At 70.4% G+C, this 57,671-nt stretch carries 51 protein-coding genes (2 of these 51 cut by a window edge); 31 read left to right on the top strand and 20 right to left on the bottom strand.

Features of this window, described 5'->3' with window-relative positions; translation table 11 throughout:
• Together ACIRPU_RS24545 and ACIRPU_RS24550 are read right to left on the bottom strand one after the other, a co-directional pair.
• Positions 1-80, bottom strand: the 5' end (the start) of a protein-coding gene (locus ACIRPU_RS24545; protein ID WP_355703791.1) for a methylated-DNA--[protein]-cysteine S-methyltransferase. The gene continues 475 nt to the left of window position 1, outside the view; only the first 80 of its 555 coding nucleotides appear in the window; it begins with the start codon at positions 78-80; the stop codon falls past the left edge of the window.
• 93 nt (positions 81-173) lie between these two features.
• Positions 174-1,052 carry a glycerophosphodiester phosphodiesterase gene (locus tag ACIRPU_RS24550; RefSeq protein ID WP_403870820.1) on the bottom strand — a complete coding sequence of 293 codons (879 nt, stop codon included), beginning with the start codon at positions 1,050-1,052 and terminating at the stop codon, positions 174-176.
• A gap of 273 nt (positions 1,053-1,325) precedes the next feature.
• Between ACIRPU_RS24550 and ACIRPU_RS24555 the strand changes: the two genes are divergently transcribed.
• The 7 genes from ACIRPU_RS24555 to ACIRPU_RS24585 all read left to right on the top strand — a co-directional run bounded on the left by ACIRPU_RS24555 (position 1,326) and on the right by ACIRPU_RS24585 (position 10,117).
• Positions 1,326-2,189: an MHYT domain-containing protein gene (locus ACIRPU_RS24555; RefSeq protein ID WP_403870823.1), complete on the top strand. Its 864-nt coding sequence runs from the start codon at positions 1,326-1,328 to the stop codon at positions 2,187-2,189.
• A gap of 87 nt (positions 2,190-2,276) precedes the next feature.
• Positions 2,277-4,421, top strand: coding sequence for an excinuclease ABC subunit UvrB (gene uvrB / locus ACIRPU_RS24560; RefSeq protein ID WP_403870826.1), 2,145 nt, complete (start codon positions 2,277-2,279; stop codon positions 4,419-4,421).
• Between the two features lie 160 nt (positions 4,422-4,581).
• A complete protein-coding gene (locus tag ACIRPU_RS24565) occupies positions 4,582-5,160 on the top strand; it encodes a TerD family protein (RefSeq protein WP_057599421.1) in 579 nt (192 codons plus the stop codon).
• Between the two features lie 55 nt (positions 5,161-5,215).
• Positions 5,216-7,228: a TerD family protein gene (locus ACIRPU_RS24570; protein ID WP_403870829.1), complete on the top strand. Its 2,013-nt coding sequence runs from the start codon at positions 5,216-5,218 to the stop codon at positions 7,226-7,228.
• 225 nt (positions 7,229-7,453) lie between these two features.
• The gene (locus ACIRPU_RS24575) at positions 7,454-8,455 is read left to right on the top strand and encodes a TerC/Alx family metal homeostasis membrane protein (RefSeq protein ID WP_355703796.1); all 1,002 of its coding nucleotides are present in this window, start codon (positions 7,454-7,456) and stop codon (positions 8,453-8,455) included.
• Positions 8,456-8,580: 125 nt separating this feature from the next.
• Positions 8,581-8,895 carry a hypothetical protein gene (locus tag ACIRPU_RS24580; RefSeq protein WP_403870833.1) on the top strand — a complete coding sequence of 105 codons (315 nt, stop codon included), beginning with the start codon at positions 8,581-8,583 and terminating at the stop codon, positions 8,893-8,895.
• Positions 8,896-9,016: 121 nt separating this feature from the next.
• Positions 9,017-10,117: a calcium:proton antiporter gene (locus tag ACIRPU_RS24585; RefSeq protein ID WP_403870837.1), complete on the top strand. Its 1,101-nt coding sequence runs from the start codon at positions 9,017-9,019 to the stop codon at positions 10,115-10,117.
• On the opposite strand, the gene ACIRPU_RS24590 is transcribed toward ACIRPU_RS24585, so the two are convergent.
• Entirely contained in the window at positions 10,107-11,378 is a 1,272-nt protein-coding gene (locus ACIRPU_RS24590; RefSeq protein ID WP_403870840.1) for an MFS transporter, read from the bottom strand. The genes ACIRPU_RS24585 and ACIRPU_RS24590 overlap by 11 nt on opposite strands.
• 103 nt (positions 11,379-11,481) lie before the next feature.
• On the bottom strand, positions 11,482-12,528 hold the full coding sequence (locus ACIRPU_RS24595) for a S66 peptidase family protein (protein ID WP_403870843.1): 1,047 nt from the start codon (positions 12,526-12,528) through the stop codon (positions 11,482-11,484).
• 98 nt (positions 12,529-12,626) lie between these two features.
• Between ACIRPU_RS24595 and aroQ the strand changes: the two genes are divergently transcribed.
• Positions 12,627-13,100, top strand: coding sequence for a type II 3-dehydroquinate dehydratase (gene aroQ / locus ACIRPU_RS24600; RefSeq protein ID WP_403870846.1), 474 nt, complete (start codon positions 12,627-12,629; stop codon positions 13,098-13,100).
• Positions 13,101-13,125: 25 nt separating this feature from the next.
• Here the strand turns inward: aroQ and ACIRPU_RS24605 are convergent, their stop codons facing one another.
• From ACIRPU_RS24605 to ACIRPU_RS24625, 5 genes are all read right to left on the bottom strand, one after another.
• Positions 13,126-13,908 (bottom strand): amino acid ABC transporter ATP-binding protein, encoded by a 783-nt coding sequence (locus ACIRPU_RS24605; RefSeq protein ID WP_403870849.1) that lies wholly within the window; start codon positions 13,906-13,908, stop codon positions 13,126-13,128.
• Positions 13,905-14,834: an amino acid ABC transporter permease gene (locus ACIRPU_RS24610; protein ID WP_403870852.1), complete on the bottom strand. Its 930-nt coding sequence runs from the start codon at positions 14,832-14,834 to the stop codon at positions 13,905-13,907. The genes ACIRPU_RS24605 and ACIRPU_RS24610 overlap by 4 nt, the downstream gene beginning before the upstream one ends.
• Positions 14,831-15,715: an ABC transporter substrate-binding protein gene (locus ACIRPU_RS24615; protein ID WP_403870855.1), complete on the bottom strand. Its 885-nt coding sequence runs from the start codon at positions 15,713-15,715 to the stop codon at positions 14,831-14,833. Before ACIRPU_RS24615 ends, ACIRPU_RS24610 begins: the two co-directional genes overlap by 4 nt.
• 324 nt (positions 15,716-16,039) lie before the next feature.
• Complete coding sequence (locus ACIRPU_RS24620) at positions 16,040-16,696, bottom strand: MBL fold metallo-hydrolase (RefSeq protein WP_403870858.1); 657 nt, start codon at positions 16,694-16,696, stop codon at positions 16,040-16,042.
• Between the two features lie 9 nt (positions 16,697-16,705).
• Positions 16,706-17,392 (bottom strand): maleylpyruvate isomerase family mycothiol-dependent enzyme, encoded by a 687-nt coding sequence (locus ACIRPU_RS24625; protein WP_403870861.1) that lies wholly within the window; start codon positions 17,390-17,392, stop codon positions 16,706-16,708.
• A gap of 223 nt (positions 17,393-17,615) precedes the next feature.
• Here ACIRPU_RS24625 and uvrA point away from each other — a divergent pair, with 223 nt between their 5' ends.
• Positions 17,616-20,681 (top strand): excinuclease ABC subunit UvrA, encoded by a 3,066-nt coding sequence (uvrA, locus tag ACIRPU_RS24630; protein ID WP_403870864.1) that lies wholly within the window; start codon positions 17,616-17,618, stop codon positions 20,679-20,681.
• A 132-nt stretch (positions 20,682-20,813) separates the two neighbouring features.
• On the opposite strand, the gene ACIRPU_RS24635 is transcribed toward uvrA, so the two are convergent.
• The gene (locus ACIRPU_RS24635; protein WP_403870867.1) at positions 20,814-21,737 is read right to left on the bottom strand and encodes a carbohydrate kinase; all 924 of its coding nucleotides are present in this window, start codon (positions 21,735-21,737) and stop codon (positions 20,814-20,816) included.
• A gap of 210 nt (positions 21,738-21,947) precedes the next feature.
• Positions 21,948-22,916, bottom strand: a complete 969-nt coding sequence (locus tag ACIRPU_RS24640) for a hypothetical protein (RefSeq protein ID WP_403870870.1) — start codon at positions 22,914-22,916, stop codon at positions 21,948-21,950.
• 306 nt (positions 22,917-23,222) lie between these two features.
• Between ACIRPU_RS24640 and uvrC the strand changes: the two genes are divergently transcribed.
• From uvrC to ACIRPU_RS24700, 12 genes are all read left to right on the top strand, one after another.
• Complete coding sequence (uvrC, locus tag ACIRPU_RS24645; protein ID WP_403870873.1) at positions 23,223-25,319, top strand: excinuclease ABC subunit UvrC; 2,097 nt, start codon at positions 23,223-23,225, stop codon at positions 25,317-25,319.
• Positions 25,316-26,383 carry an RNase adapter RapZ gene (gene rapZ, locus ACIRPU_RS24650; RefSeq protein ID WP_403870876.1) on the top strand — a complete coding sequence of 356 codons (1,068 nt, stop codon included), beginning with the start codon at positions 25,316-25,318 and terminating at the stop codon, positions 26,381-26,383. The genes uvrC and rapZ overlap by 4 nt, the downstream gene beginning before the upstream one ends.
• Positions 26,380-27,447, top strand: coding sequence for a uridine diphosphate-N-acetylglucosamine-binding protein YvcK (gene yvcK, locus ACIRPU_RS24655; protein ID WP_403870879.1), 1,068 nt, complete (start codon positions 26,380-26,382; stop codon positions 27,445-27,447). The genes rapZ and yvcK overlap by 4 nt, the downstream gene beginning before the upstream one ends.
• Positions 27,438-28,427, top strand: coding sequence for a DNA-binding protein WhiA (gene whiA, locus ACIRPU_RS24660; RefSeq protein ID WP_355703812.1), 990 nt, complete (start codon positions 27,438-27,440; stop codon positions 28,425-28,427). Before yvcK ends, whiA begins: the two co-directional genes overlap by 10 nt.
• 167 nt (positions 28,428-28,594) lie before the next feature.
• Positions 28,595-31,549 carry a M14 family zinc carboxypeptidase gene (locus tag ACIRPU_RS24665; protein ID WP_403870884.1) on the top strand — a complete coding sequence of 985 codons (2,955 nt, stop codon included), beginning with the start codon at positions 28,595-28,597 and terminating at the stop codon, positions 31,547-31,549.
• A 229-nt stretch (positions 31,550-31,778) separates the two neighbouring features.
• Positions 31,779-32,789: a type I glyceraldehyde-3-phosphate dehydrogenase gene (gene gap, locus ACIRPU_RS24670; RefSeq protein WP_355703814.1), complete on the top strand. Its 1,011-nt coding sequence runs from the start codon at positions 31,779-31,781 to the stop codon at positions 32,787-32,789.
• Positions 32,790-32,944: 155 nt separating this feature from the next.
• Positions 32,945-34,156 carry a phosphoglycerate kinase gene (locus tag ACIRPU_RS24675; protein WP_403870887.1) on the top strand — a complete coding sequence of 404 codons (1,212 nt, stop codon included), beginning with the start codon at positions 32,945-32,947 and terminating at the stop codon, positions 34,154-34,156.
• A gap of 6 nt (positions 34,157-34,162) precedes the next feature.
• On the top strand, positions 34,163-34,939 hold the full coding sequence (gene tpiA, locus ACIRPU_RS24680) for a triose-phosphate isomerase (protein ID WP_385554498.1): 777 nt from the start codon (positions 34,163-34,165) through the stop codon (positions 34,937-34,939).
• A gap of 127 nt (positions 34,940-35,066) precedes the next feature.
• Positions 35,067-35,297 carry a preprotein translocase subunit SecG gene (gene secG / locus ACIRPU_RS24685; protein WP_355703972.1) on the top strand — a complete coding sequence of 77 codons (231 nt, stop codon included), beginning with the start codon at positions 35,067-35,069 and terminating at the stop codon, positions 35,295-35,297.
• 211 nt (positions 35,298-35,508) lie between these two features.
• The gene (locus ACIRPU_RS24690) at positions 35,509-35,844 is read left to right on the top strand and encodes an RNA polymerase-binding protein RbpA (protein WP_082412914.1); all 336 of its coding nucleotides are present in this window, start codon (positions 35,509-35,511) and stop codon (positions 35,842-35,844) included.
• 349 nt (positions 35,845-36,193) lie between these two features.
• On the top strand, positions 36,194-37,846 hold the full coding sequence (pgi, locus tag ACIRPU_RS24695; protein ID WP_403871294.1) for a glucose-6-phosphate isomerase: 1,653 nt from the start codon (positions 36,194-36,196) through the stop codon (positions 37,844-37,846).
• A 100-nt stretch (positions 37,847-37,946) separates the two neighbouring features.
• Complete coding sequence (locus ACIRPU_RS24700; RefSeq protein ID WP_403870891.1) at positions 37,947-38,861, top strand: hypothetical protein; 915 nt, start codon at positions 37,947-37,949, stop codon at positions 38,859-38,861.
• A gap of 30 nt (positions 38,862-38,891) precedes the next feature.
• Here the strand turns inward: ACIRPU_RS24700 and pgl are convergent, their stop codons facing one another.
• From pgl to tkt, 5 genes are read right to left on the bottom strand one after another with little or no spacing between them, the layout of a single operon-like run.
• Positions 38,892-39,674 (bottom strand): 6-phosphogluconolactonase, encoded by a 783-nt coding sequence (gene pgl, locus ACIRPU_RS24705; protein WP_403870895.1) that lies wholly within the window; start codon positions 39,672-39,674, stop codon positions 38,892-38,894.
• Positions 39,671-40,804 carry a glucose-6-phosphate dehydrogenase assembly protein OpcA gene (opcA, locus tag ACIRPU_RS24710; protein ID WP_403870898.1) on the bottom strand — a complete coding sequence of 378 codons (1,134 nt, stop codon included), beginning with the start codon at positions 40,802-40,804 and terminating at the stop codon, positions 39,671-39,673. The genes pgl and opcA overlap by 4 nt, the downstream gene beginning before the upstream one ends.
• The gene (gene zwf / locus ACIRPU_RS24715; RefSeq protein WP_355703974.1) at positions 40,801-42,324 is read right to left on the bottom strand and encodes a glucose-6-phosphate dehydrogenase; all 1,524 of its coding nucleotides are present in this window, start codon (positions 42,322-42,324) and stop codon (positions 40,801-40,803) included. The genes opcA and zwf overlap by 4 nt, the downstream gene beginning before the upstream one ends.
• 3 nt (positions 42,325-42,327) lie before the next feature.
• Positions 42,328-43,446: a transaldolase gene (tal, locus tag ACIRPU_RS24720; RefSeq protein ID WP_403870901.1), complete on the bottom strand. Its 1,119-nt coding sequence runs from the start codon at positions 43,444-43,446 to the stop codon at positions 42,328-42,330.
• 33 nt (positions 43,447-43,479) lie between these two features.
• Positions 43,480-45,567 carry a transketolase gene (gene tkt, locus ACIRPU_RS24725; RefSeq protein WP_403870904.1) on the bottom strand — a complete coding sequence of 696 codons (2,088 nt, stop codon included), beginning with the start codon at positions 45,565-45,567 and terminating at the stop codon, positions 43,480-43,482.
• A 355-nt stretch (positions 45,568-45,922) separates the two neighbouring features.
• Between tkt and ACIRPU_RS24730 the strand changes: the two genes are divergently transcribed.
• The 4 genes from ACIRPU_RS24730 to ACIRPU_RS24745 all read left to right on the top strand — a co-directional run bounded on the left by ACIRPU_RS24730 (position 45,923) and on the right by ACIRPU_RS24745 (position 49,267).
• Positions 45,923-46,876 carry a heme o synthase gene (locus ACIRPU_RS24730; RefSeq protein ID WP_355703822.1) on the top strand — a complete coding sequence of 318 codons (954 nt, stop codon included), beginning with the start codon at positions 45,923-45,925 and terminating at the stop codon, positions 46,874-46,876.
• A gap of 88 nt (positions 46,877-46,964) precedes the next feature.
• The gene (locus tag ACIRPU_RS24735; protein WP_403870908.1) at positions 46,965-47,321 is read left to right on the top strand and encodes a hypothetical protein; all 357 of its coding nucleotides are present in this window, start codon (positions 46,965-46,967) and stop codon (positions 47,319-47,321) included.
• Positions 47,322-47,395: 74 nt separating this feature from the next.
• The gene (locus ACIRPU_RS24740) at positions 47,396-48,502 is read left to right on the top strand and encodes an amidohydrolase family protein (protein WP_355703824.1); all 1,107 of its coding nucleotides are present in this window, start codon (positions 47,396-47,398) and stop codon (positions 48,500-48,502) included.
• Positions 48,503-48,520: 18 nt separating this feature from the next.
• Positions 48,521-49,267, top strand: a complete 747-nt coding sequence (locus tag ACIRPU_RS24745) for a nucleotidyltransferase (RefSeq protein WP_403870911.1) — start codon at positions 48,521-48,523, stop codon at positions 49,265-49,267.
• A 12-nt stretch (positions 49,268-49,279) separates the two neighbouring features.
• On the opposite strand, the gene ACIRPU_RS24750 is transcribed toward ACIRPU_RS24745, so the two are convergent.
• From ACIRPU_RS24750 to ACIRPU_RS24765, 4 genes are all read right to left on the bottom strand, one after another.
• Complete coding sequence (locus tag ACIRPU_RS24750) at positions 49,280-50,290, bottom strand: heme A synthase (RefSeq protein WP_403870914.1); 1,011 nt, start codon at positions 50,288-50,290, stop codon at positions 49,280-49,282.
• A 55-nt stretch (positions 50,291-50,345) separates the two neighbouring features.
• Entirely contained in the window at positions 50,346-51,116 is a 771-nt protein-coding gene (locus ACIRPU_RS24755) for an ABC transporter permease (RefSeq protein ID WP_403870917.1), read from the bottom strand.
• Complete coding sequence (locus tag ACIRPU_RS24760; protein ID WP_355703828.1) at positions 51,116-52,036, bottom strand: ABC transporter ATP-binding protein; 921 nt, start codon at positions 52,034-52,036, stop codon at positions 51,116-51,118. The genes ACIRPU_RS24755 and ACIRPU_RS24760 overlap by 1 nt, the downstream gene beginning before the upstream one ends.
• 99 nt (positions 52,037-52,135) lie before the next feature.
• A complete protein-coding gene (locus ACIRPU_RS24765; protein WP_403870921.1) occupies positions 52,136-52,936 on the bottom strand; it encodes an aminoglycoside N(3)-acetyltransferase in 801 nt (266 codons plus the stop codon).
• 183 nt (positions 52,937-53,119) lie between these two features.
• Here ACIRPU_RS24765 and ACIRPU_RS24770 point away from each other — a divergent pair, with 183 nt between their 5' ends.
• The 6 genes in view from ACIRPU_RS24770 to ACIRPU_RS24795 are tightly spaced (at most 55 nt apart) and all read left to right on the top strand, a layout consistent with a single transcriptional unit that may run on beyond the window.
• Complete coding sequence (locus tag ACIRPU_RS24770) at positions 53,120-53,863, top strand: helix-turn-helix transcriptional regulator (protein ID WP_403870924.1); 744 nt, start codon at positions 53,120-53,122, stop codon at positions 53,861-53,863.
• On the top strand, positions 53,860-55,281 hold the full coding sequence (gene sufB / locus ACIRPU_RS24775) for a Fe-S cluster assembly protein SufB (protein WP_351764464.1): 1,422 nt from the start codon (positions 53,860-53,862) through the stop codon (positions 55,279-55,281). The genes ACIRPU_RS24770 and sufB overlap by 4 nt, the downstream gene beginning before the upstream one ends.
• A gap of 55 nt (positions 55,282-55,336) precedes the next feature.
• Positions 55,337-56,518: a Fe-S cluster assembly protein SufD gene (gene sufD, locus ACIRPU_RS24780; RefSeq protein WP_403870928.1), complete on the top strand. Its 1,182-nt coding sequence runs from the start codon at positions 55,337-55,339 to the stop codon at positions 56,516-56,518.
• On the top strand, positions 56,518-56,850 hold the full coding sequence (locus tag ACIRPU_RS24785) for a non-heme iron oxygenase ferredoxin subunit (protein ID WP_384124515.1): 333 nt from the start codon (positions 56,518-56,520) through the stop codon (positions 56,848-56,850). The genes sufD and ACIRPU_RS24785 overlap by 1 nt, the downstream gene beginning before the upstream one ends.
• A gap of 7 nt (positions 56,851-56,857) precedes the next feature.
• Positions 56,858-57,622, top strand: a complete 765-nt coding sequence (sufC, locus tag ACIRPU_RS24790) for a Fe-S cluster assembly ATPase SufC (RefSeq protein WP_062649693.1) — start codon at positions 56,858-56,860, stop codon at positions 57,620-57,622.
• Positions 57,619-57,671, top strand: the start of a protein-coding gene (locus ACIRPU_RS24795) for a cysteine desulfurase (protein ID WP_385554469.1). It continues 1,204 nt past the right edge of the window; 53 of the gene's 1,257 nt are visible here — the first part of the coding sequence; it begins with the start codon at positions 57,619-57,621; its stop codon lies beyond the right edge, outside the window. Before sufC ends, ACIRPU_RS24795 begins: the two co-directional genes overlap by 4 nt.

A 57,671-nucleotide genomic window follows, 5' to 3' on the forward strand; every position in this document is an offset into this window, starting at 1 on the left:
GCGGCCAGCAACAGCGGACCGATGTCGGTGCCGACGACGGTCCACACGACCCGCTGCTCGTACTGCCCATGGCTGTCCATGCGCCCACCGTACGGCTCGCCACTGACAACGCCCCGGGGCGTTCCGCACGGCCCGGTCCCGCGCCCGCTCCCGTGCCCCGGGGCCGCCGTGCGTCAGTACCCGTACAGGGCCTGCCGCACGACGTCGGGCTTGTTGGTGATCACGCCGTCGACGTCGTAGCCCGCTACGGCCCGGGCGGTCGCGGGGTCGTCGACGGTCCAGGCGAAGACCTTCATGGGCTCGCCGTGAGGTCCGGTGAGCGCGTGCACGGCGGAGACGTACGCGGGGGAGAGGGAGGCGTACGACGGGTTGACCAGGTCGGCGAAGCCCGCGTACCGGGGCAGGTCCGCGAGGGCCGGCATCCCCAGCAGACCGGTCCGCACCCCCGGCTTCAGTTCGTGGACGGTCCGCAGGCTGTCGGCGCTGAAGCTCTGCACGATCAGCCGGTTCGTGAGGTGGCGCCGGTCCAGCCAGCCCTCGTTGCTGAGCAGCTTGAGGGTCTGCTGTTCGATCCCCGGGTACAGTTCGGGGTTCTTGACCTCCAGAAGCAGCTTCTGGTGGTGGTGCTCGACCCGGTCGACGTACTCCTTCAGCGTCGGCACGCGCGCGCCCGTGTGCGCGGCGTCGAACCAGCTCCCCGCGTCGAGCCGGGCTATCTCGGCCGCCGTGAAGTCCCGCACCTTCCACGGGGCCCGGCCGGGAAAGACCTCTTCGGCGTCGGTCGTGCGGCGGAGACTGTCGTCGTGGATCACCACGAGCTCGCCGTCCTTGGTGCGCTGGACGTCGTTCTCCACCCACGGGATGCCCAGCGCCGCCGCCTCGTCGACGGCGTCCAGGGTGTTCTCGGGTGCGAGGGCGGAGGCTCCCCGGTGGGCGATCACCGACGGCCGGAAGGCGTTGCCCGCCCGGGCGTCGTGAACGGGGAGCAGGAGGGCGACGGCGCCCAGGACCGCGGTGGTCGTGGCGGCAACGGCAACTACGCGCGCGTGCATGCGTACTCCTCGCGTCGGGCCATCACATACAGCTCAACAGTGACAGCAGAGGGTCGACGGCGGGGGAGTGCAGGATGACCACACAATGAAAGGAGACGCCGGAGGCCGCTCACCGGTGCCGCACATGTGCGACAAGGGCGTGTTTCTTTGCCGGAAAATCGTTCGACCATTCCGGTGGGAGTCATACTCTCTCTCAGCCTTGACCGCGCTCAGCGGTCCTGGGGAGGGGCGAGTTTCAGGAAAATCAAGCAACAGGGCGAAGGGCAACCGCGCATGCAAGGCACGGTCGACGGTTTCAGCTACGGACTCGTCACACCGCTGGTGGCCTACCTCATGGCCTGCCTCGGCGGTGCCCTCGGTCTGCGCTGCACCACCAGAGCCCTGCTCGTCGCCCAGTCCTGGCGCCCGGGATGGCTCGCCCTCGGCTCGGCGGCGATCGGCTCCGGCATCTGGACCATGCACTTCATCGCGATGATCGGCTTCACGGTCGACGGGGCCCCGATCCACTACGACAAGCCCATGACCTACGCGAGCCTGGGCGTCGCCATCGTCATGGTGGGTGTGGGGATCTTCATAGTCGGCTACCGGGGCGCTACCGGAACGGCGCTGTTCACCGGGGGCACCATCACCGGCCTGGGCATCGCGTCGATGCACTACCTGGGCATGGCCGGAATGCGCTTCAACGGCGCTCTCGAGTACAACACGCTCACCGTCGCCGCCTCCGTCGCCATCGCCATGGCGGCCGCCACCGCCGCCCTGTGGGCCGCGGGACAGGTCAGGGGCTTCCTGTGGAGCGTGGGCGCCAGCCTCGTCATGGGGCTGGCCGTCACGGGCATGCACTACACCGGGATGGCCGCCCTGAGCGTCCATCTGCACACGGGCGCACCGACCGCGGGCGACTCCGCCGCCGCCCTCCTCGCGCCGATGCTGATCGGTCCGCTCGCCTTCCTCTGCCTCGCGGGTGTCGTCGTGATGTTCGACCCGCTGATGGTCATGGGCAAGCCCGACTGGACCCCCGCCGAGCACAAGCCAGGCGTCCCGGCGCACCCGCCCGCCCCGAACCCCTCGCGCCGCTCCCAGCTCCGCAGCCGCCGCCAGGTGACGCACCACGAGTCCCGGACCCCGCAGAACCGCTGACTCTCCGTACCCGCGGTGCCCCGGGCCGGCTTCCGCGAAACCGCTGATCGGACCCCGTTGTCAGTGGGGGGTCGTACGGTGGATGACATGCGGCCCGTTTCCCACATCGAACGCACGGTGGCGCCTTTCGAGGTCGTCAGTCCCTACCAGCCCAGCGGCGACCAGCCGGCGGCCATCGCCGAGCTGGCCAAGCGCGTCGAGGCAGGTGAGAAGGACGTCGTCCTGCTCGGCGCGACCGGCACCGGAAAGTCCGCGACCACCGCGTGGATGATCGAGAAGCTCCAGCGCCCCACCCTGGTGATGGCGCCGAACAAGACCCTGGCCGCCCAGCTGGCGAACGAGTTCCGCGAACTGCTGCCGAACAACGCGGTCGAGTACTTCGTCTCGTACTACGACTACTACCAGCCCGAGGCGTACGTCCCGCAGTCGGACACCTACATCGAGAAGGACTCCTCGATCAACGAGGAGGTCGAGCGCCTGCGCCACTCCGCGACCAATTCACTGCTCACCCGCCGTGACGTCGTCGTGGTCGCCTCGGTCTCCTGCATCTACGGCCTCGGCACCCCGCAGGAGTACGTGGACCGCATGGTCCCGCTCCGCGTCGGCGACGAGGTCGACCGCGACCAGCTGCTGCGCCGCTTCGTCGACATCCAGTACACGCGCAACGACCTGGCGTTCAGCCGCGGCACCTTCCGGGTGCGCGGCGACACCATCGAGATCTTCCCGGTCTACGAGGAGCTCGCCGTCCGCATCGAGATGTTCGGCGACGAGATCGAGGCCCTGTCCACGCTGCACCCGCTCACCGGCGAGATCATCAGCGACGACCAGCAGCTGTACATCTTCCCGGCCACCCACTACGTGGCGGGACCCGAGCGGCTGGAGCGGGCCGCCAACGACATCGAGAAGGAGCTGGGCGAGCGTCTGGCCGAACTGGAGAAGCAGAACAAGCTCCTGGAGGCCCAGCGCCTGCGCATGCGCACCACGTACGACCTGGAGATGCTCCGCCAGATCGGCTCCTGCTCCGGTGTCGAGAACTACTCGATGCACTTCGACGGCCGCGAGCCCGGCTCCCCGCCGAACACCCTGCTCGACTACTTCCCGGACGACTTCCTGCTCGTCATCGACGAGTCCCATGTCACCGTCCCGCAGATCGGCGCCATGTACGAGGGAGACGCCTCCCGCAAGCGCACCCTCGTCGACCACGGCTTCCGGTTGCCCTCCGCCCTGGACAACCGCCCGCTGAAGTGGGAGGAGTTCCAGGAGCGCATCGGGCAGACCGTCTACCTGTCGGCGACCCCCGGCAAGTACGAGCTCTCGCGTGGGGACGGCGCCGTCGAGCAGATCATCCGCCCCACCGGCCTGATCGACCCCGAGGTCGTGGTCAAGCCCACCGAGGGCCAGATCGACGACCTGGTGCACGAGATCCGCACACGGGTGGAGAAGGACGAGCGCGTCCTGGTCACCACGCTCACCAAGAAGATGGCCGAGGACCTCACGGACTACTTCCTGGAACTCGGCATCCAGGTGCGCTACCTGCACAGTGACGTCGACACGCTGCGCCGTATCGAGTTGCTGCGCGAGCTGCGCGCCGGCGAGTTCGACGTCCTGGTCGGCATCAACCTCCTGCGGGAGGGCCTCGACCTGCCCGAGGTGTCCCTGGTGGCGATCCTCGACGCCGACAAGGAGGGCTTCCTGCGCTCCGGCACCTCGCTGATCCAGACCATCGGCCGCGCGGCGCGCAACGTCTCGGGTCAGGTCCACATGTACGCCGACAAGATCACCCCGGGCATGGAGCGGGCCATCGAGGAGACCAACCGCCGCCGGGAGAAGCAGGTCGCGTACAACACGGCGAACGGCATCGACCCGCAGCCGCTCCGCAAGAAGATCAACGACATCGTCGCCCAGATCTCCCGTGAGGAGGTCGACACCGAGCAGCTGCTCGGCTCGGGCTACCGCGCGAAGAAGGACGGGCGCGGCACCCGGGCCCCGGTGCCCTCCCTCGGCGACAAGGCGGCCAAGGGCGCCAAGTCCAAGCCGGCCAAGGGCAAGTCCCGGGAGACGGTGCCGACGGACCGGCCCGCGGCCGAACTCGCCGAGCAGATCGAGGAGATGACGGCGCGTATGCGGGCCGCCGCCGCCGACCTCCAGTTCGAGGTCGCCGCCCGGATCCGCGACGAGGTCTCCGAGATGAAGAAGGAACTGCGGCAGATGAGGGAGGCGGGTCTGGCCTGACGGACCCCTGCGGTCGCTGTGCCCTCATCCCGCACGCGCTGTGTTGCAAGACCGACACAAAGTGCGGGCCTGGGTTCGGCACTGTCAGTGCCTTTGCGTAGGGTTTCCGTCAACCGCGGGCTCGCGGCAACAGGGGACAGCTCGAGAGGGGAATCAGCGCGTGACCGTCAACATGACCAAGGGTCAGGCCATCAGTCTTCAGAAGAACGACGGGGGCAGCCTGACCGCGGTGCGCATGGGTCTCGGCTGGCAGGCGGCCCCGCGGCGCGGCCTGTTCGGCTCCCGGACCCGGGAGATCGACCTCGACGCCTCCGCTGTCCTGTTCGCCGACAAGCAGCCGGTCGACGTCGTCTTCTTCCGTCACCTGGTGAGCGACGACGGCTCGGTCCGGCACACCGGTGACAACCTCGTCGGCGGTGTCGGTCAGGGCGGTGACGACGAGGCGATCCTCGTCGACCTCGCGCGCGTGCCGGTCCACATCGACCAGATCATCTTCACGGTGAACTCCTTCACCGGCCAGACGTTCCAGGAAGTGCAGAACGCCTTCTGCCGTCTGGTCGACGAGACCAACGGCCAGGAACTCGCGCGCTACACGCTGGCGGGCGGCGGAGCCTACACGGCCCAGATCATGGCGAAGGTGCACCGGGTGGGCGGGGGCTGGAACATGACGGCCCTCGGCGCGCCGGCCAACGGCCGCACCTTCCAGGACCTGATGCCCGCGATCCTGCCCGCGCTGTAGGGCGGAGAGCGGCACCCAAGACGACACCAGACGCGACGCAGGGGGACGACAGGCGATGACGGCCGAGCTCGTGCGGGGGCAGAACCACCCGCTCTCCCAGGTTCGCCTCGAGATCCGGGTCTCGGCCGGCCGGCCGGTCATGGCGGTTGCCACACTCGGCGACGAGAGCGGCAAGGTCCCCGGCGTCGAGTGGGTGGCCCACCCCGGCGTACCCACGCTGCCCGGCCTGGAGGTCTCCCGGCAGGCGGCCGCCGACCACCGCCTCGCGGTGGACCTGGACGCCGTGTCGGCGTCCGTGCACCGGGTCAGCGTCCTGCTCGCGCTGCCCGCGGGCGTCGGCGGGCCGGTCAGCTTCGGCTCGGTCGCGGCCCCCTTCGTCGCGGTCACCGGCCTCGACGGCACCGAGGTCGCCACCTACACCATCACCGGCCTGGAGGCGGAGTCGGCGGTCGTCGCGCTGGAGCTGTACCGGCGGCAGGGCGCCTGGAAGGTGCGCGCCGTCGGCCAGGGATACGCGGGCGGCCTCGCCGAACTCCTCACCGACCAGGGCCTGTCGCAGGCGCACCGACTCGCGACCGGCATCAACGACGCCGTGGTCCAGGGCCTGGCCCGCTCGGTGCCGGCGCCGCCGCGCACGGCCGACGGCGACCGCTCCCGGCAGGCGGCCGCGTCCGCCCTCGGCCCGGACCAGAGCGGCTCGCCGTACGGTGCGCAGGGCCCCCAGTCCGGCGCCGGACCGTACGGGGCGAACCAGAACCCGCAGGGCCCCTCGGGTACGGGCTACCCGGCGGGTGCCGCGCCGACGGATCCCGACGCCACCCAGCCGACGCCGACGACACCCACCACTGGTGGCTCGATCGACTACAGCCACCCCCGTCGGCAGAGCGCCGCTCCGCCCCCGCCGGCGCCCACCGCGCCCCCGGCCCAGCCCGGACAGCCGGCCCGGCCCGTCGCGGGTGACGCGACCGGCTGGTCCATGGAGGAGCGGCTCTACAACCAGGTCTGGGGCATGTTCGAGGACCTGGCCCGCAGCACGGCGGCGTACCGCAGTGCGGTCGACTTCGCCGACACGCGGATGGAGAGGGAGCTGGACCAGGTCCTGTCCGATCCGCGCGGCAGGATGGGCGGCCAGGGCGACGCCGCCCGCGAGGCGGCCCAGGCCAAGCACATCCAGCTCGTCGACCAGGCCCGGGAGGCCCTGGACCGCGACCTCGTCCAGCTGGGCGCCGAGGCCGATGTCGTCGAACCGGCACTGCCCGCGGCGTTCGCGCGCTGGGACAACCCCGTCTGGCACGCCTACCGCGTCCCCATGGAGATGCCCATGGCCGTGCGGCTGGGCGACCTCCACCTTCCGGAGAGCGATCCGCTGCACATCCCGATGCTGGTCAGGCTCCCGCTCGAACGCGGCCTGTGGATCGACAGCGGGCGGTCGGGCTCGTTCGACGGGTCGTTCGCCGACTCCCACGAGCTGCGTCGCCTCGCCATGGAGTCCGCCGTGGCGCACACGGCCCGGCTGCTGGCCGTGCATCCGGCGGACGAGTTCACCGTGCACGTCGTCGATCCGGCCGGTTCGGGCGCCCGGGAACTCGCGCCGCTGGTGCGGAGCGGCGTGCTCGCGGCCCCGCCCGCGGTCGGCGCGGCGGGTGTCGCGGCGGTCCTGGGGCGGCTCACCGAGCGGGTCGACCTGGTGCAGATGGCGGTGCGTGGCGGCATGGCGGACTCGCTGCCGCCCGGCTTCGACACGGCCCAGCAGCTCTTGGTCGTCAATGACTTCCCGCACGGCTTCGACGACCGTGCCGTGACCCAGCTGCGCTACCTGGCGGACGAGGGGCCCGGCGTCGGCGTCCACCTGATGATGGTGGCCGACCGGGAGGACGCCGACAGTTACGGTCCGTTGCTGGACCCGCTGTGGCGTGCGCTGCTGCGGCTGACGCCGGTGCCCGAGGACCACCTCGCCGATCCCTGGGTGGGGCATGCCTGGACGTATGAACCGAGCCTCGTGCCGCCCGGCAGCCAGGTGCTCCAGCAGGTCCTCGCTCAGGTGGCGGCGGCTCGCGCCAAGTATTAGTAAAGGCTCCTGAGCAGGGGACTTGGTATTTATTTTGCCAATCGCTTTACCTTTTCTTGGTGGTTGGGGTACTGTTTTCCTCACGGAGGGGAGTACTCCCTGCTGCGGCGTTCCCGTCAATACGGATCAGGCCTGATCCCGGGGCGTCGGCCCGTTTCGGGTGGAAGAGACCTCCGGCAGCGCGACGACGCTGATTACCTGCCGTTACGTACTGTCGGAGGCGCAGTGAATGTTTCCCTGGCCCTATGGGTCTCCACCATCGTGGGCCTTGCCGCCCTCATCGCGGTCGACTTCTTCATCGGCCGCAAACCGCACGACGTGTCGATCAAGGAAGCGGGGATCTGGACCGTCGTCTGGATCGCCCTGGCCGGGCTCTTCGGAGTCGGGTTGCTCCTCTTCGGCGGCGGTGAGCCGGCCGGCGAGTTCTTCGCGGGCTTCATCACCGAGAAGTCGCTCAGCGTCGACAACCTCTTCGTCTTCGTCCTGATCATGGCGAAGTTCGCGGTCCCGTCGCAGTACCAGCAGCGGGTCCTGCTCGTCGGCGTCCTCATAGCCCTGGTCCTGCGGGCGATCTTCATCGCCGCGGGCGCCGCGATCCTCGCCAGCTTCGCGTGGGTGTTCTACCTCTTCGGCGCCTTCCTGATCTGGACCGCCTGGAAGCTCATCCAGGAGGCCCGGTCCGACGAGGAGGACGAGGAGTTCGAGGAGAACAAGCTGCTCAAGGCCGTGGAGAAGCGGTTCGGCGTGGCCGACCGCTATCACGGCACGAAGCTGTGGATCGAGCAGAACGGCAAGCGGGTCATGACCCCGATGCTGGTCGTGATGCTCGCGATCGGCACCACCGACGTGCTCTTCGCCCTCGACTCGATCCCCGCGATCTTCGGCCTGACGCAGGACCCGTACATCGTCTTCACCGCCAACGCGTTCGCGCTGATGGGTCTGCGCCAGCTCTACTTCCTCATCGGTGGCCTACTGCGGAAGCTGGTCCATCTCAGCTACGGCCTGTCGATCATCCTGGGCTTCATCGGCGTGAAGCTGGTGCTGCACGCCCTGCACGAGTCCGGGGTCCACGTCCCCGAGATCAGCATCCCGGTCTCGCTCGGCGTCATCTGCTTCGTCCTGATCGTCACCACGATCACCAGCCTGCGGGCTTCCAGGAAGCAGGCGGCGGCCGAGGCGGCGCGGACGGAGAGCGAAGGCGCTCCGAAGGACAGCATCGAGGCCTGACCACGGAGGACGTAGGAACAACCACCCCCGGGAGCGGTGCGCGGCGAATTGCCGAGCGCCGCTCCCGGTGCTTCGTTGGAGCTGGGCGTTTCCACTCGGGGACGCCGGTTCCGGGTGGAGGCACCGTGGGCACATCGCAGAGGTTCGTCCAGATCGTCGAGTTCGAGACCGACCGCATCGATGAGATGCGGGCGCTGGCCGAGGAAGGGGACCAGGGCCTCGCGGGCCGAGCCGACGGTCCCAAGCGCCGCCTCGTCCTCAAGGACCGCAACCAGCCGAACCGCTACCTCGCGGTGATCGAGTTCGACTCCCACGAGGAGGCCATGCGCAACAGCGACGACCCGGAGACGGGCAAGTTCGCGGAGCGGATGGCCGCGCTCTGTACCCGACCCCCGTCCTTCACCGACTGCGACGTGCAGGACACGACCGACTTCAGGTGACGGCAGTCGCGCACCCGCCCGTCCGGCCCGTCCCACCCGCGCGGGCGGGACGGGCCGGACGGGCCGGACGGGCGGGACAGGCCGGAATGCGGAGCCCCCACGGCTCTGCGACGATCGCTGCATGATCGCTCGGCTCAGGTCGGTCACGACCCGGTGGACAGCTTTCGTGCCGGCGCTGGCGGTCGTCCTGCTGGCCCTGACCTGGGGACGCGACCTGCCGGGCGCGGTCGTCGCCGTGGTGACGCTGGTCCTCGCCGGAGCGGTCCTGGCCGCCGTGCACCACGCGGAGGTCGTCGCCCACCGGGTCGGTGAACCCTTCGGATCCCTCGTCCTCGCGGTCGCCGTGACGATCATCGAGGTCGCCCTGATCGTCACCCTGATGGTGGACGGCGGCGACAAGAGCTCGACCCTGGCCAGGGACACGGTCTTCGCGGCCGTGATGATCACCTGCAACGGCATCGTCGGCCTGTGCCTCCTGGTCGCCTCGCTGCGCCACGGCACGGCGATCTTCAATCCGGAGGGCACCGGCGCGGCGCTGGCGACCGTCGCGACCCTGGCCACGCTCAGCCTGGTCCTGCCGACCTTCACCACCAGCAAACCGGGCCCGGAGTTCTCCACCGTCCAGCTCACCTTCGCCGCACTGTCCTCACTGGTCCTGTACGGCCTGTTCGTGGCGACCCAGACCATCCGGCACCGCGACTACTTCCTGCCGATCACCCGGCAGGGAGAGGTGATCACCGCCGACGACCATGCCGGCGTCCCCACCTCCCGGACCGCCTGGATCAGCCTCGGGCTGCTCGGCCTGGCGTTGATCGGCGTGGTGGGCCTCGCCAAGGGCGTCTCGCCCACGATCGAGTCCGGAGTGGACGCCGCCGGACTGCCCCAAGCGGTGGTCGGTGTGATCATCGCGCTGCTCGTGCTGCTCCCCGAGACGATCGCCGCGCTGCGCTGCGCCCGCCGCGACCGGGTGCAGACCAGCCTCAACCTCGCCCTCGGCTCCGCGATGGCCAGCATCGGTCTCACGGTCCCGGCGGTCGCCCTGGCCTCCGTCTGGCTCTCCGGGCCGCTCGTCCTCGGCCTCGGCCCCACCCATATGGTGCTGCTCGTGCTGACCGTCGTGGTCAGCTCGCTGACGGTGGTACCGGGACGGGCCACGCCGTTGCAGGGCGGCGTCCATCTCGTGCTGTTCGCGGCCTACCTGGAGCTGGCGATCAATCCGTAGCCGGCCGCACGGCGGCCACCCGCACCGGCCGGGTCTCCGGCAACAGCGCGAAGCAGCCCAGGCTGAGCAGCGCGATCCCCGTCAGATAGGCGCCCACACCCCAGGGGACACGCCCCGAGTGCTCGGCGAGGGCGGTCGCCACGATCGGCGTGAGCGCACCCCCGAGGACACCGCCCAGGTTGTAGCCGACCGCCGCACCGGTGCAGCGCACGCGCGGCGCGTAGAGCTCCGGCAGATACGCCGAGATCACCGCGAACATCGTGACGAAGGCGAGCAGCGCCCCCAGGAAGCCGAGGAACATCGGCAGCGGCTGGCCGGTCGAGAGCAGCGCGACCAGCGGGAACATCCACAGCGCCGCCGCCGCGCAGCCCACGAGGCACAACGGCCGGCGGCCGTAGCGGTCGCCGAGCATCGCCATCACGGGCGTCAGCGCCCCCTTCACCACGACGGCGGCCATGATGCAGACCAGCATGACCGTGCGGCTGACCCCCAGCCGTTCCGTCGCGTACGCCAGGGACCAGGTCGTCACCGCGTAGAAGATCGCGTACCCGACGGCGAGCGCGCCGGCGGTCAGCAGGACGAGCCGCCAGTGGTCGCGCACGACCTCGGCGAACGGCATACGCGCGTGGTCGTCGATCTCCAGGAACCGGGGGCTCTCGGGCAGCGACGACCGGAGCCACAGCCCGAGCACGGCCAGCGCCCCGGCCGCCCAGAAGGGCACCCGCCACCCCCACTGCGTGAACTGCGCCTCCGTCAGCGTCACCGACAGGACCAGTACCACCCCGTTGGCGAGCACGAAGCCCACCGCGGGGCCGACCTGCGGGAAGCTCGACCACAGCCCACGCCGCTCGGCGGGCGCGTGTTCCGCGGTCAGCAGCACCGCACCGCCCCACTCCCCGCCGAGCCCCAGCCCCTGGAGGAAACGCAGGACGAGCAGCAGCAGGGGAGCGGACACCCCGATCGTGTCGTACGTCGGCACGCAGCCGACCGCGACCGTCGAGGCGCCGGTCAGCAGCAGGGAGGCGACCAGGACCGGCCGGCGTCCGCGCCGGTCCCCGATGTGCCCGAACAGCACCGAGCCCAGCGGCCGCGCCACGAACCCCACGCCGAACGTCGCGAAGGCGGCCAGCGTCCCCGCCAGCGGCGAGAACGTCGGGAAGAACAGCGGCCCCAGGACCAGCGCGGCCGCGGTCCCGTAGACGAAGAAGTCGTAGAACTCGATGGCCGTCCCGGCGAGCGAGGCCGCCGCGAGCCGTGGCATGGAGGGAGCCTTCACGGTGTGTACGTCGTGCATGCCGCGTCAACTACCCACAGTGACGACGGGTTACGGGGGCGTGCGGGGGCGCGGAACGCCGCGAGGGGGCTCAGTAGGTCACGGTGATGCGCCGCGCGGGACCGTCGACACGGATCGTGCCGCCGTAGGGGATGACGAGTTGCGGGTCGGTGTGGCCGAAGTCCACGTCGAAGACGGCCAGGGTGTCGGGCGCGTACGTCCGCAGCGCGCGCTCCACCGCCGCGCGCTGCTCGGCCGCGTAACGGGCGGCCTCCTCCGGGCCGTTGGGGCGTTCGAAGGACCAGCTCTTGGCCCGGGCCATCAGTATCGCGGGGAAGCGCCGCAGCAGACCGCGCTCGCCCATGTTGCGCAGGATCCGGAAGACCTCCGTGGCGCTCGGCAGCTCCTCCGACGTCTCCAGGATCAGCACCCCGCCGTCGTACGCCGCAGGGTCGCGTGCGATCTCGCGGTCGGCCATCAGCAGCCAGGAGAGGATTTCCAGGTTGCCGCCCCAACTGCGGCCCTCCACCACGCGGTCGGCGTTGACCCAGCTCCAGCCGGCGCCGGGCCGGCTGTCGGGCTCCGACTCGAAGGTCGCCGGGTCGGCCCAGTCGCGGTTGACGTCGTTCCACCGCTCGGCGGGCCGCAGCTCGTAGGGGCCCGAGGTGAACAGCGCGGCGCGCAGCGAGTCGGCGGTCAGCGGGTGCAGGGCGCCCGGGCGTCCGAGCTCGACCATCACCGTCGTGCCGTGGTAACCGACGACGCCGGCGTTGTACAGGAACGCGAGCAGGTTGGTGTTGTCGCTCGTCCCGAAGAACGGCTTGGGGTTGGCGCGCAGCAACTCCCGGTCCAGCAGCGGCAGTACGGTGATCTGGTCGTCGCCGCCGATCGACGCGACCACCGCCTTGACGTCCGGGTCGGCGAACGCGGCGTGGAGGTCGTCGGCGCGCTCCTGCGGGGTCGACCCCATCCTGCGCGTCGTCGGGTACTCGACGGGCTCCAGACCGAACTCCTCGCGCAACCGCTCCAGCCCCAGTTCGTAGGGGCGCGGGAAGAGCCCGGGCAGACCCGCGGAGGGCGACACGACGGCTATGCGGTCGCCGGGCGCGGGCTTCGGAGGATACGAGGGCGCCGTCATGCCGGGAGGGTACGGCCTGCTGCCCTGCGGTTTCACCGTGATAAACCGGACCGAGCGGCGGCCCCCGACGGGCCGTCCACGAACGGACCGGAGGAACCTTGCCCCGCAGCCTGGCCAACGCCCCGATCATGATCCTGAACGGCCCCAACCTGAACCTCCTGGGCCAGCGCCAGCCGGAGATCTACGGTTCCGACACGCTCGCCGACGTCGAGGCGCTGTGCGTCGAGGCGGCGGCCGCGCACGGCGGCACCGTGGACTTCCGGCAGTCCAACCACGAGGGTCACCTGGTCGACTGGATCCACGAGGCGCGGCTCAACCACTGCGGCATCGTGATCAACCCGGGCGCCTACTCGCACACGTCGGTCGCCATCCTGGACGCCCTCAACACCTGCGACGGCCTGCCGGTGCTGGAGGTCCACATCTCCAACATCCACCAGCGCGAGTCGTTCCGACACCACAGTTACGTCTCGCTGCGCGCCGACGGCGTCATCGCGGGCTGCGGCGTGCAGGGCTACGTGTTCGGCGTGGAGCGCGTCGCCGCGCTGGCCGGGCCGACGAAGGCCGACGCGTAAGCACCGGCCACTAGGAGCACGACCCTTACAGCCGGCCCGCCTCCACGATCCGCCGCAGGAAGCGCTGGGTGCGCTCCTGCCGCGGATCGCCGAAGAGCTGCTCGGCGCTGCCCCGCTCCAGCACGACGCCTCCGTCCAGAAAACAGACCTGGTCGGCGACCTCGCGCGCGAAGCCCATCTCATGGGTGGCGAGCACCATGGTCATGCCGTCGGCCTTCAGATCGCGGACGACGTTCAGGACCTCGCCCACCAGCTCCGGGTCGAGGGCCGCCGTGATCTCGTCGAGCAGCAGCAGCCGTGGACGCACGGCCAGCGCGCGCACGATCGCGACCCGCTGCTGCTGGCCGCCGCTGAGCCGGTCGGGATACTCGTCGGCCTTACCGGCCAGCCCGAGCCGCTCCAGGAGCTCCCTGGCGTGTGTCTCGGCCTGCGCGCGGGCGACGCCGTGCACACGGCGCGGGGCGAGCGTGATGTTCTCCAGCACCGTCATGTGCGGGAACAGGTTGTACGCCTGGAAGACCACGCCGATCCGGCGCCGCACCGCGTCCTGGTCCACGCGCGGGTCGGTGATCTCCTCACCGTCCAGCCAGATCGCGCCGTCGTCGATGTCCTCCAGCAGGTTGGCGCAGCGCAGCAACGTGGACTTGCCGGAGCCGGAGGCGCCGATGAGCGCCGTCACCGTGTGCGGGGCGACCTCCAGGGCGACGTCGCGCAGGACGACGGACCCGCCGAAGGTCTTGCGCACGGACTCCATCCGCAGCACCGGAGTCGGCGGCGGCGGAGTCTCCAGGACCGGAGCGTCGCTCATGTCGTTCCTCCCTGGGCCCGCTGACGGTCCATCCGGGCCGTCACCCAGTCGGTGAAGCGGGTCATCGGGATGGTCAGGGCCACGAAGACCAGTCCCGCGACGATGTACGGCGTGTAGTTCAGGCTGCGGCCCACGATGATGTCCGCCGCGCGGACGGCGTCGATCGCGCCGCCGATCGAGACGAGACCGGTGTCCTTCTGGAGCGACACCAGGTCGTTCAGCAGCGGCGGCACCTGGCGGCGCACGGCCTGGGGGAGCACCACGAAACGCAGCGCCTGCCGGTTGTTCAGGCCCAGCGAGCGGGCCGCGGCGCGCTGGGAGGGGTGCACGGACTCGATGCCCGCGCGGAACACCTCGGCGACGTACGCCGAGTACGTCAGCGTCAGTGCCGTACCGCCGAGCAGTACGGGGTCGACGGTCACACCCTGGAGCCGAAGTGCCGGGACGCCCAGCACCACGATCATCAGGTTGATGATCAGCGGCAGACCGCGGAAGAAGTCCGTGTACGCCGCCGCCAGCGCCCGCAGCGGGAAGAACACGGGCCCCCGCAGGGTGCGGGCCACGGCGATGAGCATGCCGAGCACGAGCACGGCGACGCCGCAGATCAGCAGCAGTCTGACGTTCAGCCAGAGCCCTTCGAGGACCTTGGGGAACGCCTCGCGCGCGTACTGCCCGTTGAAGAAGGTCTCCTTGGCGCGCGGCCAGCCGGGCGCGCCGACGACCACCAGGTAGAGGACGGCGCCCGTGACCAGGGTCGACAGCGCGGCGATCGCGGTGGCGCGGCGGGCACGCGTGCGCCTGTAGCGCTCGCGCTCCAGGCGCCGCCGCGAGGGGACGTAGCCGTCGTCGGGGGCGCCCTCGCCGCCCCCAAAGACGTCGTCCTCGTCCGCGCCTTCCCGGCCGGACTCGTCCTTCGTGACCGTCACTTGAGCACCGGGGCGTCGACGGCGTCGGAGAGCCACTGCTGCTCGATCTTCGCCAGGGTGCCGTCCTCGCGGAGGGCGTCCACGGCACCGGTCACGCAGGAGGTGAGCGCGCTGCCCTTGTCGAGCACGAGCCCGAACTGCTCGGGGGTGCCGCCCTGGTTCTCGAACTGGCCGACGATCTCGGCGTCCGTGACCTCGGCGGACGTGATGTAGAAGGCGGTCGGCAGGTCGGTGACGATGGCGTCGACCTGGCCGTTCTTCAGTGCGGACTTGGCCTGGTCGTTCTTGGCGTATACGGCCGCGTCCCGGGTCGGCTTCACCACGTCGTCGATGTAGTCGAGGCTGGTCGTGCCGACCTGGGCGCCCAGCTTGAGGCCCTTGAGGTCCGCGATGTCGGTCGCCTCGGCGGCCTTCGTGCCCTTCAGGGCGATGACGGCCTGACGGACGTCGTAGTAGCCGGACGAGAAGTCCACGGCCTTCTTGCGCTCGTCGCTGATCGACACCTGGTTGATGTCGAAGTCGAAGGTCTTCACGCCCGGTGCGAAGGCCTTGTTGAACGGCACGCTCTGCCAGACCACGGCGCTCTTGTCGTAACCGAGCTGCTCCGCCACTGCGTACGCCACCGCCGACTCGAAGCCCTCGCCGTTGGCCGGCTTGTCGTCCTTGAACCACGGCTCGTACGCGGGCTGGTCGGTCGCGATCGTCAGCTTGCCGGAGGTCTCGGTGGCCAGTTTGCCCTTGGCGCAGGTGTTCGCGCTCGAACCGGAAGGCGTCGAGGCCGCCTTCTCCTCCGGCTGCGGGGCGCAGCCGACAGCGGTCGCGAGGAGGGCCACGGTGGCGCCGGCGACGGCACGGCGCAGTACACGAGGGGCGAGGTGCATGGCGGGAGAGTGGCAGCGAAAACCCCTGTTTGTCGAGGTCACACCCGCACATGTCCGCATGCTGGGAACGGGTGTTGCGTTCTCGTGAACAGACCCGCCCGACCCGCCTGGGCCGCCCGACCAGCCCGACCCGCCTGGGCCGCCGGCCGAGGGCGGGGATCGTAGACCGGCGGCCCGATCCGCGCCGGAGCCGTCATCCCGCGCGGAACCGCTACCAGTTGACCGTGCAACCACGAGTGCGGGGAGCGCGTGCGGGGGACCGGCGCGTGCGCACGTTTCACACGGGGCGCGCGTCCGGCAAGGCACGCCCCGTGTGAGGAGAACTCACCACCCGCGCGCGTGCCACTCCGGAAGGTGCGGCCGCTCCGCGCCCAGCGTGGTGTCGTTGCCGTGGCCCGGATAGACCCAGGTCTCGTCCGGCAGCACGTCGAAGATCTTCGTCTCGACGTCGCGGATGAGACGGGCGAACGCCTCCGCGTCCTTGCGGGTATTTCCCACGCCGCCGGGGAAGAGGCAGTCGCCGGTGAACACGTGGGGGTGGCCGTGCGGGTCGTCGTAGACCAGGGCGATCGAGCCGGGCGTGTGCCCGACCAGATGGCGCGCGGTGAGCTCGACGTTCCCCACCCGGATGACGTCACCGTCGTCGACCGGGACGTCGGTCGCCACGGGGATCCCCTCGGCGTCCTCCCGGCCCGCGTAGGTGCGCGCGCCCGTGGCCGCCACGACCTCGGCGAGCGCCTGCCAGTGGTCGCCGTGCTGATGCGTGGTGACGACGGAAGCGATGCCGTCGTCACCGATCGTGCCGAGCAGGGCGTGCGCGTCGTTGGCCGCGTCGATCAGCAGCTGCTCGTCCGTGGCCCGGCAGCGCAGCAGATAGGCGTTGTTGTTCATCGGGCCGACCGCGATCTTGGTGATCATCAGGTCCTTGAGCTCGTGCACGTCCGCCGGTCCGCCGACCGTCACCTCGCCGCTGTACGTCATGGCGGCAGCCTATAGCGGCGGAAGGGCCGGCAGCGGCCCGCCGTCCGTCGTCAGTCCGGAACCGTCCCGGCGCCCGGCGAGCCAGCCCAGGAGGTCCGCGGGGGTGCCGGTGACTGTCACCTCGGGCCGGTCGGCCGCACGGCCCGTGTGCCACGCGCGTGTGCCGTCCGTCAGGCGTGTCGGCGGTACGTCGGCACGCCCGGTGAACCGCTCCGCCAGGAAGTCGATCTCCCGCGCGGTGAACTCCTCCGGCAGGTCCTCCAGCTCATAGCCGATGCCGAGGTCCACGGCGTGCAGCTCCACCTCCACCCACCGCCGGAACGGCACGCGGGCCGCCGTGTCGACGACCCCGTTGCGCAGCTCCACCGTGCGTGACCAGTCGGCGGGCGCGGCTCCCGTCGTCTGGAAGCGGGCCGCGCTCTCCCGTACGTCCGTGAGCTGGACGTCCAGGGGGCGCGGGGCGTCCCGCTCGATGTCGGCGTCGCGGACATGCGCGTCGGCGTACATCGGACGGCCCTCGAGGACGTTCACGAGGGCGTCCGCGTTGCGGGCGATGTGAGACAGGACATGTCCGCGACTCCAGCCGGGCAGGCGTGACGGCTCGGCCACCGACGCGTTGTCCAGTTTGGCGACTGCGGTGAGGAGCCGCTCGGTCGCGTCACGTACAGACTCCAGGTCATGAGCGTGATCAATCATGGTGCTGACCCTAGCCTCGCCACCCCTTCGGGTGAAGGTGGTCGACCGAGCCCGCAAATCGAATGCGCGTGCTATAAGGTCGGTGGCGGCGTCGGGCATGCTGGAAGGCCGGGGATTGTTGTGAACCGGTGAATCCCGACCGGCGTTGTCAGTGGCTCGCCCTAGTCTGAAGAAGACGGGGGCCCCGCCCCTGTCACTTCTCTCAAGAAAGGTGCGGACCGGCGTGGCCGACCGTCTCATCGTCCGTGGCGCGCGCGAGCACAACCTCAAGAATGTCTCGCTCGACCTGCCACGCGACTCGCTCATCGTCTTCACGGGCCTGTCGGGGTCGGGCAAGTCCTCGCTGGCCTTCGACACCATCTTCGCCGAGGGCCAGCGGCGCTACGTCGAGTCCCTCTCCTCGTACGCCCGCCAGTTCCTCGGCCAGATGGACAAGCCGGACGTCGACTTCATCGAGGGCCTCTCCCCGGCCGTCTCCATCGACCAGAAGTCGACCTCGCGCAACCCGCGCTCCACGGTCGGCACCATCACCGAGGTCTACGACTACCTGCGCCTGCTCTTCGCGCGCATCGGCAAGCCGCACTGCCCCGAGTGCTCCCGGCCGATCACGCGCCAGTCGCCGCAGGCCATCGTCGACAGGGTCCTGGAGCTGCCCGAGGGAAGCCGCTTTCAGGTGCTGTCGCCACTGGTGCGCGAGCGCAAGGGAGAGTTCGTCGACCTGTTCGCCGACCTCCAGACCAAGGGCTACTCCCGCGCGCGGGTCGACGGCGAGACGATCCAGCTGTCCAGCCCGCCCACGCTGAAGAAGCAGGAGAAGCACACCATCGAGGTGGTCATCGACCGCCTCACGGTGAAGGAGTCCGCCAAGCGCAGGCTCACCGACTCGGTGGAGACCGCCCTCGGCCTCGCCGGCGGCATGGTCGTGCTCGACTTCGTCGACCTCCCCGAGGACGACCCCGAGCGCGAGCGCATGTACTCGGAGCACCTGTACTGCCCGTACGACGACCTGTCCTTCGAGGAGCTGGAGCCCCGCTCCTTCTCCTTCAACTCGCCCTTCGGCGCCTGCCCCGAGTGCTCCGGCATCGGCACGCGCATGGAGGTCGACCCCGAGCTGATCGTCCCGGACGAGGACAAGTCCCTCGACGAGGGCGCCATCCACCCCTGGTCGCACGGCCACACCAAGGACTACTTCGGCCGGCTGATCGGCGCCCTCGCGGACGCGCTCGGCTTCCGTACGGACATTCCCTTCGCGGGGCTGCCGCTGCGCGCCAGGAAGGCCCTGCTGCACGGCCACAAGACGCAGATCGAGGTCCGCTACCGCAACAGGTACGGGCGCGAGCGCCTCTACACGACCCCCTTCGAGGGCGCCCTTCCGTTCGTGAAGCGCCGGCACGGCGAGGCCGAGAGCGACGCCAGCCGTGAGCGCTTCGAGGGCTATATGCGCGAGGTGCCCTGCCCCACCTGTCAGGGCACGCGCCTCAAGCCGCTCGTCCTCGCGGTCACGGTCATGGGGAAGTCCATCGCCGAGGTCTCCGCGATGTCCATCAGCGACTGCGCGGACTTCCTGGGCGAGCTGAAGCTCGACGCCCGCGACAAGAAGATCGCCGAGCGGGTCCTGAAGGAGGTCAACGAACGACTGCGGTTCCTCGTCGACGTCGGTCTGGACTACCTCTCGCTCAACCGCGCGGCCGGCACCCTCTCCGGCGGCGAGGCCCAGCGCATCCGCCTGGCCACCCAGATCGGCTCCGGCCTCGTCGGCGTCCTGTACGTCCTCGACGAGCCGTCCATCGGCCTGCACCAGCGCGACAACCACCGGCTGATCGAGACCCTGGTCCGACTGCGGGACATGGGCAACACGCTGATCGTCGTCGAGCACGACGAGGACACCATCAAGGTCGCCGACTGGATCGTCGACATCGGCCCCGGCGCCGGCGAGCACGGCGGCAACGTCGTGCACAGCGGCGGCCTGAAGGAACTGCTCGCCAACACCGAGTCGCAGACCGGGCAGTACCTGTCCGGCAAGAAGGCGATCCCGGTGCCCGACATCCGGCGCCCGCAGGACCCCTCCCGCAGGCTCACCGTCCACGGCGCCCGCGAGAACAACCTCCAGGACATCGACGTGTCCTTCCCGCTGGGCGTGTTCACGGCGGTCACCGGCGTATCCGGCTCCGGCAAGTCGACGCTGGTCAACGACATCCTGTACACGCACCTGGCCCGCGAACTGAACGGCGCGAGGAGCGTGCCGGGGCGGCACACGCGCGTGGACGGCGACGACCTCGTCGACAAGGTCGTGCACGTCGACCAGTCGCCCATCGGCCGTACCCCGCGCTCCAACCCGGCCACGTACACCGGTGTCTTCGACCACGTCCGCAAGCTGTTCGCGGAGACCACGGAGGCGAAGGTCCGCGGCTATCTGCCCGGCCGCTTCTCCTTCAACGTCAAGGGCGGCCGCTGCGAGAACTGCGCGGGCGACGGCACGATCAAGATCGAGATGAACTTCCTCCCGGACGTCTACGTCCCGTGCGAGGTCTGCCACGGCGCCCGATACAACCGGGAGACCCTGGAGGTCCACTACAAGGGCAAGTCCATCGCCGAAGTCCTGAACATGCCGATCGAGGAGGCGACGGAGTTCTTCGAGGCCGTCCCCGCGATCGCCCGCCACCTCAACACCCTGAAGGACGTCGGCCTCGGCTACGTCCGGCTCGGGCAGGCCGCTACCACCCTGTCCGGCGGCGAGGCCCAGCGTGTGAAGCTCGCCAGCGAGCTGCAGAAGCGCTCCACCGGCCGCACGGTCTACGTCCTTGACGAGCCGACCACGGGCCTGCACTTCGAGGACATCAGCAAGCTGCTGAAGGTGCTGGCCGGCCTGGTCGACAAGGGCAACACGGTCATCGTCATCGAGCACAACCTCGACGTGATCAAGACCGCCGACTGGGTCGTCGACATGGGTCCCGAGGGCGGCGCCGGCGGTGGCCTCGTCATCGCCGAGGGCACGCCGGAGGAGATCGCCGCAGTGTCGACCAGCCACACCGGCAAGTTCCTGCGGGAGGTTCTCGGCGCCGACCGGATCAGCGACGCGGCTCCGGTCAAGGCCCCGCGCAAGGCGGCGGCGAAGAAGACGGTCGCGGCGAAGACGACGGCGCGCAAGACCGCGACCGCCAAGACGACGACCGCCAAGACGGCCACGGCCAGGACGACCGCCGCGAACAACACGGCGGCCAAGAAGGCGGCCGGGGCGACGACGAAGGCGACCCCCGCGAAGAAGGCCACGCGGGCCCGCAAGGCCTGACGGGACACGGGCCGCGAGGCCCGATGGAAGACCCGGGCCGAGAGGTCCGGCGAGCTGCGTGAAAGGTACGGCGCCCCGCGGGAACTCCCCGCGGGGCGCCGTACGCCGTGTTGTCGACTGTCCCGGCAACCTCTAGGACAGGTCCGGGAAGCCACCCAGCTCGGAGGCGTACGGCGGCTCCGCGCCGGCCCGGGAGCAGGTGATCGCCGCCGCGCGGGCGGCGAACCGCAGCAACTGCTCCCAGCCGTCGGCGCCCAGGTCCGCGAGGCCCGCCGCGGACAGGGCGTCCCGCACCGAAAGGCCGTGCAGCAGCGCGGCGTTCACGGTGTCCCCGGCTCCGATGGTGTCCACCACGTCCACCTGTTCGCCCGGCACCGAGTACACGGCCCCGCCCCGGGTGAGGGCGGTCAGCCCGTCGCCGCCCTGGGTGATCACCACGGCCGAGGGGCCGGCGGACAGCCACTCGCGCGGGGTGCCGCCCAGCCACTCGGCGTCCTCCGCGGAGAGCTTGAGCAGGGACACCGAGGGCAGCCAGCTCTTGAAGCGGGCCCGGTAGGCGTCGGCGTCGGGGATCAGCCCGGCCCGGATGTTCGGGTCGAGCGCCGTGAACAGACCCTGTGACGCGGCGGTCCGCATCAGCTCCTCGTACGCGCTCGCGCCCGGTTCCAGGGCGAGCGAGCAGGTGCCGAAGGACACCGCGCGCGTGCCCGGGGGCAGTGTGTCCGGGGCCGTGAACAGGCGGTCGGCGGTGCCGTCGACGTAGAAGGAGTAGGCGGCCGAACCGTTCCCGTCGAGGGTGGCGACCGCGAGCGTGGTCGGCTCGGCGCCGCGCTGCACCGCGGACACGTCCACGCCCGACTTGCGCAACCCGGCGAGCAGCGCCTCGCCGAAGGCGTCCCGCGAGGTGCGGGAGCAGAAGGCCGTGGGGGAGCCCAGGCGGCCGAGGGCGACGGCCGTGTTGTAGGGGCCGCCGCCCAGCGCCGGCTGGAGGCCCGCGAGGGCGCCCGCGCCCTGCGGTACCAGGTCGATCAGGGCCTCACCGGCGACGACGATCACGGGGCGGTTCCTTTCGCTGGCTGTCTGCGACTGCTCGGACCGTGTCCGCGGGGCAGCCGCACGAGGTGCGACGGACGCGGGAGCAGGTGAGCCCGCCGGCCGGGAAGCTACCCCATGCGGAGCCGCGCGCAAAAGCGAGGCCTGCGCCGTAGTCCGCGGTAGTCCGCCGAAGCCGGCCGCAGTCCGTCGAGGGCCGCCGACGGCCGGGGTTCACTCCCAGTCCCAGCCGATGCCGACCATGCCCGACCGCACCCGCGGCTCGACGAGGTGCACCGAACGGTGCCGGCCGCTGAGCGGCAGCTCCTGGCGGCCGCCGCGCGGGGCCGCCGCCGAGTGCTGGGTGAACCGGTGGCAGCGCACCGGCAGGGCGCTCTCGGCGAAGCGGACCTGGAGGGCGTACTGGCCGCCCGCCGCGCCGAAGCCGCGGACGTACTCGCGGGACACGTCGGCGGTGCCGTCCTCGACGGCGTAGCGGAAGAGGAAGGTGTCCCCGGCCCTCAGCCGGGTGTCGAAGAGGAGTTCGGCCACCAGCACCCCGGTGTCGTGGTGGCTGCGGACACGGCCGGCCCGGCAGTTCTCCAGGGCGTGCACCGTCATCCGTTCCGGTGCGCAGCCCGGGTCGCCGTGATGGACGGCCACGAAACGGTCGACGCCGTCGCGGTGGGCGCGCACGATGTGCTGCGACTCGCGTCCCAGCAGCTCACGGCGCGACCCGATACGGACCCGCTCGTGGTGCCCCAGGGTGTGCAGCCCCCCGTCGACGGGGCACTCCAGTTCGCCGAGCAGTTGTTCGAGGATCCCGGAGGCCTCCAGGAGCGAGCGGTAGGAGCGGCCCGCGGACGGCCCGGTCGCCGTGCCGCCGTCGCCGGCGTCGGGCTCCGCGAGCAGCCGGATCAGGGACTCGTCCGGCAGGTGCAGGATCTCCTCCAGCGCACGCACGGCGCGCAGCGACTCGGGGCGTTGCGGCCGCCGGGCGCCCTGCTGCCAGTAGCTCAGACTGGTCACGCCCACCTTCACCCCGTAGCGCGACAGATGGTGCTGGACGCGTTGCAGGGGCAGGCCACGGGCGGCGATCGCGGCACGCAGCGCCACATGGAAAGGACCGCCTCGCAGGGCCGTGTCCAGTTCCGCGGAGGTGGCGTCGACGGCGGCGTCCGCGTGCTGTGTGGCGTGCGGCATGCAGGGGCCTCTCTGTGAAAGCGCACGACGGCTGGTCGGACCGTTCGTGTGGGTGGTGGGGGCCTTTCCGGCGTCGCCGGAGCTCCTTCACATCCGTAGGGCGGCCCTCAGGGCCCGAGTTCCCCCGCATTGAAGCGTGTTGACCAAGTCCCGACAACACCTGATGCCCGAGTGGCACGTGCGTGTGGCCGAGTCGACGCCTCCGGGCCCCGCCCCCGGCGCCCCGCTTGTCCACAGCCCCGTCGGACACCCGACCGTTGTCCACAGCCCACCGGAGTGTCACCCCGCGCCAGTAGGGTGTGAGACATGGCCGACCCCTCCAGCTACCGCCCCAAGCCGGGACAGATCCCGGACTCCCCGGGGGTGTACCGATTCCGCGACGAGCACCGCCGGGTGATCTACGTCGGGAAGGCGAAGAGCCTGCGCCAGCGCCTGGCGAACTACTTCCAGGACCTGTCCGGCCTCCACCCGCGCACCCGCACCATGGTGACCACGGCCGCGTCGGTGGAGTGGACGGTGGTGTCCACGGAGGTCGAGGCGCTCCAGCTGGAGTACTCCTGGATCAAGGAGTACGACCCCCGGTTCAACGTCAAGTACCGCGACGACAAGAGCTATCCCTACCTCGCGGTGACGATGAACGAGGAGTTCCCGCGCGTCCAGGTGATGCGCGGCCACAAGAAGAAGGGCGTCAGGTATTTCGGACCGTACGCGCACGCGTGGGCGATCCGGGACACCGTCGACCTGCTCCTGCGGGTCTTCCCCGTACGCACCTGCTCCGCCGGCGTCTTCAAGAACGCCGCCCGCACCGGCCGGCCCTGTCTGCTCGGCTACATCGGCAAGTGCTCCGCCCCGTGCGTCGGCCGGGTCTCCGCCGACGAGCACAGGGAACTGGCCGAAGAGTTCTGCGACTTCATGACGGGCCGCACCGGCACCTACCTCCGTCGGCTGGAGAAGCAGATGGTGGACGCGGCCGAGGCCATGGAGTACGAGCGGGCCGCCCGTCTGCGCGACGACATCGAGGCCCTGAAGAAGGCCATGGAGAAGAACGCGGTCGTGCTCGCGGACGCGACCGACGCCGACCTGATCGCGGTCGCCGAGGACGAGCTGGAGGCTGCCGTCCAGATCTTCCACGTCCGCGGCGGCCGCGTACGCGGCCAGCGCGGCTGGGTGACCGACAAGGTCGAGGACGTCACGACCGGCGCCCTCGTCGAGCACGCCCTCCAGCAGCTGTACGGCGAGGAGCGAGGCGACTCCGTCCCCAAGGAGGTCCTGGTCCCCGCCCTGCCCGAGCCCGTCGAACCCGTCCAGGAGTGGCTGACCGAGCGCCGCGGGTCCAACGTGTCGCTGCGCATCCCGCAGCGGGGCGACAAGAAGGCCCTGATGGAGACGGTCGAGCGCAACGCTCAGCAGGCGCTCGTGCTGCACAAGACCAGGCGCGCCTCCGACCTGACCACGCGCTCGCGTGCCCTGGAGGAGATCGCCGAGGCCCTCGACCTGGACAGCGCGCCACTCCGGATCGAGTGCTACGACATCTCCCACCTCCAGGGCGACGACGTGGTGGCCTCCATGGTCGTCTTCGAGGACGGCCTCCAGCGCAAGAGCGAGTACCGCCGCTTCCAGATCAAGGGCTTCGAGGGCCAGGACGACGTCCGCTCCATGCACGAGGTGATCACCCGCCGCTTCCGGCGCTATCTCGCCGAGAAGGAGCGGACGGGGGAGTGGACCGACGGCGAGAACCCGCTCGCCGACACCACCGGTACGGCCCTCACCGACACCGCCGAAGCGCCCCTCGGCCGCAGTCTCAAGGACGATGACGGGCGCCCCAAGCGCTTCGCGTACCCGCCCCAGCTCGTCGTCGTCGACGGCGGACAGCCGCAGGTCGCGGCGGCCAAGCGGGCGCTGGACGAGCTGGGTATCGACGACATCGCCGTCTGCGGCCTCGCCAAGCGGCTGGAAGAGGTCTGGGTGCCGGACGACGACGACCCGGTCGTCCTGCCGCGCAGCAGCGAGGGTCTCTATCTGCTCCAGCGCGTCCGTGACGAGGCCCACCGCTTCGCCCTCACCTACCAGCGCACCAAGCGGGCCAAGCGTTTCCGCGCCGGCCCCCTGGACGAGGTGCCCGGCCTCGGCGAGGCGCGCAAGCAGGCGCTGATCAAGCACTTCGGCTCGGTCAAGAGGCTGCGGGCCGCGACGATCGACCAGATCTGCGAGGTGCCGGGCATAGGCCGCAAGACGGCCGAGACCATCGCCGCGACCCTCGCCCGGGCGGCATCACCTGCCCCCGCCGTGAACACGGCGACCGGAGAGATCATTGATGATGAGGAACCCGTCACGACGGTGGGTTCCCCCGGAGATCCCGTGACGACGGGCGCCCCGGAAGAACGACGGGGGCAGGAGACATGACCGAGCACGACGCACACCCCACAGCCGAGCAGGAACAGACGCCCACTACTGTGCCCACAGCCGCGCCCCAGCAGGGACCCAGGGAACCCGGCGAGGATTCCACCACGCACCCCGCGGTCCCCGACAGCCCTCAGCAAGAAGTACGCCAGGAAGACGGAGCACAGGTGAGTACGGACGTCACGCCGCCCGGGATCCCCGACGCGGCCATCCCCGAGCTGGTGATCATCTCCGGCATGTCCGGGGCCGGCCGCTCGACGGCAGCCAAGTGCCTGGAGGACCTCGGCTGGTTCGTCGTCGACAACCTTCCGCCCGCCCTGATCCCCACCATGGTGGAGCTGGGCGCCCGCTCCCAGGGCAATGTGGCGCGGATCGCGGTCGTCGTCGACGTCCGCGGCCGGCGCTTCTTCGACAACCTCCGCGAGTCCCTCGCCGACCTCGAGGCGAAGGGCGTCACCCGGCGGATCGTCTTCCTGGAGTCCTCCGACGACGCCCTGGTGCGCCGTTTCGAGTCCGTGCGCCGCCCGCACCCCCTCCAGGGCGACGGCCGCATCGTCGACGGCATCGACGCCGAGCGCGAGCTGCTGCGTGAGCTGCGCGGCGACGCCGACCTGGTCATCGACACCTCCAGCCTCAACGTCCACGAACTGCGCGCCAAGATGGACGCCCAGTTCGCCGGTGACGAGGAGCCCGAGCTGCGGGCCACCGTGATGTCCTTCGGCTTCAAGTACGGCCTGCCGGTCGACGCCGACCTGGTCGTGGACATGCGCTTCCTGCCCAACCCGCACTGGGTCCCGGAGCTGCGCCCCTACACCGGCCTCAACGAGGAGGTCTCGGCGTACGTCCTCAACCAGCCCGGCGCCAAGGAGTTCCTCGACCGGTACGCCGAGCTCCTCCAGCTGGTCGCCGCGGGCTACCGCCGGGAGGGCAAGCGCTATGTGACGATTGCGGTCGGCTGTACGGGCGGCAAGCACCGCTCGGTGGCCATGTCGGAGAAGCTCGCCGCGCGTCTCGCGGCCGAGGGCGTGGAGACGGTGGTCGTGCACCGGGACATGGGACGGGAATGACAGGACGTTCTCCACGGCTCGGCCGACTGCGCAGGAGCGCCTCCGACGGGCGCGTGGTCCGGCCGGCCGAGGCACGCGGCGGCAAACCGCGCCGCCGCGGCACCCAGCCCAAGGTCGTCGCCCTCGGCGGCGGCATGGGACTGTCCGCCTCGCTCACCGCGCTGCGCCGGATCACCGGCGACCTCACCGGGGTCGTCACGGTGGCCGACGACGGTGGTTCCAGCGGACGGCTGCGTGAGGAGCTGGGCGTCCTGCCGCCCGGTGACCTGCGCAAGGCGCTGGCCGCGCTGTGCGGTGACGACGACTGGGGCCAGACCTGGGCCCGGGTCATCCAGCACCGTTTCCAGTCGCAGGGCGAGATCAACGGCCACGCGGTGGGCAATCTGCTGATCGTCGCCCTGTGGGAGCAGCTCGGCGACCACGTCATGGCTCTGGACCTGGTCGGCAAGCTGCTGGGCGCGCAGGGGCGTGTGCTGCCCATGTCGGCCGTGCCGCTGGAGCTCCAGGCGCTGGTCAAGGGGCACGATCCGGAGCGGCCGGACGACGTCGACACGGTCCGGGGACAGGCGACCGTGGCGTTGACGCCCGGCGAGGTGCAGTCCGTGCACCTGGTGCCGCACGACCCGCCGGCCGTCCCGGAGGCGGTCGACGCCGTGCTGGACGCCGACTGGGTGGTGCTCGGACCCGGTTCCTGGTTCTCCTCGGTCATGCCGCACCTGCTGGTGCCGGATCTGCTGGACGCCCTCATGGAGACGAGGGCGCGCAAGGTGCTCTCCCTGAACCTCGCCCCGCAGCCCGGAGAAACCGACGGCTTCTCCCCGCAGCGTCATTTGGAGGTTTTGGGACGACACGCCCCTAAACTCGCCCTGGACGTGGTGTTGGCCGACGTGGCCGCCGTGCCCGACCGCGACTCGCTGACCGACGCCGCCAAACGGTTCGGGGCCGCGGTCGAGCTGGCGCCGGTGGCCCGGCCCGACGGAACCCCGAGGCATGACCCGGAGCTGTTGGCTGCCGCGTACGACCGTATTTTTCGGATGCATGGAAGGATCGGCCCATGGCGATGACGGCAGCGGTGAAGGACGAGATCTCCCGGCTACCCGTCACCCGGACCTGCTGCAGAAAGGCGGAGGTCTCCGCCATTCTGCGGTTCGCCGGCGGCCTCCACCTGGTGAGCGGGCGGATCGTGATCGAGGCGGAGCTGGACACGGCGATGGCGGCCCGCCGGCTCAAGCGGGACATCCTGGAGATCTTCGGGCACAGCTCGGAGCTGATCGTGATGGCTCCCGGCGGTCTGCGTCGCGGCTCGCGCTATGTGGTGCGGGTGGTCGCGGGCGGTGACCAGCTGGCCCGGCAGACGGGACTCGTCGACGGCCGAGGCCGCCCGATCCGGGGTCTGCCCCCGCAGGTGGTCTCCGGCGCGACCTGTGACGCGGAGGCGGCCTGGCGCGGAGCGTTCCTGGCGCACGGCTCGCTCACCGAGCCCGGCCGCTCGTCCTCCCTGGAGGTGACCTGCCCGGGCCCGGAGGCCGCGCTCGCGCTGGTCGGCGCCGCCCGTCGGCTGTCCATCGCCGCGAAGGCCCGTGAGGTGCGCGGGGTGGACCGGGTGGTGGTCCGTGACGGTGACGCGATCGGCGCGCTGCTCACCCGGCTGGGCGCGCACGAGTCGGTGCTGGCCTGGGAGGAGCGGCGGATGCGCCGCGAGGTGCGGGCCACGGCGAACCGCCTCGCGAACTTCGACGACGCGAACCTGCGCCGCTCGGCGCGGGCGGCCGTCGCCGCCGGGGCCCGTGTCCAGCGCGCCCTGGAGATCCTCGCGGACGAGGTGCCCGAGCATCTCGCGGCGGCCGGCCGGCTCCGTATGGACCACAAGCAGGCCTCCCTGGAGGAGCTGGGCGCGCTCGCCGATCCGCCGCTGACGAAGGACGCGGTCGCCGGGCGGATCCGCCGACTGCTGGCGATGGCCGACAAGCGGGCCTCCGACCTCGGCATCGCGGGCACGGACGCCAACCTCAGCGACGACCTCGCCGACAATCTGGTCGGCTGACCGACAGTCGCACAGCTGCTGATGGTTCTTCAGAAACGCCGGTGGTGCCGCCCGTTCGGGTGACACCACCGGCGTTTGCGTGGCTATGAGGCGCTCTTGACTGGATCATGAACTGTCATGAGCCTGGCAGGGTTCGCTGCTGGGGCGAACTCAGGCTAGGGGGGTTCATGAGACGAAGAGCGAGATCGATCCTCGCTGTCGGCGCGCTGTTGCTCGGCGGAGCGGCACTCGCACCCATCGCCCAGGCACAGCCCGGCACCACACCGAAACCCGACGCGGACGAGGTCAAGGTCTTCCGCGCCGAGGTCACCAAGCAGCAGGTACCCCTGCTGCTGGCGGCCGGCCAGGACGGTCACGAACTCAGCGAGCAGGCGCCCGAGAAGGGCACCGCGACGGTCGAGGTCTACCTCACCGACAAGCAGGCGAAGAAGCTCGAGAAACAGGGCGTCGCCCTCTCCGAGCACACACTTTCGGCCAAGGCGGAGAACCGCGTCGAGGCCGCCGCCGACGGTGTGTTCCGACCGTACAGCGGCAGCGGCGGTCTCCAGGAGGAGATCCTCCGCACCGCCCAGAAGAACCCGGGCCTCACCAAGGTCGTCTCCATCGGCAAGACCGTCGGCGGCCAGGACATCCTCGCGCTCAAACTGACCAAGAACGCGAAGAAGTCCGGGGACGGCTCCAAGCCCTCGGTCCTGTACATGTCCAACCAGCACGCGCGGGAGTGGATCACCCCGGAGATGACCCGGCGGCTGATGCACTACTACCTGGACCACTACAAGACCGACCGGCGCGTCCGGAAGATCGTCGACTCCAGCGAGCTGTGGTTCGTCCTGTCGGCCAACCCCGACGGCTACGACTACACCTTCGAGAACACCGACAACCGCCTCTGGCGCAAGAACCTGCGGGACGTCAACGGCGACGGCGCGATCTCCACCGGCGACGGCGTCGACCTCAACCGCAACTTCCCCTACAAGTGGGGCTACGACGACGAGGGTTCGTCCCCGAACCCCACCAGCCAGACCTACCGCGGCGCGAGCCCCGGCTCCGAGCCCGAGACCAAGGCGCTCGACGCCTTCGAGAAGCGGATCGGGTTCACGTACGGCATCAACTACCACTCCGCCGCCGAACTGCTGCTCTACGGCGTGGGCTGGCAGGTCGCGACCGACACCCCGGACGACGTCGTCTACAAGGCGCTCGCCGGCACCCCCGACAACTCCGCGGTCCCGGGCTACCACCCGCAGGTCTCCTCGGAGTTGTACACGACCAACGGCGAGGCCGACGGGCACGCGGCGAACGTCAACGGCACGGCGATGTTCACCCCCGAGATGTCGACCTGCCAGACCGCCTCGGCCATCGACCCCAACGACCAGTGGAACGCCTCCGACTGCCAGTCGGTCTTCAACTTCCCGGACGACGAGAAGCTGATCCAGGACGAGTTCGCCAAGAACGTTCCGTTCGCGCTCTCCGTCGCGGAGTCCGCCGCGCACCCCGACCAGCCGACGTCGTCGGTCGGTCTGTCCGCCGCCGACTTCACCCCGGCGCCGTTCACCACCTCGTACTCGCGCGGCGCCGACCAGAAGATCTCCGTCGTCGCACGCAAGGCGATCCGCGACAAGAAGCTCAAGTACCGCGTCAACGGCGGCCGTACCCGGGACCAGGCGCTCAAGGCCTGGAAGGGCGGCGAGACCTTCGGCGGGGACGACAACCTCTACTACGACGAGTACCGGGCCAAGGTGCAGGACGGCGAACCGGGCGACAAGGTCGAGGTGTGGTTCACGGGTGAGACCAAGAACGGCAAGAAGGTCTCCAGCACGCACTTCACCTACACGATCGCCGCGCGCCCCAAGGCCGACACCCTCGTCGTGGCCGAGGAAGGCGCGACCGCCACACAGGCGCAGACCTACGTCGACGCGCTGAAGGCCAACGGCCGCAAGGCGATCGTCTGGGACGTCGCCACCCAGGGCGCGCCCGACGCGCTCGGCGTGCTGAGCCACTTCGGCACGGTCGTCCACTACACGGGCGCGAGCGTCCCCGGCAATCCGACCCAGCTCGAACTGCGCGCCTTCCTGAACGAGGGCGGCAAGCTGATCGAGGCGGGCGAGCTGGCCGGCGGCAACGTCGACCTCGGCGACGGCACCCCGTCGAACGACTTCAGCCAGTACTACCTGGGCGCCTACTCCCGTACGTCGACCCCCGGCGCCACCGGCTTCACCGGCTCCGGAAAGCTCGGCGGCGCCGGCGGGGCCCTCGGTCCGGCGACCGGCAACCCGCTCGACAGGGCGGGCACCTACGGCGTCACCTCGGACGAGCTGCCGGCCGGCGCCTACCCGCAGTTCGCCAGCGCCGGCGCCGGCCAGTTCGCCGGGACGGTCAACCCGTACGGGCCCTTCACCGGCTCGTACATGGCCGCCGCCGTGCACACCGACGACGGCTACAAGCGCCTCACCCGCACCATCGACCTCAGTGGCGTCACCGCGGCGGGCAAGCCGGCCCTGCGCACCCAGCTGCTGTGGGACACCGAGCCCGGCTACGACAACGCGATCGTCGAGATCCACACGGTCGGCGCCGACGACTGGACGACCCTCCCCGAGGCGGGCGGCGCCAGCAGCGCCGCCGTTCCCGCGGAGTGCGACGGCGGCTTCTACATCGGCGAGCACCCGTGGCTGCGGCACTACCTCACCCTGGGTGCGGGCAACTGCGCCGCGACCGGCACCACCGGCTCCTGGAACGCCCTCACCGGCGCCTCCAGCGGCTGGCAGCAGGTGAACTTCGACCTGAGCGGCTACGCGGGCAAGCAGGTCGAGGTCTCGATCTCCTATGTCACCGACCCCGGCAGCGGCGGCCACGGAGTCCTCGTGGACGACACCTCGCTGGTCGTCGGCGGCACCGCCACCGAGACCGAGGGCTTCGAGACGTCGCTCGGCGCCTGGCGGGTCGCGGGTCCGCCCGCGGGCAGCCCGGCCGTCCTGAAGGACTGGACGCGCACCGGCGCCCTGTTCCAGACGTACGGAGCGGTCACCACCGACGACACGGTGCTGCTGGGCTTCGGCCTGGAGCACGTCACCGCGGCGGCCGACCGTGTCGCGCTCATCGGAAAGGCGCTCGCCTCACTTGAGAGCTGAAGCGCGGCCGTCAACCCCGTGTGACGGTTTGTGATCACATCGAGCGATCGGGCCTTCCGGTCCGGGCGGTCCGTACCCCTACTGGCGGGTACGGACCGCCCTGCCGTGTATGGGCGGAGTCGATGTCACTCCGGCGGCCTCGGAGAGGTAGGGTCGTGGGTGGTCGGGGACATCCCAAATACAGCTCGCCGGCACCGCATAGCCGGTGTATCAACGAGGAGATCGGTTCGTGACGATCCGCGTAGGCATCAACGGCTTTGGCCGCATCGGTCGTAACTACTTCCGCGCGCTGCTGGAGCAGGGTGCTGACATCGAGATCGTGGCTGTCAACGACCTGGGTGACACCGCGACCACCGCACATCTGCTCAAGTACGACACCATCCTGGGCCGCCTCAAGGCCGAGGTGTCGCACACCGCCGACACGATCACCGTCGACGGTCACACCATCAAGGTGCTGTCCGAGCGCAACCCGGCGGACATCCCGTGGGGCGACCTGGGCGTCGACATCGTGATCGAGTCGACCGGCATCTTCACCAAGAAGGCCGACGCCGAGAAGCACATCGCCGGCGGCGCCAAGAAGGTCCTGATCTCGGCTCCGGCCAAGGACGAGGACATCACCATCGTGATGGGCGTCAACCAGGACAAGTACGACGCGGCCAACCACCACGTCATCTCCAACGCCTCCTGCACCACCAACTGTGTGGCGCCGATGGCCAAGGTCCTCGACGAGAACTTCGGCATCGTCAAGGGTCTGATGACGACGGTCCACGCGTACACCAACGACCAGCGCATCCTGGACTTCCCGCACTCGGACCTGCGTCGCGCCCGCGCCGCCGCCGAGAACATCATCCCGACCACGACGGGCGCCGCGAAGGCCACCGCCCTGGTCCTCCCGCAGCTCAAGGGCAAGCTGGACGGCATCGCCATGCGCGTCCCGGTCCCGACCGGCTCGGCCACCGACCTCGTCGTGACGCTCCAGCGCGAGGTCACCAAGGACGAGGTCAACGCCGCGTTCAAGAAGGCCTCCGAGGACGGCGACCTCAAGGGATACCTGACCTACACCGAGGACCAGATCGTCTCCTCGGACATCGTCGGCGACCCGGCCTCCTGCACCTTCGACTCCTCCCTGACCATGGTCCAGGAGGGCACGTCGGTGAAGATCCTCGGCTGGTACGACAACGAGTGGGGCTACTCCAACCGCCTCGTCGACCTGACGGTCTTCGTCGGCGGCCAGCTCTGATCGTCGGATCAGGCACCTCGATGTGAGTGCAGGGCTCGGGCTGCGCAGGGACGCGCCGCCCGAGCCCTGACGCACGTACGGATCAGCCTTCTTCACGGTTGCCGCAGATCACGAGCGATCACGCGCACCACGAGCCCTCCTCAGGAGCCCCCGTAATGAAGACGATCGACGAACTTCTCGCCGAAGGCGTCGCAGGCAAGCGGGTCTTCGTCCGCGCCGACCTCAATGTGCCGCTCGACAGCGGCACCATCACCGACGACGGCCGTATCCGGGCCGTCCTGCCCACCGTCAAGGCGCTCGCGGACGCGGGCGCCAAGGTGGTCGTCGCCTCGCACCTGGGCCGCCCCAAGGGCGCGCCGGATCCGGCCTTCTCCCTCGCCCCCGCCGCCGCCCGGCTGGGTGAACTCCTCGGCACGGCCGTGGCCTTCGCGACCGACACGGTCGGCGAGTCCGCGCGGTCCACCGTCGCGGGCCTCACCGACGGCCAGGTCTCCGTCCTGGAGAACCTGCGCTTCAACGCGGGCGAGACCAGCAAGGACGACGCCGAGCGCGGCGCCTTCGCCGACCGGCTCGCCGAGCTCGCCGACCTCTACGTCGGCGACGGGTTCGGGGCGGTGCACCGTAAGCACGCCTCCGTCTACGACCTCCCGGCGCGGCTGCCGCACGCGGCCGGCTTCCTGATCGCCACCGAGGTCGGCGTCCTGAAGCAGCTCACCGAGGACGTCAAGCGGCCCTACGTCGTCGCCCTCGGCGGCTCCAAGGTCTCCGACAAGCTCGCCGTCATCGACCAGCTGCTCGGCAAGGCCGACCGCCTCCTCATCGGCGGCGGCATGGCCTTCACCTTCCTCAAGGCGAAGGGGTACGAGATCGGTGCCTCCCTCGTCCAGGACGATCAGCTGCCCGTCGTCAATGAGTACGTCGAGCGCGCCGAGAAGAACGGCGTCGAGCTGATCGTGCCCGTCGACGTCGTGGCCGCGGCCCGGTTCCCGGACCTGAAGACCAAGGCCCCGTCCGACCCCGTCACCGTCGCCGCGGACGCCATCCCCGCCGACCTGATGGGCCTCGACATCGGTCCCGAGACCGGTGCCCTGTACGCCTCGAAGCTCGCCGACGCCGGCACCGTCTTCTGGAACGGCCCCATGGGCGTCTTCGAGCACCCCGACTACGCCGAGGGCACCAAGGCGGTAGCCCAGGCCCTCATCGACTCCCCGGCCTTCACGGTCGTCGGCGGCGGCGACTCCGCCGCGGCCGTCCGCCTGCTGGGCTTCGACGAGAACGCATTCGGCCACATCTCGACCGGTGGTGGCGCCTCCCTCGAATACCTCGAGGGCAAGACGCTCCCCGGCCTCGCCGCACTGGAGGGCTGACCCCGCATGACCACTCGCACGCCGCTGATGGCGGGCAACTGGAAGATGAACCTCAACCACCTCGAGGCCATCGCCCACACCCAGAAGCTCGCTTTCGCCCTCGCCGACAAGGACTACGAGGCCGTCGAGGTCGCCGTCCTGCCGCCCTTCACCGACCTGCGCTCCGTGCAGACCCTGGTCGACGGCGACAAGCTGAAGATCAAGTACGGCGCCCAGGACATCTCGGCGCACGACTCGGGCGCCTACACCGGCGAGATCTCCGGCTCGATGCTCGCCAAGCTGAAGTGCACCTTCGTGGCGATCGGCCACTCGGAGCGCCGCCAGTACCACAACGAGACCGACGAGCTCGTGAACGCCAAGGTCAAGGCCGCCTACAAGCACGGTCTGACCCCGATCCTGTGCGTCGGCGAGGAGCTGGACGTCCGCGAGGCGGGCAACCACGTCTCCCACACCCTCAGCCAGGTAGAGGGAGGTCTGAAGGACCTCGCGGCCGAGCAGGCCGAGACGATCGTGATCGCCTACGAGCCCGTCTGGGCCATCGGCACCGGCAAGGTCTGCGGCGCCGAGGACGCGCAGGAGGTCTGCGCCGCGATCCGTGGCAAGATCGCCGAGCTCTACACCCAGGAGCTGGCCGACAAGGTCCGCATCCAGTACGGCGGCTCCGTCAAGTCCGGCAACGTCGCCGAGATCATGGCGCAGGCCGACATCGACGGCGCGCTGGTCGGCGGTGCCTCACTGGACGCCGACGAGTTCGTCAAGATCGTGCGCTTCCGCGACCAGTGATCCGAGCTGTGAGTATGCGGTAGCGGCGATCCGTCGTACCCTTGCGGGGGCATAGCGGTTGTCGCTATGCCCCCGTCGTTCGTCCGAGTCGTCATCCGAATCCGAGGAAGTTGGTCCAGCCGTGGTTTTGGGGTTCTCGATCGCCCTGATCGTCTTCAGCCTGCTGCTGATGCTGCTGGTGCTGATGCACAAGGGGAAGGGCGGCGGTCTCTCCGACATGTTCGGTGGCGGCATGCAGTCCTCCGTCGGCGGCTCCTCGGTCGCCGAGCGCAACCTGGACCGCATCACCGTCGTGATCGGTGTGCTGTGGTTCGCCTGCATCATCGTTCTGGGCATCGTGATGAAGACGAACAGCTGATCAACTTCGCACAGTCACGCACATTCCGGTACGTAAGGCCCCATGTTCGGTACGCGCAGCTGAGCGCGGCCTATCATGGGGCTTGCGTCTAGGTGTGGGAGCTGTAACTCCAATCACTGGACGCGCGTTGGGCCTTACGTAGACTGAGGCGCTCGCAGCGAAGCGAAACGCCGACTCGCTTTGCGGCACCATCACGCAGGGAGTTACGACCGTGGCAAGTGGCAACGCGATCCGAGGAAGCCGGGTCGGGGCGGGGCCGATGGGCGAGGCCGAGCGGGGCGAGTCCGCGCCGCGTCTGCGCATCTCCTTCTGGTGCTCCAACGGACACGAGACGGTGCCCAGCTTCGCCAGCGACGCGCAGGTTCCCGAGACCTGGGACTGCCCGCGCTGCGGCTTTCCCGCCGGGCAGGACCGGGACAACCCCCCGGCCCCGCCGCGAACCGAGCCCTACAAGACGCACCTCGCCTATGTGCGAGAGCGGCGCAGCGACGCGGACGGTGAGGCGATCCTCGCGGAGGCGCTCGCCAAACTGCGGGGCGAGATCTGACGACCGAGACCGGCCGGGTGCCCGAGGGCGCCTGGCCGGAGCTGTTTCACGCACGGGTGTCCGTCCACCCGCGCCGTGCCTCTCGGGCATGTCCGCGCCCCCCAGTCCGCCCGCCCTCGTCTTTGCGCTGACGCCCCTTCAGTCCCTCCTCGACGATCCCTCAGCGGCCCCGCTCTCCGGTACTCCCCGTCGCCGCGTTGATACCCGTGGGCCAGGCGGACGTACCTGTTGTTGTCCCGTACGACCGTGGCACGTCCGCTCACCCGACGTGCTGATCAACTAGGTTGGCACCGGCGGGGCAAGGCGTGCGCAGCACGGACAGATGAGGGAAGAGGGCGTGAAGTCCGACATGAACGCAGACGGCCGTACGAGGCTCGACCAGACGCCCGAGTGGACCGCTCTGGCCAAACACCGCGAGGAACTCGGCGAGGTGCGGCTGCGGGAGCTGTTCGCCGCCGACCCCGAGCGCGGCGCGGGATACACACTGCGGGTCGGTGACCTGCACATCGACTACTCCAAGCACCTCGTCACCGACGAGACGCTGCGGCATCTGCGCGAACTGGCCGTCGCCACCGACGTCTTCGGCCTCAGGGACGCCCTGTTCCGCGGCGAGAAGATCAACACCACCGAGGACCGTGCCGTCCTGCACACCGCCCTGCGCGCCCCGCGCGACGCGGTGATCGAGGTCGACGGGGAGAACGTCGTCCCGGCCGTGCACGCGGTCCTCGACAAGATGGCCGACTTCGCCGACCGCGTCCGCTCCGGCGCCTGGACCGGCCACACCGGCCGGCGCATCCGGAACGTGGTGAACATCGGGATCGGCGGCTCCGACCTGGGCCCGGCGATGGCCTACGAGGTGCTGCGCGGCTACACCGACCGCGGTCTCACGGTCCGTTTCGTGTCCAACGTGGACGGCGCCGACCTGCACGAGGCCACCCGCGACCTGGACCCGGCGGAGACGCTGTTCATCATCGCGTCGAAGACCTTCACCACGATCGAGACGATCACCAACGCGACCTCGGCCCGCAGCTGGCTGCTGGACGGGCTGGACGGTGACGATACGGCGGTGGCGAAACACTTCGTCGCGCTGTCGACGAACGCCGAGAAGGTCGCCGACTTCGGCATCGACACGGCCAACATGTTCGAGTTCTGGGACTGGGTCGGCGGCCGCTACTCCTTCGACTCGGCGATCGGCCTGTCGCTGATGATCGCGATCGGCCCGGACCGCTTCCGGGAGATGCTCGACGGCTTCCACCTCGTCGACGAGCACTTCAGGACCGCGCCCGCCGAGTCCAACGTGCCGCTGCTGCTGGGCTTGTTGGGTGTCTGGTACGGCAACTTCCACGGCGCGCAGTCGCACGCCGTGCTGCCCTACAGCCACTATCTGTCCAAGTTCGCCGCCTACCTCCAGCAGCTGGACATGGAGTCCAACGGCAAGTCCGTCGGCCGGGACGGCAAGGAGGTCGACTGGCAGACCGGCCCGATCGTCTGGGGCACCCCGGGCACCAACGGGCAGCACGCCTACTACCAGTTGATCCACCAGGGCACCAAGCTCATCCCGGCGGACTTCATCGGGTTCGCCGAGCCGGCCGCCGAGCTGAGCGACGAACTCAAGGCACAGCACGACCTGCTCATGGCCAACTTCTTCGCCCAGACCCAGGCGCTGGCCTTCGGCAAGACGCCCGAGGAGGTGCGCGGCGAGGGCGTGCCCGAGGAGCTGGTGGCCCACAAGACGTTCAAGGGCGACCACCCCACGACCACGATCCTCGCCCGCGAGCTGACCCCCTCGGTCCTCGGCCAGCTCGTCGCGCTCTACGAGCACAAGGTGTTCGTGCAGGGCGCGGTGTGGAACATCGACTCCTTCGACCAGTGGGGCGTGGAGCTCGGCAAGGTGCTCGCAAGGCGCGTCGAACCCGCCCTCACCGAAGGCGCCGAGGTCCCCGGCCTGGACGCGTCCACCAAGGCCCTGGTCGCCAAGTACCGGGAGCTGCGCGGCCGGTAGCGGTCACGGGACGGGAGAAGCGGGAGCGGGCGGCGGGCGGCCGTCCGCTTCCCGTAGAATCCCCGGCGATCATGAGACCGATCTCTCGGGGGAGAGCAACGTGACCCGTGCGCACAGGAGTTGGACCGACGGCTCGCTGACGGCCCGCTCGTTCCTGAAGCCCCACAAGGCGGCGTGGGCGGTGTTCCATCCGGCGTGGATACCGGAAGCGCTCGATCCGACGGTCGAACGGCTCAAGCGCGGCCGGGTCATCGCCGGGGCGGTCGCGGCCGTCGGCGTCTACACCTTCGTCGAGGGCGGCTTCGCCTTCGAGGAGATGCTGGAGAACACGGCGATCGCCTCCGCCGTCCTGTTCTTCCTCACCCCGTTGACCGTCGGCGTGATGCTCTTCGTCTGGCGGCGCACCGGCACCGTCCGGCAGCTGAAGACGCCGCTCCTCGACTCGCTCAAGCTGCTGCTGCTCTTCATCGGCTGTGTCCTGACGACTGTGATGATCTTCCGGTCGAGCGAGCTGCTCGGGCTGGTGCCGAGGATGCTGCTCACCCTCGTGGGCCTCTGGATGGCCTTCTTCGTGATGGCCGGCGCCGTCCGGCTCTCCGGGAACTTCTTCGGTTCCGCCGCGGTGCACCGCTGTCTGCCGCCGTTGCTCGCCACGGTGACGACCTGGCTGATGGCCGTCCCCGACCTGGTCACCGGTGATCTGCACGGCCTCAGCCTCACCATGGGCATCGTCTTCATCCTGGGCGCACCGGTGACGGTCACGGGGCTCGCGCTGCTGGAGATGCGCCGCCTCAAGCGGCGGTACGGCGTCCGGTTGACGGCCCACCCGGCCACCCTGCCGCCGACCCCCGCCGGGGCGCGGCCCCAGGTCCCACCGCAGGGCAACCCGTACGGACAGCCGCACGGACACCCGTACGGACAGCCGTACGCGCCGGGTCCGGGGCAGCCGTACCCCCAGGGCAACCCGTACGGGTCGTACCAGGCCCAGAACGGGCAGAACCCGTACGGCGGTTGACCGTACGGGTTCTGTGGAGCGGTGACCGCGTCAGGCGGACGCCGGAGGGTACAGCGACCTCGGGAGCTGGGAGGCCGCCGCCGCGTCCAGGAGCCACAGGGTGCGGGAGCGGCCCCGGGCGCCCGCCGCCGGGGCCTGGATCTCGCCCGCGCCGGACAGCGCGATCGCCGCGGCCTGCGCCTTGTCCTCGCCGGCCGCGAGCAGCCACACCTCACGGGCCGCCCGGATCGCCGGGAGGGTGAGGGTGACCCGGGTCGGCGGGGGCTTGGGCGCGCCGCGCACGCCCACCACCGTGCGCTCGGTCTCCCGCACGGCCGGCAGCTCCGGGAAGAGCGAGGCCACATGGGTGTCCGGGCCGACGCCCAGCATCAGGACGTCGAAGGTGGGCACCGCGCCGTGGTTCTCGGGGCCGGCCGCGCGGGCCAGCTCCTCCGCGTAGGCGGCTGCGGCCGCCTCCACGTCGGCGCCGTACGGGCCGTCGGACGCGGGCATGGCGTGCACGCGCTTCGGGTCCACCGGGACGGAGTCCAGCAGGGCCTCACGGGCCTGCGTGACGTTGCGCTCGGGGTCGCCCTCGGGCAGGAAGCGCTCGTCGCCCCACCACAGGTCCAGCCGGGCCCAGTCGACGGCGTCGCGGGCGGGCGCGGCGGCGAGCGCGGCCAGCAGGCCGTTGCCGTTGCGACCGCCCGTGAGGACCACGGACGCCTGGCCCCGGGAGGCCTGGGCGTCCACGATCTTCGTGATGAGGCGGGCCGCGGCGGCCTGCGCCATCAGTTCCTTGTCGTGGTGCACGACCAGCTGGGGAGTGCTCACTGCGGCTCCGCTTTCCTGACCGGGGGCATCTGCGCCGGCGAGGGCCGGTCGGCGTCGCCGGGACCGGCCGGGGCCGCGGGCGGCACGGCCGGCGCGGCGTCACGGCCCGCGCCCGCCGATTCCGGCACCGCGCGGACCGGGAGGGACGGGGTGGGCTGGCCGGCGGCCTCGGCCCGCTCCGCCTCCCGCTCCGCGGCCGACTGGATCCCGCCCAGCCGGTCCACGCCGAACCGCAGGGCGGACGCGTACGTGTCGTCGGGGTCGAGCCTGCGCAGCTCCTCCGCGAGCAACTCGGACGTCTCGCGGCGCTTGAGCGCCACCGCGCGGTCCGGCTGGCCCGGCAGCGCCAGCGTGGCCATCGCGCCGTCCGACCGGTGCAGCGTGATCGGACCGCCGGTCGTCTCCATCCGGACCTGGGTCAGACCCGGACCGGCCGAGATCGCGCGGCGGACGTGCACGTGGAGCCGGTCGGCGAGCCACATGGCGAGCAGTTCGACGCTCGGGTTGGACTCCTCGCCCGCCACTTCGGCGGAGACGATCTCGCAGCTGACCTGGTCGAGGGCGGCGGCCAGCATCGAGCGCCACGGGGTGATCCGGGCCCACGCCAGATCGGTGTCGCCCGGCTCGTAGCCCTCGGCGCGGCCCCGCAGCTCGTTGATGGGCTTCTCGGCCGCGTAGCTGTCGGTGACCCGGCGCTGGCCCAGGGCGCCCAGCGGGTCGCCCGCCGGGTCGCGCGGGGCGTCCACCGACCACCAGACCACCACCGGCGCGTCCGGCAGCAGCAGCGGCAGGACGACGGACTGGGCGTGGTCGGAGACCTCGCCGTACAGCCGGAGGATCACCGTCTCGCCGCTGCCCGCGTCCGCGCCCAGCCGTACCTCGGCGTCGAGGCGCGACTGGGTGCGGCCCCGGGGGGACCGCGAGACGCGCTTGATGACCACGAGCGTGCGCGAGGGGTGCTCGCGCGACGCGTCGTTGGCGGCCTTCAGCGCGTCGTAGGCGTTCTCCTCGTCCGTGACGACGACGAGGGTGAGCACCATGCCGACGGCGGGCGTGCCTATCGCGCGCCTGCCCTGCACCAACGCCTTGTTGATCTTGCTGGCAGTGGTGTCCGTGAGGTCTGTCTTCATGGCCGGCGCCAGCTCCGTCCGTCTCGCTCGAGCATCTCGTCGGCCTCGACGGGCCCCCACGTGCCCGACGGGTACTGCGCGGGCTTGCCGTTCTTGTCCCAGTACCGCTCGATCGGGTCGAGGATCTTCCAGGACAGCTCCACCTCTTCCGTGCGGGGGAAGAGGTTCGAGTCGCCCAGCAGCACGTCGAGGATGAGGCGCTCGTACGCCTCGGGCGAGGACTCCGTGAAGGACTCGCCGTAGGCGAAGTCCATCGACACGTCCCGGATCTCCATCGAGGTGCCGGGCACCTTGGAGCCGAAGCGGACCGTGATGCCCTCGTCCGGCTGGACGCGGATGACGATCGCGTTCGCGCCGAGCTCCTCGGTGGCCGTGGAGTCGAAGGGGGAGTGCGGGGCGCGCTGGAAGACCACCGCGATCTCGGTGACCCGGCGGCCGAGGCGCTTGCCGGTGCGCAGGTAGAAGGGGACGCCCGCCCAGCGGCGGTTGTCGACCTCCAGTTTGACGGCCGCGTAGGTGTCGGTCTTCGACTGGGGGTCGATGCCGTCCTCTTCGAGGTAGCCGACGGCCTTCTCGCCGCCCTGCCACCCGGCCGCGTACTGGGCGCGCACGGTGGCGCGGCCCAGGTCCTTCGGCAGCCGCACGGCGCCGAGGACCTTGGTCTTCTCGGCGGCCAGCGCGTCCGCGTCGAAGGAGGCCGGCTCCTCCATGGCCGTCAGGGCCATCAGCTGGAGCAGGTGGTTCTGGATGACGTCACGGGCGGCGCCGATGCCGTCGTAGTAGCCGGCCCGGCCGCCGATGCCGATGTCCTCCGCCATGGTGATCTGCACGTGGTCCACGAAGGACCGGTTCCAGATCGGCTCGAACATGGTGTTGGCGAAGCGGAGCGCCAGGATGTTCTGGACGGTCTCCTTGCCGAGGTAGTGGTCGATGCGGAAGACCTGGTCGGAACCGAAGACCTCGTGGACGACCTTGTTGAGCTCCTCGGCCGAGGCGAGGTCGTGACCGAAGGGCTTCTCGATGACCGCGCGTCGCCAGGAGCCGTTCTTCTGGTCGGCCAGCCCGTGCTTCTTCAGCTGCTGGATGACCACCGGGAAGGACCGCGGCGGCACGGAGAGGTAGAAGGCGAAGTTGCCGCCCGTGCCCTGCGCCTTGTCGAGTTCCTCGATCGTGCCGCGCAGCCGCTCGAAGGCGTCGTCGTCGTCGAAGGTGCCCTGCACGAAGCGCATGCCCTGGACGAGCTGCTGCCAGACCTCCTCGCGGAAGGGCGTGCGGGCGTGCTCCTGAACCGCGTCGTGGACCTCCTGCGCGAAGTCCTCGTGCTCCCACTCGCGGCGGGCGAAGCCGACCAGCGAGAAGCCCGGCGGCAGCAGACCCCGGTTGGCGAGGTCGTACACGGCGGGCATGAGCTTCTTCCGGGACAAATCGCCCGTGACGCCGAAGATGACCAGGCCCGACGGCCCCGCGATACGCGGGAGCCGTCGGTCTGCGGGGTCACGCAGCGGGTTGCTGCTCGACAGAGTTCAGCCCTCCGTGGGGGCGAGGCGCTGGAGCTCCGCCTCGGTCGACTTGAGCAGGTCGTTCCAGGACGCCTCGAACTTCTCCACGCCCTCGTCCTCGAGGAGCTGGACCACCTCGTCGTAGGAGATGCCGAGCTTCTCGACGGCGTCGATCTCGGCGCGGGCCTGCTCGTAGGTGCCGGCGACGGTGTTGCCGGTGATCTGCCCGTGGTCCTCGGCGGCGAACAGGGTCGCCTCCGGCATGGTGTTCACCGTGTTCGGCGCCACCAGGTCGTCCACGTACAGGGTGTCCTTGTAGGCGGGGTCCTTCACACCGGTGGAGGCCCACAGCGGACGCTGCTTGTTGGCGCCCGCCTTCTCCAGCGCGGCCCAGCGCTCGCCGGCGAAGACCTCCTCGTACGCCTGGTAGGCGAGCCGGGCGTTGGCCAGGCCCGCCTTGCCGCGGGCGGCCTTGGCCTCGTCGGTGCCGAGCGCGTCGAGCCGCTTGTCGATCTCGGTGTCCACGCGGGACACGAAGAAGGACGCCACGGAGTGGATCTTCGACAGGTCCAGGCCGTGCTCCTTGGCCTGCTCCAGGCCGGCCAGGTAGGCCTCCATGACCTGGCGGTAGCGCTCCAGCGAGAAGATCAGCGTGACGTTGACGCTGATGCCGAGGCCGATGACCTCGGTGATCGCCGGCAGACCGCCCATCGTGGCCGGGATCTTGATGAGCGTGTTGGGGCGGTCGACCAGCCAGGCGAGCTGCCTGGCCTCGGCGACCGTCGGCTTGGTGTGGTGCGCCAGGCGCGGGTCGACCTCGATCGAGACCCGGCCGTCCTGGCCGCCGGTGGCGTCGAAGACCGGCCGCAGGATGTCGGCGGCGTCGCGGACGTCCGCCGTCGTGATCATGCGGATGGCCTCTTCGACGGTGACCTTGCGGGCGGCGAGGTCGGAGAGCTGCTGGTCGTAGCCGTCGCCCTGCGAGATCGCCTTCTGGAAGATCGACGGGTTGGTGGTGACGCCCACGACGTGCTGCTGGTCGATCAGTTCGGCCAGGTTGCCGGACGTGATCCGCTTGCGCGACAGGTCGTCCAGCCAGATCGCGACGCCTTCTTCGGAGAGGCGCTTGAGTGCGTCTGTCATGGAATTACATCTCCTACGTGTCGTATGTGAGCGTCAGCGCTGGGCGGCGGCGAGGGATTCCCGTGCCTTGTCGGCCACGTTCTCGGCAGTGAAGCCGTACTCCTGGAAAAGGACCTTGCCATCGGCGGAAGCACCGAAGTGCTCCAGGGAAACGATGCGGCCGGCGTCCCCGACGTACTTGTGCCAGGTGAGACCGATACCCGCCTCGACCGAGACGCGGGCCTTGACGGACGGGGGCAGGACGCTGTCCCGGTACCCCTGGTCCTGCTCCTCGAACCACTCCACGGACGGCATGGACACCACGCGCGTGGGCACACCGTCGGCTTCCAGCCGCTCGCGCGCCTCGACGGCGACGTGCACCTCGGAGCCGGTCGCGATGAGCAGCACCTCCGGCGTCCCCGTGGACGCCTCGAACAGGACGTACCCGCCCTTGGCCGCGTTCTCGTCGGGCTCGTAGGTCGGCACGCCCTGGCGGGTGAGGACCAGACCGTGCGGGGCGCCCTTGCCGAAGACCTTCGTCCAGCGCTTGAGGATCTCGCGCCAGGCGATCGCGGTCTCGTTGGCGTCGGCCGGGCGGACGACGTTCAGGCCCGGGATCGCGCGCAGCGAGGCCAGGTGTTCGACCGGCTGGTGGGTGGGGCCGTCCTCGCCGAGACCGATGGAGTCGTGCGTCCACACATACGTCACCGGCACGTGCATCAGGGCGGACAGCCGCACGGCGTTGCGCATGTAGTCGGAGAACACGAGGAACGTGCCGCCGTAGATCCGGGTGTTGCCGTGCAGCGCGATGCCGTTCATCTCCGCGGCCATGGAGTGCTCGCGGATGCCGAAGTGGATGGTGCGGCCGTACGGGTCCGCCTCCGGCAGCGGGTTGTCCGCCGGGAGGAACGACGACGTCTTGTCGATCGTCGTGTTGTTGGAACCCGCGAGGTCGGCGGAGCCGCCCCACAGCTCGGGGATGACCGCGCCGAGCGCCTGGAGCACCTTGCCGGACGCGGCACGGGTGGCGACGCCCTTGCCGGGCTCGAAGACCGGGAGCTTCTCCTCCCAGCCGGTGGGCAGCTCGCCCGCGGCGACGCGGTCGAACTCGGCGGCGCGGTCGGGGTTGTTGTCCCGCCACTGCTGGAAGGACTTCTCCCACACGGCGCGGGCCGCCTGGCCGCGCTCGAGCGCGCCCCGGGTGTGGGCGATGACCTCGTCCGCGACCTCGAAGGACTTCTCCGGGTCGAAGCCGAGGACGCGCTTGGTGGCCGCGACCTCGTCGTCGCCGAGCGCCGAGCCGTGCGCGGCCTCGGTGTTCTGCGCGTTCGGGGCGGGCCAGGCGATGATCGAGCGCATCGCGATGAAGGACGGCTTGTCCGTCACCTGCTTCGCGGCCTCGATCGCGTCGTAGAGGGCGTGCGGGTCCAGGTCGCCGTCCGGCTTGGGGGCGACCCGCTGCACGTGCCAGCCGTACGCCTCGTACCGCTTGACCGTGTCCTCGGAGACGGCCGTCTCCGTGTCGCCCTCGATCGAGATGTGGTTGTCGTCCCACAGCAGGACCAGGTTGCCGAGCTTCTGGTGACCGGCCATCGAGGACGCCTCGGCGGAGATGCCCTCCTGGAGGCAGCCGTCACCGGCGATCGCGTAGACGAAGTGGTCGAACGGCGACTCGCCGGCCGGGGTCTCCGGGTCGAACAGACCGCGCTCGTAGCGGGCGGCCATCGCCATGCCCACGGCGTTCGCGACGCCCTGGCCCAGCGGGCCGGTCGTCGTCTCGACGCCGGTGGTGTGGCCGTACTCCGGGTGACCCGGAGTCTTCGAACCCCAGGTGCGGAACGCCTTCAGGTCGTCCAGCTCCAGGCCGAAGCCGGCCAGGTACAGCTGGGTGTAGAGCGTCAGGGACGAGTGGCCCGCGGACAGCACGAAGCGGTCGCGGCCGACCCAGTCGGCGTCCGCCGGGTCGTGCCGCATCACCTTCTGGAAGAGGGTGTACGCGGCAGGCGCCAGGCTCATCGCCGTACCGGGATGGCCGTTGCCGACCTTCTGTACGGCGTCGGCGGCCAGGACGCGGGCGGTGTCCACGGCCCGCTGGTCCAACTCGGTCCACTCGAGGTCTGTGGTGGTCGGCTTGGTGCTCACCCTGGGTCAGGGCTCCTCTCCACATGTCACGCATGTCGAATGCCGGTGCACGCGGCGCCCACCGGCCGTTGTCGAGCCTACCCCCGTGAGAACGTGCATTTTTTCGAGTCATTCCAGACTGCCGGGAGTCTTGGCGGTCCGCCTCCCGACCGGTGTGTTCCCTGTTCGGCAAGTGAATACGGAGCCGCTCGTACGAGTGCTCAACAGAGTGCCGCCCGGCTCTTCCGAAGGCGTCGGCCAACACGACCCCACCCCCGCGAATGTCGGGGTCTGGGCAACGTCTACAGTGGCGTGGTACGCGCGAGCCTTTACCCCGCATTCATATGGGGAGGCTTGCTGGGAGTCTCTGTCAGGGGTGTGCGTGACGGCCGTTGAATCCCGTCCAGTGGGGATTGTCGGGGCGAGCCAGAGCCCGAGCCGGCGGCCGTTCGGGGCCCGGGTGAAGGCGTTCGTGGCGCTGACCAAGCCGCGGATCATCGAGTTGCTGCTGATCACCACCGTCCCGGTGATGTTCCTGGCGCAGCAGGGTGTTCCGGACCTCGGCCTGGTCGTCCTGACCTGCCTCGGCGGTTATCTCTCCGCGGGTGGCGCGAACGCGCTGAACATGTACATCGACCGCGACATCGACGCGCTGATGGACCGCACCTCGCAGCGCCCGCTGGTCACCGGAATGGTGAGCCCGCGTGAATGCCTCGCCTTCGGCATCACCCTCGCGGTGGTCTCCACACTCCTGTTCGGTCTGACCGTCAACTGGCTGTCGGCCTGGCTCGCCCTCGGCGCGCTCCTCTTCTACGTCGTCGTCTACACGATGATCCTCAAGCGCCGTACGTCGCAGAACATCGTGTGGGGCGGCATCGCCGGCTGCATGCCGGTCCTGATCGGCTGGTCGGCCGTGACGGACTCGGTGTCCTGGGCGCCGGTCGTCCTCTTCCTCGTGATGTTCTTCTGGACGCCGCCGCACTACTGGCCGCTGTCCATGAAGGTCAAGGACGACTATGCGCGCGTGGGCGTGCCGATGCTGCCGGTCGTCGCCTCCAACAAGACGGTCGCCAAGCAGATCGTCCTCTACAGCTGGGTGATGGTCGCCGTCTCGCTGCTGCTGACCCCGCTCGGCTACACCGGGTGGTTCTACACCTCGGTCGCGCTGGTGGCCGGCGGCTGGTGGCTGTGGGAGGCGCACGCGCTCCAGAGCCGCGCCAAGGCGGAGGCCTCGGGCGGGAAGCTGAAGGAGATGCGGCTGTTCCACTGGTCCATCACCTATGTGTCGCTGCTGTTCGTGGCGGTCGCGGTGGACCCCTTCCTGCGCTGAGCGGCACCGCCCGACGGCCGGGGTGCGTGGTCAACACCACGCACCCCGGCCGTCGCCGTTCCCTCTACCCGTCGGTAGCATCCTGGCCATGGCAGACACCAAGCAGGTCGACGAGAGCGCCGACGCCAAGCAGGCCGCGAAGGCCGAGCGCAAGGCGGCCCGGCTCGCCAAGCAGATCAGCGGCTTCGCCAAGCAGCACGGCGGGACCGAGGGCCAGATCGCGTACATCGGCGAGCGCGGCGCCCGTATCGTCCTCGTCGGCGAGGACGGCGGGTGGGGCGACCTGGTGGCCCCCTCGGTCGCCGTCGCCGAGCTGGCCGTCGCGAAGGCCGGCATCACCGTCCACGAAGCCTTCGACGGCGAGTTCGCGGCGAAGGTGAAGACGGGCCCGTACGAGTGGACGCGAATGGCCGGGATCCAGGTCGGCGGACCGAAGAACGGCTGAGCAGCAACAACCTGACACCCCGGTCACCCGTTAGGACCCGTAGGAACCACACGGTCCATCTCCCGGGAGTCCGGATGATCGAAACGCCGTCTTTGGTGGACCAGTACTGCCACGGCGTCCTGAGAACGGAGCTGGGCCTCGGCACCTTCGAGGCCCAGTTGGCCCGCACCGAGGGCCCGCCGGCCCCGGGCACGACGCTGTTCGACACCCAGACGGGGTTCGCGGTACGCCGCTGGTGCCCCCCGCTCCTCGGTCTGGAACCGCACGCGCCCCCCGCCCGTTATCTCGCCCGGCGTCGTGAACTCGGCGTACTGGAAGCGGGCCGCCGGCTGCTGCGCGGCAGCGGCATCACGACGTACCTGGTCGACACCGGCCTGCCCGGCGACCTCACCGGACCGGGCGAGCTCGCCTCGGCCGGCGCCGCCGAGGCGCGGGAGATCGTGCGCCTGGAACCCCTCGCCGAACAGGTCGCCGACACCTCCGGCACCGTCGAGTCCTTCCTCGCCAACCTCGCCGAGTCGGTCCACGGGGCCGCCGCGAACGCCGTGGCCTTCACCTCCGTCGCCGGCGTCCGGCACGGCCTCGCCCTCGCGCCCGAGCCGCCCGGGCCGGGTGAGGTGCGGGGCGCGGCGGGCCGCTGGCTGGCGGGCCGCAGGGTCGGCGGAGAGCTGACCGACCCGGTGCTGCTGCGCCACCTGCTGTGGATCGCCGTCGCCTCGGGGCTGCCCCTTCAGCTGCACGCGGGCCTCGGCGAGCCGGGCGCGCGCGTCGACCGCACGGATCCGGTGCTGCTGACGGACTTCGTGCGGGCCACGGCCGGCCTCGGCACCGACCTCGTCCTGCTGCACGGCTACCCCTACCACCGGCACGCCGCCCACCTCGCGGGCGTCTTCCCGCACGTGTACGCCGACTCCGGCGCCGCGCTCGTCCGGACCGGCGCGCGAGCCGCGACGATCCTCGCGGAGATCCTGGAGCTGGCCCCCTTCGGCAAGATCCTCTTCTCCAGCGGGGCCGGCGGGCTGCCCGAGCTGCACGTGGTCGGGGCGCGGCTGTTCCGCGAGGCACTGGCGCGGGTGCTCGGCAGCTGGGTCGTGGAGGGCGCGTGGTCGCAGGCGGACGCGCAACGCGTGGCGGGACTGATCGCGGCGGGCAACGCGCGCCGGGTGTACGGGCTCGGCTGAGGTGGACAGACTGGGCGCATGACCAGCCGTACGGAAGCCTTACTGGACCGATTCCTCGACGGACTCCCGGCCCTGGACCCCGTCGCCGTGTGGGCCCACGGTTCGCTCGGCGGGGGCGACTACCAGGAGGGCCGCAGCGACCTGGACCTCATCGCGGTTCTGGCGGGCCCCGTCACACCGCGCACGGCGTGGCACCTGGGCCGGCTGCACGCCCGCCTGCGGAACGAGCCGCTCGCCCCGCTGCTGCACTGCACCTACCTCGCTCCCGACCGGGCGGCCGATCCCGAGCGGCGGCACCTCACCTGGGCGCACAGCGAACTGTTCCGGCGGACGGTCACCCCGGTGACCCGGCGCGAACTGCACGAGTTCGGCCGGGTGCTGTACGGGAAGCCGCCCGGCGCGCTCCTGCCGCCCGTGCCGGACCGCGCGCTCGGCGAGTTCGTCGTCCGCGACCAGCGCGACTTCTGGCGGCCCGCCGTCGACAAGGCCCACCTGTGGCGTCAGACCGTCTGGGTCGATCTGGGGCTGCTGACCTTCGCGCGGGCGACCGTGACCGCACGGGACGGCCGGCTGATCTCCAAGCGCCAGGCCCTCGACGAACTGTCCGCGCTGGGGGCGCCGTCGGAGGTCGTGGCGGACATCGCGCGCCGCCGCTACGACGAGGGGGCCGGGCCGGCCGACGAAGGGTGGCCGGCCCGCCGGGCCGAGCTGACCCGGGACTACCTCGGGCCCGCGATCGACGGGCTGGTCACCTCGTACGCGTGAGCCACGGGTGACTCACGCGCGCGTGCCGACCGTGGCCTCGGCCGCCGGGCCCGGCAGGTCGATCGTCGCCTCGGGGCGCTCGCGCAGCGCCAGCAGCACGCGCAGCACCGCGATCCACACCAGGCAGGAGCCGAACATGTGCAGCCCGACCAGGGCCTCGGGAAGGTCCGTGAAGTACTGGACGTAGCCGATGACACCCTGCCCGAGCAGCACCAGGAACAGGTCCCGGGTACGGTCCAGCGGGTCCTTCGGCGCGTCCACCGCCTTGAGGATGAACCACAGGGCGAAGGTCAGCGTCACCACGATCCAGGCGAGCACGGCGTGCAGCTTGGCGACCGTCTCCCAGTCCAACGGCATCCGCTCGACCTCGCTGGAGTCACCGGCGTGCGGGCCCGCGCCGGTCACCACCGTGCCGACGGCGATCAGCAGCGTGGAGGCGACGACCAGGAACCACACCAGCTGCTGCACGGGCCTGCCGACCAGCGGCCGGGGCTCCCCGTCGCCCTCCCGGGCGCGCTGCCACATCACCGCGGCGACCGCGAGCAGCGCCGTGGCGGCCAGGAAGTGCGCCGCGACCGTGTACGGGTTGAGGCCGACGAGCACCACGATCCCGCCGAGCACGGCGTTGCTCATCACCAGCCAGAACTGCGCCCAGCCCAGCCGGGTCAGGCTCCGCCGGTACGGCTTCTCGGCGCGCGCGGCGATGATCGCCCAGCCTACGGCCGCGCACAGCACGTACGTGAGCATGCGGTTGCCGAACTCGATGGCGCCGTGGAAGCCCATCGCGCCGGTCGCGGTGAGCGAGTCGTCGGTGCACTTGGGCCAGGTCGGGCAGCCCAGGCCGGAGCCCGTGAGCCGTACGGCACCGCCGGTGACCACGATGACCACCGACATCACGAGCGAGTACAGGGCCGCCCGCTGAACCGTCCGGCGGGTCGGGGTCCAGCGTTCGGCGATGAAGGCGAGCGGGTTGCGCACGGCGGCTACGGCGTCGGCACGGGTCACGTTTGGCACGCGTCCCATCGTAGGCGTCCGCTTGTGCACGCGTTCACGAGGGTCCCCGGGTCCGCGGGTCCGGCTACTCCCAGCGGAAGAACCGGCCGGCCGCCGCGAGTGCCACGACCGCCCACACCGCCAGGATCCCCAGGTCGCCCCAGGGCATGCCGGCGCCGTGCTGGAGCACGTCCCGCAGGCCGCCGGAGAGGGCCGAGACCGGCAGCAGGCCGAGCACGTCCTGGACGCCGGACGGGAACTTGTCGAGCGGGACGATCACCCCGCCGCCCACCAGCAGCAGCAGGAAGACCAGGTTGGCCGCGCCCAGCGTCGCCTCCGCCTTGAGGGTGCCCGCCATCAGCAGGCCGAGGCCCGAGAAGGCGGCCGTGCCCAGGACCAGGAGCAGCAGGACGGCCGCCGGGTTGCCGTGCGGGTTCCAGCCGAGCGCGAAGGCGATCGCCGTCAGGAGGATCACCTGGAGGATCTCCGTGACCAGCACCGACAGCGTCTTCGCCGCCATCAGGCCCCAGCGGGGGAGGGGGGAGGAGGCGAGCCGCTTGAGCACCCCGTAGCGGCGTTCGAAGCCCGTCGCGATGGCCTGGCCGGTGAAGGCCGTCGACACCACGGCGAGCGCGAGGATGCCGGGCGTGAGGAAGTCCACCGCCTCGCCGGCGCCGGTGTCGACGATGTCCACCGTGCTGAACAGCACCAGCAGCAGGGTGGGGATCACGACGGTGAGCAGCAGCTGCTCCCCGTTGCGCAGGAGCATCTTCGTCTCCAGCGCCGCCTGGGCCCCGATCATGCGGCGCAGCGGGGCCGCGCCGGGCCGGGGGGCGTAGGTACCCGTGGCGGTCATCAGCGCAGCTCCTTGCCGGTCAGTTCGAGGAAGACGTCCTCCAGGGTGTGCCGTTCGACCGAGATCCGGTCGGGCATCACCCCGTGCTGCGCGCACCACGAGGTGACCGTCGCCAGCAGTTGCGGGTCGACCTTGCCCATCACCCGGTAGGAGCCCGGGGTCAGTTCGTCGGCCGAGCTGTCGGCGGGCAGGGCCTTGAGCAGGGAGGTCACGTCGAGGCCGGGCCGGCCGGTGAAGCGCAGGGTGTTCTCGGCGCCGCCGCGGCACAGCTCCTCCGGGGAGCCCTGGGCGATGACCCGGCCCGCGTCGATGATCGCGACGTCGTCGGCGAGCTGCTCGGCCTCGTCCATGTAGTGGGTGGTCAGGATGACGGAGACGCCGTCCGCGCGCAGGTCCCGTACGAGCTCCCAGGTGGCGCGGCGGGCCTGTGGGTCCAGGCCGGCCGTCGGCTCGTCCAGGAACACCAGCTCCGGGCGGCCGACGACGGCCATCGCCAGCGCGAGCCGCTGCTGCTGGCCGCCGGAGAGACGGCGGTACGTCGTCCGGCCGCAGGAGCCGAGGCCGAGGCGCTCGACGAGGGCGTCGACGTCCAGTGGGTGGGCGTGCAGCCCGGCCACGTGCCGGAGCATCTCGTCGGCCCGGGCCCCGGAGTACACGCCCCCCGACTGGAGCATCACGCCGATCCGGGGGCGCAGGTCGGAGGCCTGTCTCTGCGGGTCGAGGCCGAGGACGCGTACCGTGCCGGCGTCCGGCCTGCGGTATCCCTCGCAGGTCTCGACGGTGGTCGTCTTGCCGGCGCCGTTGGGTCCGAGGACGGCGGTGACGCCCGCCCGGGCCGTCAGGTCGAGGCCGTTCACCGCGGTCTTCGTCCCGTACCGCTTCACCAGGGCCTCGACCCGGACGACAGGCTCACTTCGCATGGCTCAAGAGTCTAGGTTCGCGGGTGAGGGCTCGGACCGGCGGGTGCGGGAACCGGCCGGAGGCGAGGGCGGCGGGGGGCGGGCGCAGGGCGGGCGCGTTCAGAGCTCCTCCTCGCGGGACCGGTGCAGCGGTAGCCACCGCTGCGCGTAGGCGACGGCGTCCGCGACCGGAAACAGCCGCACGTCCGCCGCCCCGACGGTGCCCCGTACGACGTCGCGGTCGCGTTCGAAGTCATGGCCCAGCTCGTCGAAGCGGTGGGAGTCGATCGACACCTCGGTCACGACCTCCCACGTCCCGTCGGGCCCCGGCCGGCCCACCTCGACGAGCGGGGCCGGGACCCGGTACTCGGCCAGGTGGAAGCTGGTGCAGGTGTGGTAGCCGGCGCCGAGGAGCAGGACCCGCGCGCCCGCCTTCTCCAGCCGGGCCAGCGGGCTGTGCTCGCCGAGCCGGCAGTCGGGGGCGTGTCCCTCGACCAGCTCGGCGGCCCGTGCCCCGAGCGCGGCGAACGAGGTCTGCGGGTGGGCGCTGCGCAGGGCGCCGGGCCAGGTGCGGACCGTCTCGGGGACCACGCCCACGCCCAGTGCGGGAGTGATGAGGGGGTCGTAGGCGGGCATGGTGGCCCGGATCCGCTCCCACCACTGCGCGGGGACCGGCGGATTGCTCCACAGGGCCGGGTCGGAGAGGTCGCCGGACTGGGTGGGGACCACGAGTGTGCCGTCCGGGCCGATCGCGTCGAGCAGTCCTCGTACCACCGCGACGGCGCCTCCGCAGACCCAGCCGAGGGAACTGAGCGAAGAATGCACGAGGAGGATTTCTCCGGGTTCGACACCCAGCGCGCGAAGCTCCGCGGCGAGGGTGTCGCGAGTGACAAGAGGGCCGGTGGGAGGGGGTGTGGGCATGGTCCGGCAGTGTCCTGGAAGGGGGCTTCGCAGGCCAGTGGTTTTATCGTCACGGCACCCACCTCCGATCGATCAGAGATCGTTTCCGCAGGTCAGATTAGGTATACCTAAGTGACGCAGGGCACCGCCCCTCGGTCAGGGCGTGGGTTGCCTGCCTCTGAGGAATTACGCAACAATGGCGTTGTGAAATACGTCGGCGAGGCTCGGGAGACCCCCACGGGGACCCCCCAGGAAGAGATCGCGACCGGTGAGCGCTCGACGCGCAACCGGGTCGCGCGATCCATCCTGGACCACGGGCCCTCGACCGTCGCCGAGCTGGCCGGCCGGCTGGGCCTCACTCAGGCCGCCGTCCGCCGCCACCTCGACGCGCTCGTCGCCGACGACGTCGTGGCGGCCCGCGAGCAGCGGGTGTACGGAGCACGGACGCGCGGACGCCCCGCCAAGGCCTTCGCCCTCACCGACTGCGGCCGCGACGCCTTCGACCAGTCCTACGACACGCTCGCCGCGGACGCCCTGCGCTGGATCCAGGAGCGCTTCGGCGGGGAGGAGGCGGTCGTCGCCTTCGCCCGCGCGCGGATCGCCGAACAGGCCGCCGGGTACCGCCAGGCGATCGAGGCGGCCGCCCCGGAAGAGCGGACCGAAGCCCTGGCCAAGGCCCTGAGCGCGGACGGGTACGCTGCTACGGCGCGCAGCGCACCGGTCGGCGAGCAGCTGTGCCAGCACCACTGCCCCGTCGCCCATGTCGCCGAGAAGTTCCCGCAACTCTGCGAGGCGGAGACCGAGATCTTCTCCCAGCTGCTCGGGACACACGTCCAGCGACTGGCGACCATCGCCCACGGCGACGGCGTCTGCACGACGTTCATCCCCAAAGTTTCCACAGCCACTGACCACGCATCTGCAAGCACGGCCGGGAGGAACCCCGCATGACTCTCCCCACGGAGACTGCCCACCCCGAACTCGAGGGCCTGGGTAAGTACGAATACGGCTGGGCCGACTCCGACACGGCCGGCGCCTCTGCGAAGCGCGGCATCAACGAGGACGTCGTCCGGGACATCTCGGCCAAGAAGTCCGAGCCGGAGTGGATGACGAAGCTGCGCCTCAAGGGCCTGCGGCTCTTCGGCAAGAAGCCCATGCCCAACTGGGGCTCGGACCTGTCGGGCATCGACTTCGACAACATCAAGTACTTCGTGCGCTCCACGGAGAAGCAGGCGGAGTCCTGGGAGGACCTGCCCGAGGACATCAAGAACACGTACGACAGGCTCGGCATCCCCGAGGCGGAGAAGCAGCGCCTCGTCGCCGGTGTCGCGGCCCAGTACGAGTCCGAGGTCGTCTACCACCAGATCCGTGAGGACCTGGAGGAGCAGGGCGTCATCTTCCTCGACACCGACACCGCGCTGAAGGAGCACCCGGAGCTCTTCAAGGAGTACTTCGGCACCGTCATCCCGGTCGGCGACAACAAGTTCGCGTCGCTGAACACCGCGGTGTGGTCCGGCGGCTCCTTCATCTACGTGCCGAAGGGCGTGCACGTCGAGATCCCGCTCCAGGCCTACTTCCGTATCAACACGGAGAACATGGGCCAGTTCGAGCGGACCCTGATCATCGTCGACGAGGGCGCCTACGTGCACTACGTCGAGGGTTGTACGGCCCCGATCTACAAGTCGGACTCGCTGCACAGCGCCGTGGTCGAGATCATCGTCAAGAAGAACGCCCGCTGCCGTTACACGACCATCCAGAACTGGTCGAACAACGTCTACAACCTGGTCACCAAGCGCGCCGTGGCGTACGAGGGCGCGACCATGGAGTGGATCGACGGCAACATCGGCTCCAAGGTGACGATGAAGTACCCGGCCGTCTACCTGATGGGCGAGCACGCCAAGGGCGAGACCCTCTCCATCGCCTTCGCGGGCGAGGGCCAGCACCAGGACGCCGGCTCCAAGATGGTCCACATGGCGCCGAACACCTCGTCGAACATCGTGTCGAAGTCCGTGGCGCGTGGCGGCGGCCGTACGTCCTACCGCGGTCTCGTCGAGATCGGCGAGGGCGCCCACGGCTCCAAGTCCAACGTGCTGTGCGACGCGCTGCTCGTCGACACCATCTCCCGCTCCGACACGTACCCCTACGTGGACGTCCGCGAGGACGACGTGTCCATGGGCCACGAGGCCACCGTCTCCAAGGTCAGCGACGACCAGCTCTTCTACCTGATGAGCCGTGGCATGACCGAGTTCGAGGCGATGGCGATGATCGTGCGCGGCTTCGTCGAGCCCATCGCGAAGGAGCTGCCCATGGAGTACGCCCTCGAGCTCAACCGGCTGATCGAGCTCCAGATGGAGGGCGCGGTCGGTTAACCGACCGCTGTCCCCGTCAAGCCACTCACGCAAGAAAGCGAGCAGACCGACAGCCATGGCTGAGGCTCAAAATATCCCCGTCGGCTCCACCACCGCGGGCCAGATCGCGGTGGCCGCCGAGTCGACCGTCGCCACGCGCATGAGCGCGCCCGCGTCCTTCGACGTGGCGGACTTCCCGGTCCCGCACGGTCGCGAGGAGGAGTGGCGGTTCACGCCGCTGGAGCGGCTGCGCGGGCTGCACGACGGCACCGCCGTCGCGACCGGCGAGGGCGTCAAGGTCGCCGTCGAGGCGCCCGAGGGCGTCATCGTCGAACTCGTGGACCGCGACGACCCGCGCCTCGGGAAGGCGGGCACCCCGGTGGACCGGGTCGCCGCCCAGGCCTACTCCGCGTTCGAGAAGGCCGGCGTGGTCACCGTCCCCAAGGAGACGGTGCTCACCGAGCCGATCCGCATCGCGGTGCACGGCGAGGGCGGGGTCTCCTACGGCCACCAGGTCATCGAGCTGGGCGCCTTCGCCGAGGCGGTCGTCGTCATCGACCACACCGGTGACGCGGTGCTCGCCGCCAACGTCGACTACGTCCTCGGGGACGGCGCGAAGCTGACCGTCGTCTCCGTCCAGGACTGGGACGACAAGGCCGTGCACGTGGCCCAGCACAACGCGCTCGTCGGCCGCGACGCGAGCTTCAAGTCGGTCGTGGTGACCTTCGGCGGCGACCTCGTCCGCCTGCACCCGCGCGTGGCGTACGCCGGCCCCGGCGCCGAGGCCGAGCTGTTCGGTCTGTACTTCACGGACGCCGGTCAGCACCAGGAGCACCGCCTCCTGGTCGACCACAACGTCCCGCACTGCAAGTCCAACGTCGTCTACAAGGGCGCCCTCCAGGGCGAGGCCGCGCACGCCGTGTGGATCGGTGACGTGCTCATCGAGGCCCAGGCCGAAGGCACGGACACGTACGAGATGAACCGCAACCTCGTCCTCACGGACGGCGCGCGGGTCGACTCGGTGCCGAACCTGGAGATCGAGACCGGCGAGATCGTCGGCGCCGGGCACGCCTCCGCCACCGGCCGTTTCGACGACGAGCAGCTCTTCTACCTGATGGCCCGCGGCATCCCCGCCGACGAGGCCCGTCGCCTGGTGGTCCGCGGCTTCTTCGCCGAACTGGTCCAGCAGATCGGTGTCGACGACATCGAGGAGCGCCTGCTCGCCAGGATCGAGACCGAGCTGGAGGCCACCGTCTGATGGCCGACGACCGTGCCCGATTCATCCGGGCCTGTGGGCTGAGTGAGCTGACGGAGGACACCCCGACACGGGTGGAACTCGACGGCACGCCGGTCTCGGTCGTCCGTACCGAGGGGGAGGTGTTCGCCATCCACGACATCTGCTCCCACGCGAACGTCTCGCTCTCCGAGGGCGAGGTGGAGGACTGCCAGATCGAGTGCTGGCTGCACGGCTCCAGCTTCGACCTGCGCACCGGCAAGCCGTCCGGCCTTCCCGCGACGCGCCCCGTACCCGTATACCCCGTAAAGATCGAAGGGGACGACGTGCTCGTCTCCCTCACCCAGGAGTCCTGAGGTACCCATGGCAACGCTTGAAATTCGAGACCTGCACGTCACCGTCGAGGCCGACAACGCCACGAAGGAGATCCTCAAGGGCGTCGACCTCACCGTGAAGCAGGGCGAGACGCACGCCATCATGGGCCCCAACGGCTCCGGCAAGTCGACCCTCGCCTACTCGCTCGCGGGCCACCCGAAGTACACGATCACCGGCGGCACCGTGCTGCTCGACGGCGAGGACGTCCTCGAGATGTCCGTCGACGAGCGCGCCCGCGCGGGCCTCTTCCTCGCCATGCAGTACCCGGTCGAGGTCCCCGGCGTCTCCGTGTCGAACTTCCTGCGCACCTCCGCCACCGCCATCCGCGGCGAGGCCCCCAAGCTGCGCACCTGGGTGAAGGAGGTCAAGGAGGCCATGGAGCGCCTCAACATGGACACCTCCTTCGCCGAGCGCAACGTCAACGAGGGCTTCTCCGGCGGTGAGAAGAAGCGCCACGAGATCCTCCAGCTGGAGCTGCTCAGGCCGAAGGTCGCGATCCTCGACGAGACGGACTCCGGTCTGGACGTCGACGCCCTGCGCATCGTCTCCGAAGGCGTCAACCGCGTCCGCGAGACCGGCGAGGTCGGCACCCTGCTGATCACGCACTACACGCGCATCCTGCGCTACATCAAGCCGGACTTCGTCCACGTCTTCTCGGCCGGCCGCATCGTCGAGTCCGGCGGCGCCGAGCTCGCCGACAAGCTGGAGAACGAGGGCTACGAGGCATACACGAAGGGTGGCGTATCCGCGTGACGCAGCTGCCGGGCCTCCTCGACACCGAGGCGATCCGCAAGGACTTCCC

The sequence above is a fragment of the Streptomyces sp. NPDC102259 genome (genome assembly GCF_044766465.1).
Lineage (GTDB): Bacteria > Actinomycetota > Actinomycetes > Streptomycetales > Streptomycetaceae > Streptomyces.

Coding starts and splice junctions, on each gene's coding strand:
- ACIRPU_RS24550 (WP_403870820.1), bottom strand. CDS start 1,052: ATGCACGCGCGCGTAGTTGCCGTTGCCGCCACGACCACCGCGGTCCTG.
- ACIRPU_RS24555 (WP_403870823.1), top strand. CDS start 1,326: ATGCAAGGCACGGTCGACGGTTTCAGCTACGGACTCGTCACACCGCTG.
- uvrB (WP_403870826.1), top strand. CDS start 2,277: ATGCGGCCCGTTTCCCACATCGAACGCACGGTGGCGCCTTTCGAGGTC.
- ACIRPU_RS24570 (WP_403870829.1), top strand. CDS start 5,216: ATGACGGCCGAGCTCGTGCGGGGGCAGAACCACCCGCTCTCCCAGGTT.
- ACIRPU_RS24585 (WP_403870837.1), top strand. CDS start 9,017: ATGATCGCTCGGCTCAGGTCGGTCACGACCCGGTGGACAGCTTTCGTG.
- ACIRPU_RS24590 (WP_403870840.1), bottom strand. CDS start 11,378: ATGCCACGGCTCGCGGCGGCCTCGCTCGCCGGGACGGCCATCGAGTTC.
- ACIRPU_RS24595 (WP_403870843.1), bottom strand. CDS start 12,528: ATGACGGCGCCCTCGTATCCTCCGAAGCCCGCGCCCGGCGACCGCATA.
- ACIRPU_RS24605 (WP_403870849.1), bottom strand. CDS start 13,908: ATGAGCGACGCTCCGGTCCTGGAGACTCCGCCGCCGCCGACTCCGGTG.
- ACIRPU_RS24615 (WP_403870855.1), bottom strand. CDS start 15,715: ATGCACCTCGCCCCTCGTGTACTGCGCCGTGCCGTCGCCGGCGCCACC.
- ACIRPU_RS24620 (WP_403870858.1), bottom strand. CDS start 16,696: ATGACGTACAGCGGCGAGGTGACGGTCGGCGGACCGGCGGACGTGCAC.
- ACIRPU_RS24625 (WP_403870861.1), bottom strand. CDS start 17,392: ATGATTGATCACGCTCATGACCTGGAGTCTGTACGTGACGCGACCGAG.
- ACIRPU_RS24640 (WP_403870870.1), bottom strand. CDS start 22,916: ATGCCGCACGCCACACAGCACGCGGACGCCGCCGTCGACGCCACCTCC.
- uvrC (WP_403870873.1), top strand. CDS start 23,223: ATGGCCGACCCCTCCAGCTACCGCCCCAAGCCGGGACAGATCCCGGAC.
- rapZ (WP_403870876.1), top strand. CDS start 25,316: ATGACCGAGCACGACGCACACCCCACAGCCGAGCAGGAACAGACGCCC.
- yvcK (WP_403870879.1), top strand. CDS start 26,380: ATGACAGGACGTTCTCCACGGCTCGGCCGACTGCGCAGGAGCGCCTCC.
- whiA (WP_355703812.1), top strand. CDS start 27,438: ATGGCGATGACGGCAGCGGTGAAGGACGAGATCTCCCGGCTACCCGTC.
- ACIRPU_RS24665 (WP_403870884.1), top strand. CDS start 28,595: ATGAGACGAAGAGCGAGATCGATCCTCGCTGTCGGCGCGCTGTTGCTC.
- ACIRPU_RS24675 (WP_403870887.1), top strand. CDS start 32,945: ATGAAGACGATCGACGAACTTCTCGCCGAAGGCGTCGCAGGCAAGCGG.
- tpiA (WP_385554498.1), top strand. CDS start 34,163: ATGACCACTCGCACGCCGCTGATGGCGGGCAACTGGAAGATGAACCTC.
- pgi (WP_403871294.1), top strand. CDS start 36,194: ATGAACGCAGACGGCCGTACGAGGCTCGACCAGACGCCCGAGTGGACC.
- opcA (WP_403870898.1), bottom strand. CDS start 40,804: ATGAAGACAGACCTCACGGACACCACTGCCAGCAAGATCAACAAGGCG.
- tal (WP_403870901.1), bottom strand. CDS start 43,446: ATGACAGACGCACTCAAGCGCCTCTCCGAAGAAGGCGTCGCGATCTGG.
- ACIRPU_RS24735 (WP_403870908.1), top strand. CDS start 46,965: ATGGCAGACACCAAGCAGGTCGACGAGAGCGCCGACGCCAAGCAGGCC.
- ACIRPU_RS24740 (WP_355703824.1), top strand. CDS start 47,396: ATGATCGAAACGCCGTCTTTGGTGGACCAGTACTGCCACGGCGTCCTG.
- ACIRPU_RS24745 (WP_403870911.1), top strand. CDS start 48,521: ATGACCAGCCGTACGGAAGCCTTACTGGACCGATTCCTCGACGGACTC.
- ACIRPU_RS24750 (WP_403870914.1), bottom strand. CDS start 50,290: ATGGGACGCGTGCCAAACGTGACCCGTGCCGACGCCGTAGCCGCCGTG.
- ACIRPU_RS24755 (WP_403870917.1), bottom strand. CDS start 51,116: ATGACCGCCACGGGTACCTACGCCCCCCGGCCCGGCGCGGCCCCGCTG.
- ACIRPU_RS24760 (WP_355703828.1), bottom strand. CDS start 52,036: ATGCGAAGTGAGCCTGTCGTCCGGGTCGAGGCCCTGGTGAAGCGGTAC.
- ACIRPU_RS24765 (WP_403870921.1), bottom strand. CDS start 52,936: ATGCCCACACCCCCTCCCACCGGCCCTCTTGTCACTCGCGACACCCTC.
- sufB (WP_351764464.1), top strand. CDS start 53,860: ATGACTCTCCCCACGGAGACTGCCCACCCCGAACTCGAGGGCCTGGGT.
- sufD (WP_403870928.1), top strand. CDS start 55,337: ATGGCTGAGGCTCAAAATATCCCCGTCGGCTCCACCACCGCGGGCCAG.
- ACIRPU_RS24785 (WP_384124515.1), top strand. CDS start 56,518: ATGGCCGACGACCGTGCCCGATTCATCCGGGCCTGTGGGCTGAGTGAG.
- sufC (WP_062649693.1), top strand. CDS start 56,858: ATGGCAACGCTTGAAATTCGAGACCTGCACGTCACCGTCGAGGCCGAC.